This window comes from Massilia sp. Masssp93 (genome assembly GCF_059491295.1).
Window position 1 is genome coordinate 4,126,106 of sequence record NZ_CP168502.1, and the last position, 57,226, is coordinate 4,183,331.

Sequence of the window (57,226 nt, forward strand, 5' to 3'; positions counted from 1 at the left end):
GAGATCCGCACGACCGCGGGCCTCAGGCCCCTGCCGGTCGTGATGCTGACGTCGTCGCGCGAAGAACAGGACCTGGTGCGCAGCTATGAACTGGGCGTGAACGCCTACGTGGTGAAACCCGTCGATTTCACCGAGTTCGTGCGCGCGATCGCGGACCTGGGCATCTTCTGGGCAGTGCTGAACGAACCGCCGCCGGGGTCGCAGCGGTACGTCAAGCCGAACAAGTAAGCCGGCGCCGCGCCAACCGTCGCGTTACACCATGTCCCCGACGGCGGATTCGTGATACCGCCGCCGCAGCAAATGGCGGATGCGCGCACTGAGCGCATCGGGGTGATACGGCTTCTGCAGCAGGTTCACCGACGCCTCCAGCTTGCCTTCGTGCGCGAGCACGCCCTCCGCATAGCCGGACGTGTACAGGATCTGCGCGTGCGGCAGCCGCGCCCGCACCGCTTCGCCCAGTTGCAGGCTGCTCACCGGCCCCGGCATGATCACATCCGTGAACACGAGGTCGACGTGCTGGCCGCCCTCGACGATTTCGACGGCCTTCGCGCCATCCGGCGCCTCCAGCACCTTGTAGCCGAGCGCGGACAGGATGCCGCAGGTCGTGCTGCGCACGTCTTCCTCGTCCTCGACGACGAGGATCGTCTCGATGCCGCCCAGCAGCGGCCCCGCCGCCGTCCGTTCCGCGCGCGCGGGCTCGGCTGCGCTGCGCGGCAGGTAGATGCGCACGCTGGTGCCCGTGCCCGGCTCGCTGCGCAGGACGATCTCGCCGCCGGACTGCTTGACGAAGCCATACGCCATCGACAGCCCCAGCCCCGTCCCCTGCCCCGTGGGCTTGGTCGTGAAGAACGGCTCGAACGCGCGCTCAAGCACGTCGGGCGGCATGCCCTTGCCCGTGTCGGCCACTTCGATGAGCACGTAATGGCCGTAAGGCACCTCCGGCGGCAAGGCGCCGTCCGGGCCGACGTTGGCCGCGCGGATCGTCAGCGTGCCCCCGCCCGCCATCGCGTCGCGCGCATTGATCGCGAGGTTCAGCAGCACATTGTTGAGCTGGCTGGGATCGACGAGCGTGTTGCCCAGGCCGGCCGCGATCTCGGTCACGACGCGCGCGCGCGGGCCGAGCACGCGGCGCATCATGTCGTCCATCTCGCGCAGCAGGTGGCCCGGATTGATGACGACCGCCTGCAGCGGCTGGCGGCGCGCGAACGCGAGCAGATGCGACGACAGCTTGGCGCCGCGCTCGACGCCGGCCAGCGCCATGTCCACGCGCGCCCTGCCGGCATCGTTCAGGTTGCCCACCAGCTTGAGCAGCTGCAGGTTGCCGCCGACGATCTGCAGGACGTTGTTGAAATCGTGCGCGACGCCGCCCGTCAGCTGGCCGATCGCCTCCATCTTCTGCGCCTGGTGCAGCGCCGACTGGCTCGCGGCCAATTGCTCCTGGCTGTGCCGCAGCGACACGAACGCCGCATCGCGCTGGCGCCGCGCGATGCAGGCGTCGCTGTGATAGCGCACGCGCGCGACGAGTTCGCGCGGATCGGGCCACTTGACGAGGTAGTCGTTGGCACCGACGGCGAAGGCCTTCGCCTTGATCTCAGGATCTTCCTCGGACGACAGCAAGATGACGGGAATGTGCTCCGTGTCCTTGTCGGCACGCAGGCGGCGCGTGACCTCGAATCCGTCGATTTCCGGCATGCGCAAGTCGACGAGCACGACCGTCGCCCGCAGTTCCTTGGCCAGCTCGACCGCCATGCCGGGGTGGTGGGCATACCGCAGTACGTACGAGGCGCAGCCTTTCATGCCGTGGGAAATGATGTCCTCGGCAAAGGGTTCGTCGTCGATCAGGAGAACCGAGCAGGCACTGGTGTCGTCTTGGTTCATTGCAAAGCGGTGGCGGGCGGCATTGAAAAATGGAACCAGAATTGCAAAAAAAGTAAGCGTTGATTTTACACGAAGCATCGCGGGGGCGATGTTCGATTCAATCGTGCTGCCGGGTCTTTAAACGCACTGTACAAAGCAGAGTCCGTTTATTGCGTCGTATCAAGGTCGCTCGAATTCTGTTGGTTACCTTAACCGACGGAAATCTGATACGTGATAAACCATCGGAGGTGCTGCATGGATGGGAGCCAAGCGATCGCGGCGGGCGCTGCGCTGTCGGTGTTCAGTCTCGGTGCGCAGCACGACCGCCTCATGCGCCTGGACTTCCCCTGCAACGATGGACCGGAAGCGATCCTCCTGCCGAACCGGATGACCGCGCGCGAAGAAGTCTCCCGCTGCTTCCGCGTCGAGGTTGAGCTCCTGTCGGACGACGCCCGGATTCCCCTGAAGGCGATGATGGCCAGGATGGTGACGATTTCCGTCGTGCGCGAAGACGGTTCTCTGCGCTACTTCAATGGCTACGTCACCGAATTCCGCTTCGCGCGTGCAGACGGCGGCTTCGCGTTCTACCGCATGGTGCTCGAACCGTGGCTGGCATTCGCCAAACTGCGCAAGGACAACGTGTCGTTCCACGGCAAGAGCGTCATCGAGTTGACCGAACTCACGTTCGCGCATTACCGCCAGGCCGACTGGCGCACGCACATGATCGACGCCGATCCGCGGATGACCTGCGCGAACCAGTACGACGAGACCGACTACAACCATCTGCATCGCCGCTGGGAGGCGCTCGGGCTTACGTACCATTATGAGCACCGGGCAGATGGGCACACACTGTGGCTCTACGACAGGAGTACGCTCGTGCGGCCCATCGATCCGACCGGGATCGACGATTCCGGCGAAATCCCGTTTCGCGACAAGGCGGGTTCGCTCGAGGACGATGGCATCCGCGAATGGAGTCCCGTGCGGCGCATCGGTTCCGGCCAGACGACCCTGGCAAGCTTCGATTACAAGAACCCGATTGTGCAGCGTTCGACCGCCGAATCCCTCAACAACCAGGGCGACGTCTTTCCGTACGAGGTCTACGAAAACACGGGATCGTACGGTTTCCGCACCCACGACGATGGCGAAAAACTCGCCTACCGGCGCATGGGCGAGCGCGACGCGAACACGCAATATTTCGAAGCGCGCGGCAACGATCGCACTGCCCAGCCGGGCCGCTGCTTCAAGCTCGGCGGCCACTTCAGCGCCGAGCTGCAAGTCCCCAAATGGGGAGAAGCGCCCCATCCGAGCATTGGCGACCGGGACTATCTGATCCTGTCCGTCGACCACGAGGCCAGCAACAACTACCAGGCCGGAGCGGGCGCGCCGTCAGACTACGAGAACACGTTCCGGTGCGTGCGCAAAGATATTCGGTGGCGCCCGGGACGCCACTACAACAGCCAGCCCTGCACCTATCCCGGCATCCAGACGGCCATCGTGGTCGGGCCTGACGGAGCCGAGATCCACACTGATGGGTACGGACGCGTCAGGGTCCAGTTCCATTGGGACAGGCTGGGCAATTACGACGAGAACAGTTCTCCGTGGCTGCGCGTCATGTCGCCGGGCGCGGGCAACCAGTTCGGGAACCTTCGCCTGCCGCGAGTTGGCGAGGAAGTGGCGGTGGTCTTTCTGGACGCGAACATCGACCATCCCGTCATTCTCGGGGCGCTTTATAACTACACGCATATGCCGCCGTGGAAGTTGCCGGGACAGCAGGCCTTGTCCGGGCTGCGGAGTCGGGAATTGCAGGGAGGCGAAGGCGGCAGGCGCGGCAATCACCTGATCCTTGACGACACGGCCGGGAAGATCCAGGCGCAGTTGAAAAGCGATCATCAGTGTAGCCAGTTGTCGCTGGGCCATATTACTCGCATCGAAGATACGAGCGGACGCAAGGATGCGCGCGGCGAAGGATGGGAGTTGCGGACTGACGGCCACGGCGTCGCGCGTGCTGCCAAAGGTTTATTGATCACGACAGAAGCGAGACAGGGCGCGCGTGGGCCGATCAAGAGCTTGATCGAGACGTCAGGTCGCTTAGCTGCGGCGAGTGAAGCGCATCAATGCCTAGCGGAACTGGCGAAACAAAATGGCGCGCAAGAACCTGGCGATAACCAGGCCGAGATCGCCAACGAACTGCGGAAACAAAGCAAGACAATCGCCGGAACTGAAGGTTCAGGAAATTTTCCAGAACTATCTCAGCCACACTTGGTACTCGCAAGCCCCGCAGGCATCGCTACAACGACAGCAGGCGACACGCACATCGCCAGCGACCGTCACACAAGCATCACAAGCGGGAAGAGTTTCTCTCTGGCAGTTGGAACCAACTTATTCGCCAGTGTCCGACAGGCGATCCGATTATTCGTCCAGAACGCCGGCATGAGGATTGTGGCGGCCGCTGGAGACATCGATGTCCAGGCACTTTCGAACAGCATAAATTTGCTCGCCAAACTAGACATCACGCAGACCGCGAGCCGGATCACGATCAGTGCGAAGGAAGAGCTCGTAATAAATGGTGGTGGTAGCTATGCCAAGTTCGCGGCGGGCTCGATTGAGCTTGGAACAGCTGGCAGTTTTACGGCACACGCAGCGACGCATAGCTTGTTGAGCGCCAAAAGCATGAGCGTGAACGCAACTATGGCTGCAGCCCAGCATGGATCATCGGTTACAGCCGAACAAATTCTGCGCGAACTTGTTGAAAGTTATAGTTGGGTCGAATTTCAGCTGGTCGATCAGAACGGACCACTCAAAGGGGAGCGGTATGTTCTCACCGATCCGAACGGAAAAAGAACAACAGGTAAAGTTGATGAAAATGGAATGGCGCGCGTTGAAAAAATCACAGCCGGCCGTTGCAAAATCGAATTCCCTGATCTAGGTTATTCGATGGATGCCTTGGCTGACTAACTTCAATACTTTGGAGAAAGCAGAATTATGCCTACAATAAACGCGACAGCACAGAATGCAAAGGATGGCGTAGACATAAAAACCAAAGAAAGCACAACAATTCAGATACAATCCCCATCGATTCAACTTTTGATCGGAGGACCATATAAAATTAACAACGAAGAACACACATATGGCCATGCCGCGCTACGTGTGATTACATCAAACAATGAGCACGTTTATGACTTCGGCCGGTACAATGGGGAAACCGGGCCATATGGCCAAGGCAGATTAAGAGTTTGGACAAAGTTTCCAAAATATATTTTTGGAGAGAACGCAACTGGACGAGCCACAACTGGTTTTCTTTATCGTATATTGCAAGCAGCCGCAGACCAGGTAAATTCTCATTTCATCAATCTGATCGGCAATCGCCCTGTCTTGAAGGCGTACGGCGATTATATGAAAGAATACCGACTCGCCGTAGACTACCACGCCCTCACCAACAACTGTGCAACAACGTCAATGGCCGGTGCGCGCGTGGCCGTCAAGGATTTGGACTATAACGTGAGTAAGTACAACGAAGGCAGAGGCATGAGCTTCGCGGAGAGAACCGCCGCAAAGATCGCGGGATGGCCGTCATTTATTTTCATGCCCGCCGACCTTCAAAAAATGCTCGAGGAAAACCCGAATCACAAGCCTGACAAAATCGAACATTTCGGCAACGGAAAATGAAAAGACCAAAACTGTTTGTTATCACCACACTCCTGCTTATTATTTCTGGAAGTTTCATTTTAAATTATTGGAGAAAAACAATGGACAACCAAGCTTTATACAGACTAGACGAACCCATGCTCATCTCCTCAAGCAAAGGAGAGTCCTATTACATGCTACCAACAAATACAGTGCTCCACTTTCAACGCGGGTTTGCCGAAGGACATCAACTTTATACAGTCCAGGTTTTTTCCAAAGGAAAATTACCAGCCACTCAAATTGCCGTCAACGCACCTGTGGAATCCACTTGGATTTACCCGATTGACGCAGAGGATATTCCGAAGATCTTGAGTCAATATCCATTATCCAAAGATGATCTCATCCGAATTCTAAAGGCACGAAAAATGACACGCGATGACCTTGCCCAAATTGTCCGCGAATGGAAGGATGACTAAAAGCCAAGCTCAAATAACCATTTACGGAAGTGACCTGAAATGAAGAAAATCCTATTTATCTCTCTGATTGCGGTTTTCGTTGGCGTTCCCCGGATCGCTGTCGCAAGCGGCGCCGACCTGCTATAAAGGCTGTGATAGCAAGCCGATGAAAGATGCCTCGGCTCAAATTATGTCGTTCGACGCAGTCGTCAGTTTGGATCAAAGCGCTATCAAGAAGATCAACACCGCCTTGATAGCTGCATCTGTTTCGTTCGGCATCGCGAAAATGAATACAGCCGAACTACAACGAACGAAAATGAAAAATTCATTATTCATTCTTCTAGCCGTCATTTTGTCTTGCGCCTCCGGATTTCTTATCTCAGACACAGGCGCATTAAACATGACCAATAAAACAGCGCACGCCATCAAAGAACCTTTATTGATGGCCGGCGAGCAGAAATACTACTCAATTCTTCCAGCAGGCACCGTTCTTTATTTCGATAGAGCATGGCCGGAGGGACACCAGACTTACCATGTTTACGTTCATTTCAAGGGCGATCAAGGCTGACCCAGCCGATGCGAACATGATGTCCGCTCTCTGGCTTCGGACAGTGGACCCAGAAGAGTTGCCGAAATTATTGAAAGATTACCCCATCACAAAAGAAGAGCTAGTAGAAATTCTTAAAGCACGAAAAATCACCAAAGCAGAGCTTATGCAAATTGCGCGCGAATGGCCCGGGGAGTAATACCATGTATCAAAGGAAGAAACTGACGAAGGCGCGAATCTGCGAACGGCAGACAGCATCCTGGCCCCGGTGCCCAAAGCAACGAGAATCCGGACATCACCGACCCTTCTTCTTATTCGAAGTAAACGTCCGCACATAAAACCCCGGCGGCTTCTTCGCCACCCAGTCGATGAACGCGCGGATGTCGTCATCGCCCCGCAACGCTTCCCACGTGTGTTACGCACGCAGCAATTCGCGTTCGGAAAAGGTCGCGTGGATCTTGCGATGGCAGATCTTGTGGATCGGGTATTGCTCCCTGCCCTTCAGCGATTTCGGGATCAGGTGATGCCGGTCAATGTTGACTGTGCCGAGCGGCCGGCCGCACAGCGGACACGGGCTGTCCGCCGCGGGCGGCTCGGGGATGTCGGGAAAAAAGGAACGGCGCGCCATGTTCCTGATATCAAGGCGGCCGCTCCCGTTTCAAAGCGCCTTTAGCCGCGTACGCGCGCCGCGATGGCGTCGCCGACCTCGACCGTCGTCGCCGTGCCGCCCAGGTCGCCCGTGCGCGGGCCGCTCTTCAGGACGTCTTCGATCGCCGCCACGATGGCGTCATGCGCCTCGCCGCAGCGCGGATCGGGGTCGGTGCCGGCGGCGAGGAATGCGAGCATCATCGCGCCCGACCAGATCATGGCGATGGGATTGGCGATGCCTTGGCCGGCGATGTCCGGCGCGGAGCCGTGCACGGGTTCGAACAGCGACGGGAACGCGCGGTCCGGGTTCAGGTTGCCGGACGGCGCCAGGCCGATCGTGCCCGTGCAGGCCGGGCCGAGGTCGGACAGGATGTCGCCGAACAGGTTCGACGCCACGACGACGTCGAAGCGGTCGGGCTGCAGCACGAAGCGGGCGGTCAGGATGTCGATGTGCTGCTTGTCGACCGTCACCTGCGGGTAGTCGGCGTGGACGGCGTCCGCGCGGCCGTCCCACCACGGCATGCTGATGGCGATGCCGTTCGATTTCGTCGCCACGGTGAGATGACGGCGGCGGCGCGCGTTGGCCAGTTCGAAGGCGTAGCGCAGCACGCGGTCGGTGCCGTGGCGCGTGAACACGGACTCCTGGATCACCATCTCGCGCTCGGTGCCCGGGAACATCACGCCGCCGAGGTTCGTGTACTCGCCTTCCGTGTTTTCGCGCACGACGAAGAAGTCGATGTCGCCCGGCTTGCGGCCAGCCAGCGGACACGGCACGCCTTCGAACAGGCGTACCGGACGCAGGTTGATGTACTGGTCGAATTCGCGCCGGAACTTGAGCAGCGAGCCCCACAGCGAGATGTGGTCCGGCACGAGTGCCGGCCAGCCGACGGCGCCGAAATAGATGGCATCCATCCCGGACAATTGTTCCTTCCAGTCGGGCGGCATCATCTCGCCGTGCTGGATGTACCAGTCGCAACTGGCCCACGGAAAATGCGTGAACTCCAGGTGCAGGTTGAAGCGTTCGGCCGCGGCCGCCAAGACCTTCAAACCTTCCGGCAGGACTTCCTTGCCGATGCCGTCGCCGGCAATCGCGGCGATCTTGAAACGTCGTGTCATTGTGTTCTTTCTTGAATGGTGCGGCTCACACGGCCGGCGCCGCGACGACGAGGCGCGAGAAGCTTGCCACGCTGGCCGCGAACGAAAATGCGGCGGCGATCCCGAGCGCGAACCACGGTCCGCGCACGTGGGAGATGGTAAGGCAGAACGCGACGAGCGCGGCGCCCGTTGCCTGCCCCGTCAGGCGCGCGGTCGCGACCATCCCGCTCGCGCTGCCGCTGCGCGACGCCGGCGCGCTGCCCATGATCGCCTTCACGTTCGGCGCCTGGAAGAACCCGAACCCGATGCCGCACACCGCCATGCGCCAGCCGATGTCGAGGGCGGACGGCGCCGCCGGCAAACGCATCATCGTGACCAGGCCGGCCGCGAGGATCATCAGGCCGATGCCGCCCAGTAAGCCCGGCGAGTAGCGGTCGGAGAGCCGTCCGGCCACCGGCGCCATCACCCCGACGAGCACGGGCCACGGCGTCATCAGGAAGCCCGTCTCGACGGGCGAGCGGCCCAGCGTCGTCTCGAAGAAGAACGGCAGCGCGACGAAGGCGAGCGCCTGCGCGGCGAAGGTGCAAATGGCGGTCACGGTCGACAGCGCGAACAGTGGCCGGCGGAACAGGTCGACCGGCAACAGCGGTGCCGGATGTCCGCGCTCGCGCCGCAGCAGCAGGCCGAAGAACACGAGCGCGACCAGCGCCTCGGGCAACAGCGTCTTCATGTCCACGCGGTGCGCGGCATCGCCCAGCGCCAGCACGGCCATCGAGAACGCGACGACGTTGTAGATGCCCGCGACACGGTCGACGCGGTGGGTGGCACGGCGCGTGTCCGGGAGTACCTTGCGCGCCATAAAAAAGGCGACGATGCCCGGCAACACGTTAATGCCAAACAGCCATTGCCACGACGACGCAGCGAGAATGATGGACGCCAGGCTCGGCCCGAGCGCGAAGCCGATCGCGACGACGAGCGCGTTGTTGCCGAATCCGCGTCCGTGCAGCCGGGCCGGATACGTGGCGCGCAGCAGCGCCGTGTTGACGCCCATGATGGCGGCAGCGCCGAGCCCCTGGAACAGGCGCGCGACGATCAGCGCGGGCAGCGACCACGCGAGCGCGCACGCGAGCGAGGCGAGCGTGAACAAGGCCATCCCGGCGACGTAGACGCGGCGGTAGCCGATGGTTTCACCCAGCGCCGCGATCGGCAGCAAGGTCGCGACCATCGCCAGTTGGTAGGCATTCACGATCCACACGGAATCGGCCGGCGTGGCGTGCAATTGCTCCGCCATCGCGGGCAGCGCGGTGTTGGCGATGGCGGTATCGAGCGCGGACATGCCCACGCCGAGCGCAAGGGCGAAGATGGCCCAGATGCGCGGGCCAGGCGGCAATCCGTCCTGTTCGAGAATTGTTGTATTGACTGTTGCTTGCATGCTCGATCCTGACGGCAAAGGATCGATTGTAGGCCTGTTGGACGAAGCCTGCAGGGCCGCCCTCGTTTGCATACGGCCCGTATTCACAGGCGAATTGGCAAACCGGCCGGGTTCGGCCGGTCCGCGCGAGGTCAGCAGCCGCCCGCTTTCACGCGTTCGACGGCTAGCCCGAACAGCGGCCGCAGCCGGGTGCCGAGGACGATGAGCAACAGCGCAACGCCAAGGGGTTTCGGGTTGACGTCGGCGCTGCCGGTCAGGATCGAGAAGCTGCTGTAGGCATGACAAAGATGGCGGATGAAAGCGCAAGTCCTTGTTTCGCTCGCTTTGCATTTCCTGCTGACGAAGAGCCCGTTTCGGCCCGCGCTCAGCAAGCCGCCGCGGCCAGCCGCCCCAGACGTGCACGGGCACGCGAATGGGGAATCGTCCGCAGTGCGTCCATGGCCTCGGCCAGGCGCGCAGGATCGGTCGCCCGGCCCGTGCCCGCATCCGCCTGCGCCGCGCCGACCGCCGCACCGAAACGGTCCAGCTGCGCCTGCACGTCGTCCGGACAGCCCGCCATGCGCGCGGCGACGCGGCAGGCCAGTCCGCAGGAATATGCGGCAAGTTGCCGTTCGTCCGCCTGGTCGCGCACGGCGGCGCCCAGCCGGGTGTCGCACAGCTTCGCGATCGCCAGCACGACGTATTGCAGCAGGTCGTCGCCCTGGACGCGCATCGTGCGGAACGCCCGCGTCAGCAGGTAGTTGCCACACATTACGGCGAATGCGGTCGCCCAGCGGCCGGTCGAACCGTGGCGGCCGCCCGGCACGCGTCCGGTGGCGGCCTGGTCCTGCATGGCGTGGGCCAGCGCGGCCAGTTCCAGACAGGCGGACACGGCCACGGCCTGCTCGTCCGGTTCGCGCCCGCCGATCCGGTACGACCAGTAGGCCAGGCTCTGGCGCAGCGTGCCCAGCGCATGGTTTTCGAACTGGAACGCGATCCGCGTCAGCAAGGGAAAGTCGCGGCCGGCCACCGTGTGCATGCCGCCGCGCACCGCGGCCAGGTACGCGGCATGGGGGCCGCGCGCGGGGGCGTCAGGGGCGGCGTCCGGATCGCCATAGCTGAACAGGCCGTGGCGCATCGTGTCCGCCAGCGCGCTGTGCTGGTCCGTCGTCGTTTGCAGCAGGCGCCACATGAAGGCATACGAACGCACGAAGCGGCGGCCGAGCTGGAAGCGGTCGCCGTAGCGCGCCTCCAGCATGCGGCCGTACTCCGCGAGCAAGGCAGGATCGTCCGCGCACAGGGCGCGGACCAGCACCTGCGCGGCGCAGCGCCCCGAGGCCAGCGCCGTGTGGATGCCTTCGCCCGTGAACGGGTCGACCAGTCCCGCCGCGTCGCCCGTCACCAGCGCGTTGCCGGCCGCGCAGCGCTGCGGGTCCATGCCGGAGTGCAACGGGCCGCCGATCAGGCGCCCGACCTGGCGGACCGCCGCCATGCGCGGTTCGGCCCTGGCGAGCTGGTCGAGGAAGCCGGCCTGCAGGCGGCGCAGGTTGATCTCGCGGTCCGCGCTCTGGACGGGGAAGTAGCCGACGCCGATGTTGGCGCGCCCGCCCGCCAGCGGAAACACCCAGCCGTAGCCGGGCAGCGTGCGCGCGCCGTCGGCGTCCATCAGCGGCAGGTGGAGCTGGAAGGCGTCGGGCAGCGCGGGCACGTTCTCGTAATAGCCGCGCAGCGCCTGCCCCGTCGTCTCGGGCGCATGGGGCGCGAAGCCGGCCAGCAGGCGCAGCTTGTCGGTGCCGCCGTCGGCCAGGACCACGTAGCGCGTGGCCACACCCAGGACCTCGTCCGCCGCGCCGGCAACGTCGGCCACATAGTGCACGCTGTCGATGCGGTCCGCGGCGCGGCCGAAGCCGGTCACGCGGCAGCCTTCGAACAGGTGCGCGCCCACGTCCTGCGCGCGCCGCATGACGAGCGTGTCCAGCTCGGTGCGCGGCACGACCAGCCCGTGCGCCTGGCCGGCGAAACGGGCGGCGGACGATTCTTCCCGCTCGCCATGCAGCCGGATCTCGACGCCGCCCACCGCGCGGCAGCCGGACAACCGGGTCAGCACGCCCATCGCGTCCAGCACGGCGATCGAGCCCATGCCCAGCCCGTCGCCGCAAGCCTTTTCGCGCGGCATGCGGCGCTTCTCGAACAGCGCCACGCGCCAGCCCTGCACGGCCAGATGATAGGCGGCCGACGCGCCGGACGGTCCGGCGCCCACCACGACCACGTCAAACCGCTGTCTCGTATTCATCGTATCGGCTCCAGGTGTGCAGTTCGGGACGCGCGAGGACCGCGCGGGCGGTGGCGGCGAGCGCGTCGACGGCGGCGCCGGGCGGCAGCATGTCCAGCGCCGCCACCGCGCGGGCGATGCGCGCGTGCGCCTGTGCCAGCGCATACGCAACGGCGGGGCCGGCGCGGACGAGCGCCAGCGCCTCGTCGCAGGCCGCGTCGGCCAGCGGCTCGCGGCCCAGCAGCGCGCGCAGGTGTGCCCGCCGCGGGTGGTGCGCCAGCGCATGGATGACCGGCAGCGTGACGACGCCCGCGCGGATGTCGGCACCGCGCGGCTTGCCGATCGCCGCTTCGTCCGCCACGATGTCGAGCACGTCGTCGACGATCTGGAACGCGATGCCGGTTTCCTGCGCATACGTGGCGAGGGCCGCGCACCGGCGCGCATCCGCCTGGGCGGCGTGGGCGCCCAGCTCGCAGGACAGGCGCCACAATGCCCCCGTCTTGCGGGCGATGGACGCGATATAGGTCGCTTCGTCGCGGTCGAGGTGGAACACGCCTTCCAGTTCGGCCATCTGGCCTTCCCATAACTCGTGCAGGGCCACGTCGACGAGGCGCGCGGCTTCGTGCCCCAGCCCGGCCAGTGCGCGCAGGGCGCACGCGGTCAGGAAGGTGCCGGCCAGCGCCGCGACCTGGTTGCCCCACAGCGCATTGCCGGTGGGCTGGCCGCGCCGCAGCACCGACTCGTCGATCACGTCGTCGTGCAGCAGCGACGCGGCGTGCAGCAGCTCGACCCCGGCCGCCGGCACCACGGCGTCGCGCGCGGCGCCGCCCGCCGCCTGCGCGCTCAGCAGCACGAGGACGGGCCGCAGGCGCTTGCCGCCCGCTTCGATCAGGCGCAGGCAGACCTCCCGCGTTTCCGCCCCAGCGCCGTCGCCCGCCAGCCGGCGCAGGCACGCCTCCACCTCGCGCATGGCGGCGGGCACGTCCGGTACGCATTCCCAGGGCGCGGCCGGGAGGGATTGCGGTTCTGGCGCTGATGTGCTGTCTGGCATCGGGACCTCCATTAAACGAACGGTTGACTCGGGCGGATCAGGGGAAGTCGACGTAATCGCCGCGGTAATCGGGCCGGCAGCGGCGGAACCGTCCGCCGATCAGGATCAGGCCGCGCCACAGGCCGTAGCGGCGCACCGCCATCTCCGCGTATTCGGAGCAGGACGGGATGAAACGGCATTTGCTGGCGCTCTCGCGGTGCAGGTGGCTGCGGATCAAGGAATGGCGATAGCAGCCGATCGCGCAGCGGATGATGCGGTCGCCGCGCGCAGGGAGCTCGGGCGGCGGCGCCTGTGCCGCGTCCATGCCGGGCGCGCGCCGCGGCCGGTAGCTGCGCTCGGGGGCGAAGCGCACGAGCAGGACGGTGACGATGTACAGCACGCAGGTCACGGCCGTGCCCAGCCCCGCGAGCATCAGGCGGCGCCAGGCGGGTGGATGTGCGGATGCATGCATGGCCGCACCCGTGTCAGTTGCGCGCCGGCGCCGGGCCCAGCCACAGCGGGCTGGGCACGCCGGCGTCGCACTGGCGCAGCAAGAATTGGCCGATGCCCGCGCTGCCCGTCAACAGGCCGGGCGTGCGCTCATCGGCCGGTGTGCCTGCATGGCGCGCGAGCACGTGCCGCGCCGCTTGCCCGGCCAGGGCGCGGTCGGCAGGGTCGCCGGCCAGCAGCAGCAAGTCGGCATTCCCGGCCAGGCCATGGCACAGGCACAGCGCGCCGTCCGCGTCCAGTGCGGCGCGCATGGCCGCGCGCGTGGTCGCCAGCGCGGCAGCCAGCGCCGCCCGGTCGGCGGGCTCGGCGGCCGGCCCCAGCAGCGCGCGCGCCAGCGCGGCGCCGCCGGCGCCGTGGCACCAGGCGCAGGACGCCGTGGGCGCGAAGCGGCGCTGGCGCACGCTGCGGAAATCCGGCCAGTTGCCTGCGCGCGCGTCGAAGCAGGCGTCTTCGTACGCCAGCGCGGCACGGGCCGCGGTCCGCCACGCAGGGTCGCCCGTCGCGGCGTACAAGGCGGCCAGCGCGCTCGCGATGCCGGAGGCGCCGTGCGCGAAGCCGGTCAGGGGCCGCATGCCGCGGCCGTTGATAGTGGCCCAGGTCCAGTACGCCGCGCCGCGCCGCGCCAGGCGCAGCAGCGCGGCGCCGTATTCCTGCGCGAGCCCGTCGGCATCGCCGACGTCCGCGCCGAGCAGGCCGAGGACGACCCCGGCCACGCCGCCCAGCACGTCGGCATTGACGGCCTGGCGCGCCCGCCCCGCCAGCGCGCCGCGCAGGAGCACGGCGCGTGCCGCGAATTCGGGCCGGTCCAGCAGGGCCGCGCAGCGCGCGCTCACCCAGGCCGCGCCGGCCAGGCCGCTGTACAGTCCGATATCCGCATGGGACTCGGCCGCCGCGCAGGCATGGCGCAGCGCGCCCGCGGCCGTGGTGCGCAGGCGCGCCTCGCCGGTGACGGCGTACAGCTGCGCCAGGAACCAGGCGATGCCCGCCGTGCCATCGTACAGCGCCGGCCCCAGCGCGCCGTACGGGCGGCCGGTGCCGGCCAGGTGGCCGACCCAGCAGCAGCTGTCGGCGTGCCAGACGGCGTCCCCGGCGAGCTCGGCGCCGATGCGCGCGGCGGCCGTGAGCAATCCGGGCTGCGGCGCCGGCGCGGGCGCGCGCGCGCGGCGGCCCGGACCGCGCGCCGCCGGCAGCACATAGGCGCCCTGCGAACCGGGGTTCAGGAACGGCTGCGCCAGCGCGACGCCGTGCGCCGCAAAACGGGCGCGCACCCGCTCCAGCCGGCGTGCCGGCGCGCCGGTCCGCGCATCGTCGGCACACAGCGCCCGTGCCAGCAGCGTGCAGCGGTCGCGGCCGAAGCTCGCGCCGCCGGGCGGCTGCTCGGCCAGGCCCAGTCCCGGCGCCAGCGCGTGCGTGTAGACTGGCACCGCCGTATCGAGCCAGGGCCGCATCCGCGCATGGATGCGCGCGAGCTCGCCCGCCAGCACGGGGAAATGCGCCTGGTCGAGATACAGCACGCAGGCGTCGGCCCGCCCATACGCGGTGCTGCGCGCCAGCACCTTGACCTGGAACGGCAGGCCGCTGTCCGCCAGCACGGCGGTCAGCGCGGCCAGCAGCGGCGCCGCACCGGCCGGGCTCACATGCCAGTACAGGCGCACGAGACGGCTGTCCGCGGCCCACGGCGGCCCCTCGACCAGATAAAAGCCGGGGCTCGCCGCGAACGTCCCGGACGACTGCCGCAGATCGACGGCCGTGTCCGCCGTCCCCGCCGCCGGCCGCCACGCACCGGGCGGTGCATGCACCCGCAATCCGGCCTGGGCCGCATCGACGCCGCCGTCCGTGTGCTGCCGCGCCTGCCATCCACCCTGCCATGCCGGCGGCGCGCGGTTGGCGCGCTCCAGTGCCGCGCGCAGGCGCAGCGCCGCGAGACCGTCGCGCGCCGTGTCGGCGCCGGACGCGAGGGGCAGCGGGCGGCCGTGGCAATAAAACTGGCGGTACAGGACGCCCGCCAGCAGGTCGATCCGCAGCGCGTCCATCCCGGGTCCGTCGGGCAGGGGCGGCGCGATCGGCTCGCCGCGCCAGCGGATGGCGCCTGCGTCCGGTATCGACACGCAGCGCAGCGCGGCCAGCGTGTGGGCCGCATGGGGACAGGCGGGCGTCATGGCGGCACGCCCAGGAAATGCGCGGCGCCCTCTTCCGGACGGCGCAACAGGTTTTCGCACAACTGCACATGGCCGAGCGCGTGCGTGGTGAGCTGCGCCGCGCCCTGCATCTGTTCGTAGGCGAGTTGCAGCAGACGCGCCGCCGCGTAGCGCACGCAGGCATGCAGCTCGGCGGTCCGCGCGCTCCCCGCGAGTCCGCGCGCGGCCGCATACGCCGTGAAGAACGCACGCACCGCGTCCTGCAGGCCGGTGTGCGGGATGCCGGCCAGCGGCATGCAATCGGCCGGTTCGGCGCCGGCCGGCAGCGGCATGCTCTGCAGCCATGCGCTCATGTAGTCGGCCATGACGGCGCCCGCGTCCCAGGCGGGGTCGCCGGCCGTCGCCAGTTCCCAGTCGACGATCCGCAGCCGCCGGGGCCGCAGGTTGACGCAGCAATTGTCCAGGCGCAGGTCGGCATGAATCAGGCACGGGTGTTCCGTGCAGCGCGCGCGCCAGGTCGCGGCCAGCGCCTCCAGCATGCCGCACAGGCCGGCATTGCCTTGCACGACGCGCAGCAGGGACACGCTGGCGGCGCTGCAGTTGGCCACGAAGCCGAGCAGCGGCGTGACGAGGCAGAACGGCAGCGGATAAAAGCCGCCGTCCCCGCTGCCGGGCACGGCGTCCGACGGCAACGCGCTGTGCAGCTGTCCCAGTTCGCGCCCCAGCCGCGCGGCCAGCGCGGGCACGAAGCGTCCGAGGCGCGCATGCAGGTCGCGCAGGTTCTCGCGGTCGGCCTGGCCCAGCACCAGCACCGCCGCGTGCGGGTCGTGGTCGACCAGGTCCGGCAGCAGCCGCGCCGCGTGGGCCGGGGCGAGCGCGCGGCGCAGCAGGCGGTACACGGCGGCCTCGTGCGCCAGGCCGGCGCCGTGTGCACGGTCGGCCCCGATCTTGACGAACAGCCCGTCCCGTCCCGCGCCGTCGACAAGCACGTTCAGGTTACGGCGCGACAGGTCGCGCATGCGGAAGCTGCCGTCGACGATGGCCGCCGGCGCCAGCAGGCCGCGCGCGATCAGGTAACGCGTCACCGCGGCGTACGAATCGAGCGCAGCCGGGGCCGCATCATGGCGCGGCGATGCGGGCGGCGCGGATACGGTCCGGGCCGCGGTCTGGGCCGGCATCGTCAGAACCGGTTGTAGGGGCAGTCCGGGCTCGGGTCGCGCGGATTGCAGGTGAACGACAGCTGGGTGTCCGGGCAGTTCGCCACGGACGAGCCGCAACCGTCGCCCTGCGCCATCGCGAACATCTTGCGCATGCCCGGTGCGCCGGCCGCCCGCGCCGCGTTCTCGCGGTAGGTCGCTCCGCCGAGGAAGCCTTCCGGCACCGTCCGCGTCGCGGTTTCCTGCACGGTGGCGCCCGGCTTCAGCCACGCGATGATCTGCCCGGACGGAAAGCGTTCGACGTCGATGACGGCATCCTTGGAGAACTCGTAATACCAGTTGAGGGTGTCGGTGGTGTACAAGCGGAAGTGGTGTTCACGCTCGCTGTTGCCGAGGAACTTGCCGATCAGCTTGATCACGCCGCCGTATCTGGCGGCGCGGTCGGCAAGCTCGTCCGTTTTGATTTCTCTGGGCTGGTTGTCGCCGGGTTGTTCCACGTCGTTCTCCTTCAGGCTGAGGTTGGGGCTGAGGTTGGGGAAGCGTCCGCCGGCTCTTGCGGATGCACGCACAGTTTTTCGAGCTGGATGCCGCTGCGGCCGACGATGTCCAGCACGGTCATGTCGCGGCCGGACACCTCGACCGTCTGGCGCGGACCGCCCGGCGCGACGGTGCGGCGCGCGACTTCGTTGCGGTCGGCGTCGTAGGCGACCAGGATGACGGCGCCCTGTCCGACCAGGGTCGCCCGCGCCATGTCGGCCGTGACCGGGAACGTGACCTCGAGGCCGCGCGGGCGGATCTCGAGTACGTGCGGACCGGGCGGCACGGTGGACTGGACGATGCGCTGCGGTTCGCCGTCGCGCGCCGTGAAGCGGAATCCCTCGTGTTCGAACTCGGGCGGCAGGACGGCATCCTTCTCGAACGACGCGAAGTCCACGCAGGTCTGCGGCGGCGGCGCGGGCGGGCAGAACGGCTGCACCGCGACGAGGGCCGCGTCGTCGAAACAGACGTCGGCCCCCAGCCGCACGCCGCCCTGCCCTTCGATGAAGACGGTGATGCCGTCGCCGCCGGCCGTGGCACGCACGCACAGCTGCGACCATTCGGGTCGCAGCATGCCGTCCATCCACACGATCCCGGACGAGGAAGGGTCGAGGCCGCCGTCCGGATCGATGCCGAGACGGGCCTTGGCGCCGCGCAGTTCCGGCGGCTGGTCGATCAGTTCGTCCACGTCGTCGAGGAGCACGGAGTCGCCGCCGGCCTGCTCGTTGAGGCTGTACCACACGGTGACCTGGTAATCCCAGCCGGGATTGGCGCCGATGCGCTGCATGATCCCGGCGCGCGTGTTGCCGAGGAAGCGGATGCGCTGGGCCCGGCCGCCATGGCGCACCGTCGCGTGCTCGGCCGTGAAGATGTCGACGTTCGGCGCCACCGGCACCGCCAGCGGCGTCAGGTCGGCGCTGCCGAGCCGGGTCGGGATGCGCGCCAGATAGGGCGACCAGGCATTCCCGACTTCGCCCAGCTGGTGGCGGCAGAAGCCTTCCTCGAATCCGGCGTTGCGCACGTCGACCACGGTGACGACGGTCGCCATCGTGCCGGGCGCGCCATCGTCGTCGATCACGGTGCAGGTGGCGCGATACGTGCCGCAATGGTGGTACACGTGCGAGGCCGTCGCGGTGCCCTGGCCGGCCGGCGCCTTGTGCGTCTCGTCGACGACGGCGCGGCGCGGGCCGCTGCAGTCGCCGAAATCCCAGAACGCCGCGTGCGTGTCCAGCCAGCCGGGGTCGGTGAAGTGCGCGCGCAGGGTCAGCACGCAGCAGGGATAGGCGTACAGCGGCGCCAGCGCGTCCACCACGGGCGGCATGTTCAGCACCGTGACGCGCGCCTTGCCGAACCCCGTCGCCCCGCCCTCGTCCTGCACGCGCAGGGTGATCGTGTACGTGCCGGCATCGCCCCACGCATGGGTGCCGCCGACCGTGCCCTTGCCGAGCGGCTCGTCGTGGGTTTCGACGACCGTGCCGGCCGACGGGCTCTGTTCGTCGTCCCAGTCCCACGTGGCCGTATGCGTTTCCAGCCATTGCACGTCGGTGAAGCTGCCGTCAAAGGTCACGACCTCGCCTTCGTTGACCGTGCGGTCGGGCCCGGCCGACACCACGGGCGGCACGTTCCGCACGCGGATCTGCGCATAGTGCCGGCTCGTGTCGCCGCCCGGCTCGTTCACCGTGACCGCGACGCGGGCCACGTACACGCCGTGGCGGCCATAGACGTGCGTGACGGAGGCCGTGGCGGCCGTCGCGCCGTCGCCGAGGTCCCAGGCATAGGTCGCATGCGGATTCGGCGCGCCCGCGCTCAGCGTGACGGGACTGCCGCCGTCCACCGCGTACGGCCCGTGCGCGTTCGCGAACACGATGTCGGTGCCGGCGTACTTGCTGACGACGTTGAACATGGCCGCTAGCCTCCGATCAGCAAGCCATCGGGACTGATGGCGATGGGGTTCTCGAACACCGATTGCACGTCGCCGACCGTGCCCAGCGGCGACGGCCAGGCCTGCAGGCCGTCCACGGCGCCGCTCACCTCGTCGGTCACGAGCGCGCCGCCGATCGTCGACGCGATGTGCTTGATGATCTCGAGCACCACGATGCCGATCACGAGCCCGACCACGCCGCCGCTCAGGAAGCCCAGCAGCAGGCCGAGTATCCACGCCAGCGTGGACAAATGAATGTCGGGATCGTGCACGTCCGGCTTGAGCTTCTGCGCGCCGGCGGTGTCGGGCGGCAGCCATTCGAGGCCGACGTCGACGTCGTAGCCGGCATCGACGTCGATGCTGCCCAGGATGGCGTCGATGACGGTCACGTCGCCGGAGAAGTGGAGGAAATTCGTCAGCGACGGGTGCAGGCTCTTGAGGCGGACGTCATGCCCGTCCACGTGCAGCACGACCGGCAGCGACGGGAATTTATCGTCGATCGCTTGCTGGATCATGGCCAGCGTGCGCGCCGCGCTGATCGCGATCGCGAACGAGCGCCCGGCCGGCACGAAGTTGTCGAGCAGGGTGATGTCGGCCCCGGGACTGGTGTTGATGGCGATCGCCAGCGCATCGGGCAAGGCCCGCACGGCCACGTCGTTCAGCGCGACGGGCGGCGCCGCGTTGCCCGGCCAGACTTCGAACGGGGGGCGTGCGGCCAGGTTGTCGTGGAGGGCCGTGGCGATGAATGCCTGGATCTCGAGCGTGTTCGGAAAGGCGAAGGAAAACGGCACGAGCTTCGACACGAACAGGGTTTTCACCTGGCTCTGCAGGTTCGTCGCGAGCAGGGTGTCGAGGTTGCCGAACGAGCTCACGAGCGTCCGGTTCGCGATGTAGTTGGGCCCCTCGTCGCCGTAGTCCGGGCCGGCCGGCGCCAGGTTGCGCACCGTGACGTCGGCCTTGCTCAGGTCGACGGACACCGGGCCCGCCAGCTGCAGGTCGGTACTGGTCAGCACGACCTGGGCCTCGATGCCCATGAACGGGTGCAGGTCCGGTGCGATCGAGATCGTCTTGGTCAGGTTGGAGAGGCGCAGGTGGATCGGGATCGCGACTTCCAGCTGCTGGGCGCCGCCCACCATCACGAGCGCCGTCTGGATCCGGTGCGCCGGATTGGCGGGGTCGTCGTACAGGTCGAAGTCGGCATCGAACGTGTACGCGATCATGCTCTGGTGCGGCTGGCTGATGTGGTGCGGGAAGAATGCGCCGTCGAGCTCGTACATCTGGTGCACGAAGTCGGCGATGTAGGCCGCGAGGTTGGCCGTGATCGGATTCCCGCCCGGCAGCGTGACGCTGCCCGGATCGGCCGGCCCCATTGCGCCGAACAGCAGGGCGACGTCCTTCTGGCCGGGAATGGAACCGAGCGGGATCTCGACGGACGCCGTGGCGCTGAACGCGATCAGCGCGGCCGACGGCACCGGCGGGTCCTGCAGCTGGATCTGGATATCGAGCCCGAACCCGAAGCGCAGTGCGCTGGGCGGGGACGGCTGCACGTCCAGGCCGGCCAGCGGCAGCTGGACCTGCCCGCCCTGCACCATGAAGCCGCCGAACGCGCCGGGCGGGATATCGACGTTCTTCGGAAACAGGTCGGTGTTCGCCCATGCGGCCTGCAGCATGTTCAGCAGGGCAGCCGGCGTCAGCTCGGCGACGACCTCGAAACCGCGTGTGTTGGCCATGGCATTGTCCTCGCGCTCATGCCACGGATCAGTTGGCGCCGTGCAGGCGGGCGCGCACGCGTGTGAGCGGCATCGGCCCGGTCTCGCCGCGACGGATGCGCTCGTACACGTCGGCGCGGGCGAACGGCGGCCTGCTGTGCTGGATCGTGCGGTATTCGATCAGGGCGTCGATATGCGGATGGCGCCCGCGGCATTGCTCGAGCAGTGCGTCGACGTCGTCCGCGGCATCGCCCGGTACGCCGGCCAGCGTGGCGAGGTGCGTGCGCAGATCGGCTTCCGCTTCGGCCTTGGCTTCAGCTTCATCTTCCGGCGGCAATGGCAGCCCGGCGGCGCGCACCGTGTCGCGCAGTTCGGCCAGGCGGTGTGCCGCCTGCTCGCCGAAACGGATGCGGTCCTCGAATTCCTGGCGGACCTCGGCGGCCACGTCGAATCCGATATCGCGCAGGGCCGCGAGCGGATTGGCCATGGCCGCCAGCAGCAGCGCGGGATCGCGATTCAGCCGGGCCAGGATGGTCGTGATCTGTTCCTGCGCTTCGCGCCAGGAGTGCAGGACGTGCGGATGATCGACCATGAACACTCCTTGTGGAAATGGCTGACTTGAAATAGCCAGCCAATCGACAAATAAGCGGAAACATCGGTTCAAGCTCGATTCACTATATCCTCCCGATCCGGAATTGCGAGCATATTTTTATTGATTGATTTCAGACCAAAACAAGCTTTTATTAAAACACTTGCCTAATGAATCTTTGCGTTTCTGTGAATGAACAGAATTTGAACAATTGAAAAAACAAAAAAGCCGCGTACTCATTACAAGTACGCGGCTTTCGTATTCTGGCTCCCCGACCTGGACTCGAACCAGGGACCTGCGGATTAACAGTCCGTCGCTCTACCGACTGAGCTATCAGGGAATTGAGGCCGCATTATAACGGCTCAGCCTTGCGGCATCAAGAGCGCATGTTGCGACGCCGTGTGGAAATCGCGCCAGACGCGGTTGATGTCGCTGTCCGCGCGCGCCGCGAAGAGGCCGCAGTACGGATACAGCGTGTCGACGGCATGGCGCGACGCCGCCACCCATTCCTGCGCCAGCGCCTGCATCTGCGCGGCCTGTTCGCCCGCGACCTTGCCGCCCGCCGCGACGTCGGCCCAGCACGCATCGAGCAGCGCATAGAAACGGCCGCGCACGTCAGCCAGGCGGCCGCGCGCGCCATCCAGCGCGGCGCGCACGGCCGGCACCTCGATCAGCGGCTCGTCCTGTCCGCCGAAGCGGTTGCGCCGGCGCGCGATGCAGTCGGCGGCGAGGTCGACGAAGTGCGCCGCCATGCCGGCCACGTTCGCCGCCAGCGTGACGAAGGCGAACGGCAGGAACGGGAAGCGGTACAACGGGCCCTGCGCGCACGCGGCGGCCGGGTCGATGACGAAGCCGTGGTCGGCGTGGACCCACGCGGCGCGGATGCGGTAGGCGTGCGACGCGGTCGCGCGCAGTCCGATGCTGCGCCAGCGCGGCACGATCTCGACGATGTCCCTGGGCACGACGAAGGCCAGCATGCGCGGCTCGCCGTCCGCGTCCAGCAACGGCGCGCCGTTCGCGCGCAGGTAGGCGTTGAACGTGAAGTGGGTCGCCATCGGCGCGCCGCTCGCGTAGTCCCATTCGCCGTCGATGCGCCAGCCGTCGCCCTCGCGGTCCGCGTGGCCGGTCGGGGCGCCGCTGCCGGCGAGGCAGGCGCGCGGCGTGGCCAGGATGGCGCGCGCCAGGTGCGGCGGCAGGAAACCGGCGAACCAGCCGGCGCCGGCGCACAGGGTGACGGTCCAGCCGACGCTGCCGTCGATGCGCGCGATCGCTTCTTCCAGGCGCACGACGTCCGGCAGCGGCCGCTCTTCCCCGCCGACGGCGCGCGGCGCCAGCATGCGCAGCCAGCCGCGGCGGTGGATGAGGGCCTGGTGGACCGGATGCAGCCAGCCGTCCGTATCGGCGGTGGCGGCATGGCGGGCGATGCGGGCGGCGTCGCGCGCAGGAAGTGGAGACAAGATGGACATCGTGACGGGCGCGGAAGTGGAAAAAGACCGCGCATCGATCACATGCGTACGCGGCTTTGCGGATTCTAGCGCCCCGGCACGGGGTCGGACCACATGAGATTGCCCGTGCTCAGGGCGCCACCTGCCAGTTGGCGTATTCGGCCAGGTAAGGTTCGCCGTTCCGGCCGTCGCGATAGGCCGTCGGCGCGCCGCCGATGGTCGTCGGATTCCACGGCCCCGAACCGAACGCGATGTGCTCGCCCAGCACCGAGTTCCGGACGATCATCTTGCCGATGGCACCCGGGCCGTCGTCCCACTGGCGCGCCAGGAACACGCTGGCGGGCTGCGTCGCGGCATCGGCCAGGAAGACGCAGCCGTCGAACAGGAAGCCGTAGGGTTGCGACGCCAGCGTGGACGGCGCGGCGACGTAGCCGCCGGCCGGCTTGCGCACGCCGGTATAGCGCACCGCCACACCCTCGAACACGCCGACGCCGGGACCGAAGATGAAGTCGACGTCGCCGCCGATCTCGCCGCCCGTGAAATAGCTGCGCTTGCCGCTGTTGGACAGGTACAGCGTGTCCTGTTTGCTCAGCAGCCGGGTGTTGTCGAACTGGACGCGGTCGGCCTTGTCGATCATGACGGCCAGCGCCTGCCCGTTGCCCGCGTCCGTGTTCTGGAACGTCAGGTTCGCGGCCTGGAACCCGTTGTTGCGCACGCGGATCGCCGTCGAGCATTCCTTGCCGATCGCCGTCGTCTTGCGCGAACACGCCTTGTACAGCGCGGCGGCATCGCCGTTGCCCGCATACATCGCGGCGCTCACCAGCGCGTTGTAGCTCGCGCCCGGGCTGTTCTGGTTCAGGGGGCTGGTCACCACGACCCTGGACGCGTCGGCCTCCGTGCTGTACAGGGTGACCGGCGTGGCGGCGTTGGCCACGACCAGCAGCTCCGGGTAGGTGCCCGGCATGACGCGGATGGCGACGCGCTCCTTCGTCACGGTGCTCGCGGCGTTCAGGGCCGCCTGGATGGTGGTGAAGTTGCCGCTGCCGTCCGGCGCGACCGTGAAGTCCGGCACGATCCTGCTCGTGTCGATGTGGCCGCCATTCACCGCCTGCGGCGCCCACGCGTCGGCGCCGGCAAGCGCCCTGGCGACCGTGTAGCCGGCGGCCTGCGCGTCGCTCAGGAACGGGCGCCTGGCGTTGGCGACCGCGTCCGGGTCGATGGCAAGCCTGCCGGCGCCGGAATAGGTCAGGTTGTGCAGCTTCAGGGCCGCGGCCGACGTGGCGCGCTTGTACGGATAGGTCGGCGTCCAGCCCAGCTCGTTGGTATAGGGGGCGACCGTGAAGTGGCTCGCCGCGGCCGCGGCGGTGGCCTTGGTCCAGTTGGCTTCCAGGGCGGCCCTGGCGGCCGCTTCGAGGTCGGCGGACGCGTGTGCGCCGTTGATCCAGGAACCGACGTCCTTGAACTGGTAGCCGTTCGCATTCGCGATGACCCGGGACGCGGTGGCGTTCGGCCCGCTGATCTCGAAGACGTTACCTTCGGACAGGATCTTCGATTCGGCGCCCATGCCGATGAAATAGCTGAGCCGGTAATCCGCGGCGGCGGTGTCGCCCTTGTAGTAGTTGTTGTAGACGTGGATGCGGCCGAAGCGGGCGCGCGGCGCGCGCTGCACGGAGTTTTCCCAGACATCATTGCTGAACGTGAGGTGGTTGTAGTCACGCTCCTTGTAGCCGTTCTGGTCGCCCGAACCGCCCACCATGTTGGTCTTGTCGTGGTTCCGGAAGACCGTGTACGAGATGGTGACGTAGTCCGAGCTGTCCTCGATGTCGATCAGGCCGTCGTGCCGCTGCACTTCGCTGGTGACGCCGTTGATCGTCACGACCTCGGCCGAATCGAAGTGCGCGCCGTCGCTCAGCGTGCAATGGTCGATCCACAGCTGCTTGCCGGTCACGACCGAGATCGCCTTGTAGCTGGAATTCCACTCCTTGCCGTTCCAGTTGGCGGTGAGGTCCTGCGGCGCCTGGAATTCCAGGTTGCGGATGACGATGTTCCTGGTCGCATTGACGGAGAAGTAGCCGTCGATCAGCTTCGCGTCCGTGCCCACGCCGAGGATCGTCGTGTTGGACGGGATGATGGCCTGGATCTGCGCCTTCTGGTAGCGGCGCAGCGTGCTGCCCGCCGAGCTCAGCGCCGAGATCCGGGCACGCTGTGCGATGGCCGCGGCGTCGCCCTGCGCCACCCTGGCGTTCAGCGCCGCCATGTAGGCCGTGTCCAGGCTTTGCAGGTAGAGGTTCCAGTCCCACTTGGCCGCGGTGGCATTGAGCGTCTTGTAGTAGGCCTCGTCGGCCCGCCTGCCGTTGCCGAGATCGGTACCGTAGATGGTGCCGGCGACGTAGACGATCTTCGGTTCCGCCTTGGCCGCCGCCGGATTCAGTGCATAGGTGGGACTGTTGACGTTGGCCAGCGCGGCGTTCAGCTCCGCCCAGTCATGGACGACATACACGTTGCTGGCCGGCGCGCCCGCGCCGCCCGTCGTGCCCGCGCCCTGCGAGGCCCAGCCGCTGACAGTCGTGGACTGCACCGGCATGTGCGGGATCGCCGGGGTGGCGGGCGTTGCCGGCGTACCCGGTCCGCCCGGCGTGGCCGGGGTGGCGGGGGTGGCGGGCGTCGCCGCCTGGACGGTGGACATGCGGGCCGCCGTCACCGCCTGCGCGCCGCGGCTCTCCGGTTCGCCGCCGCCGCCGCACCCCTGCATCAGCATCGCGACGGCGAGCGCGCCGACGCCCGCCCCGCGCAGCTGCCAACCTCGCTCGAACCCGATCGACTGCATCTCCATCTCGTCTCCTCATCGTTGGTATTGGTCGAGCCAGTTTAGCTGCGGTCGGACCAAAGATGAGAAAAGTGACTAAAAAACGTAATGCCGTCAGTTGGATTTCACAATGTCGGCATGCGCATCGCGCAGCACGGCGCCGGAAATAGAAAAGGCCGCTTCTGCAAAGAAGCGGCCTTTCGGAATTCTGGCTCCCCGACCTGGACTCGAACCAGGGACCTGCGGATTAACAGTCCGTCGCTCTACCGACTGAGCTATCAGGGAATTGAGGCAATATTATAGCAGGAAATCGGGGATTGCCAAATGCCCCCTGGCGTGCGCACGGCGGCGCGGTTTGCTATAGTCGCCACTCTTTGCGACCAGACCTTATTTCCAATGACCACCGCACGCACCTTCGGCACGCCCCTCTCCCCTTCCGCAACCAAAGTCATGCTGCTCGGCTCAGGCGAACTCGGCAAGGAAGTCATCATCTCGCTGCAACGCCTCGGCGTCGAAGTGATCGCCGTCGACCGCTACCCGAACGCGCCCGGCCACCAGGTCGCCCACCGCGCGCACGTGGTCGACATGACGGACGGCGACGCGCTGGCCGCGCTGATCGAGCGCGAGCAACCGGACCTCGTCGTGCCCGAGATCGAGGCGATCGCCACCGGCAAGCTCGCCGAACTGGAAGCCGCGGGCCGCATCACCTGCATCCCGACGGCGCGCGCCGCGCAGCTGACGATGAACCGCGAAGGCATCCGCCGGCTCGCCGCCGAGGAACTGGGCCTGGCCACGTCGCCGTACCGCTTCGCGTCCAGTCTCGACGAGCTGAAGGCGGCATGCGCCGCAATCGGCTTTCCGAACATCGTCAAACCCGTGATGTCGTCGTCGGGCAAGGGCCAGTCGAAGCTCGATGGCGCGGGCGACGTCGAGCACGCCTGGAACCATGCCGCGTCCGGCGGGCGCGTGGACGCGGGCCGCGTGATCGTCGAGGGCTTCATCGACTTCGATTACGAAATCACCTTGCTGACCGTGCGCGCGATCGGCGCGAACGGTGACGTCGAGACGCGGTTCTGCGAACCGATCGGCCACAAGCAGGTGCATGGCGACTACGTCGAATCCTGGCAGCCGCAGCCGATGGCGCCGCTGGCCTTGCAGCGCGCCCAGGAGATCGCCGACAAGGTCACCGCCAACCTGGGCGGCCAGGGCGTGTTCGGCGTGGAGCTGTTCGTCAAGGGCGACATGGTGTGGTTCTCGGAAGTGAGCCCGCGCCCGCACGACACGGGCATGGTGACGATGGCCACGCAGGTGCAGAGCGAATTCGAGCTGCACGCCAAGGCCATCCTCGGCCTGCCCGTGAACCCGGCGCTGCGCGCACCGGGCGCGTCCGCCGTGATCTACGGCCAGCTGGAGGAAGCGGGCATCGCGTTCGAAGGCGTGGCCGACGCGCTGCGCGTGCCGGGCTGCGATATCCGCCTGTTCGGCAAGCCGGAATCGTTCGCGCGCCGCCGCATGGGCGTGGCGCTGGCGACGGCGGACGACGTCGAGACGGCGCGCGCGCGGGCGCTGGAGGCGGCGGGCAAGGTGAAGCCGATACCCGGAAACAAATAACGCCCGCGTTTCGAGAACGCAAATAATAATAAGGGGCATCGGGCGATCGATGCCCCTTTCGCTTTTTCCCATCCGCATTTCAATCGAGCGGCGCCGGCCATTCGATACATCACAAATTCCCGCCAATCGAAAAGCAGAGAATGCATGGAGCCACGGTATTTACTGTCGTGTCTGAGCGTCCATAAGGAAATAATCTTTAAGGAATTATCATGCGATCGCTACTTGCAACGTTATTACTGATCGGCACCATGACATGTCGAATGGCGGAAGCGCAGACACAGTCTTGCAGTCCGGTAGGCACGTGGACGGACGATTACGGTTATACCTATCAAATCAACCAGCAATTAACCGGATCGGTGGCCGTGGTCGGATGCGGCGGATTATGGTCGCTCAGCGTCTCGGGCACGAATCCATTTACCGCAACGGCGACCAATCCTGCGCCCAGCGGGACCTGCGCCGCGTCGTTCACCATGGTCATGACGTTTTCTGCGACGTCATGCGACAGCGCGAGCGGCACCTGGACCAATTCCGCGGGATACTCGGGCACGGACACCTGGACCAGGACGACGGGATTGAAGATTCTCGCGCCGGTCAGCGCCGCGACCTACCCGATCGCCACGCCCGTACCATTCGACGCGACCGGCGCCGACAACGTACCGATCGACTGGAATCTTGCGCTGACGTACACGACGTCGGGCGGCCGCGGCCCCTTCGCGAATTCCAGCACCTTGACGACAAGTTCCGGCGTCACCCAGACCAGGACATTCGATGCGATGGGCGGCCAGCTGACAGCGACGGCAACCCAGAATGCCAGCACCGATCGCACGGTGGTCACGATTACCGGCATCACCATTTCCGCCGACGACATCACGAACCGGCTCGTCGGCCTTTACGCCGGCGGCAGTACACCGCATTTATTGACCGGTATCGCGCAACGGGAAAGCTCGTATGCGCAGTTTTCCCAGCTCACGTTATATGGACAATCCGCATTATGGCCCCGCGAAAGCTTCGACGGGGGCAGTCATATCGGCCTCATGCAAATGCCGGTCAGCATGCAAATGGCCTGGGACTGGATGGCGAACACGCAGGGAGGCGCCGCGCTGTTCAAGCAAAAACTGACGTTCGCAACACGATTCGAAACCCGCATCCGGAATGCCCACCCCGGCCTGCCCCCACTCACCGGCACGCAATCGGAAAACATGGCCCTGGTGTTCTATGGCCCATATGCGACGAGCTCGATAACCGGCCAATACTACGACGCGGCATGCGTCGGCGGCACCGGCGCCCAGTGCACCGGCGGACAATGGCAATGGATCGTCAATACCGCGGGCAACGGCAACGGCGTGGGGTACGCCGATTCGATACGCTCGCTGATGCATTAACCCCGAACCCGCATGTGACCGAAAGTGAGAACTGAAATGAATACATGGAGAAGCATGACGGTGGCGGCCGCGCTGTCCGCACTGTGTGCGCTGCCCGGCCAGGCCGGCGCCAGCGCCAGCGACGCGTCGCTGGCCGCGCGGGACTGGAGCGTCGACGGGTCGTCCGGATCGCTGCAGGCGAAGCCGCCGAGCAATGCGGACGTCGTGGCCTTTCTCGGCGGCCTCGGGCAGGACAACATCCACCTCTGCGATTTCCGGATCGCGGATCTCGACGCCGACGGCCGGTACGAACTCGTCGCCTCGGTCGACTATTCGGGCAGGCAATTCTGCAATACCGTCCTCGTCGCCGGTCCGGGCGCCGCGAAAACCGCGAACTTTTTCGTTCGGACCGTCCAGGCATGGAACGTGAACGATGTCGGCAGCCTGTTCAAGTCCGACGGCCCCGGCCGCCGGATCACGCTGGCGATTCCGCAGCCGCTCACTGATTACGACGGCGCCGAATGCGTCGCCACCTGGCCGGTCCTGTACCGGCTTGATCGCGGTCGCCTGAACGACGTGTCGGCGGCGCCCGAGTTCAACGCGTTCTACCGCAACCAGTATGACGCACTCGGCAGGGAAACGGGCGCCGGCGGCTTCGGCGTTAAACCGGCGGGCCCCGCCAGCCCGGCCCAGGCGAAGCACACGGTTGCAGATCCCAATGCCGCCTGCAAGCTGATCACGCTGGACAAGCTTGCCAGGTTTCTCGGATTTCATGTCACGGCGGGCCTCGAACGCGCACAACAGTGGATGCACAGCGACGACACGGCGCTCAGACGCAAGGCAGTGCGCGTGTTCGCCGACATCGGCACGGACGCCGCGAAGAGCAGCCTGGCCACCTTGTCGCACGACCGCGATCCCGTCGTGGCGCAATCGGCACGATCCGAGCTGGCGCGCGCCGCAGGCTCGACCGCAAAACTCAACTGGGGGCAGCGATGAAAACATTGTTCAAATCAAGCGGCGCGGCATTGTTCCTGTGCGTGGCGTCCGCAGCCGCCGCCCAGAGCTTGCCGCAAGGGTGGACGTTATCGGATGGCGGCACGGGCGGCATTGCCACTGCCGTCGCGGATCTGCCGCCGTCCGAAGGGCAGCAATTCGCCTTCATCGACAGTACGGGCGCCACGGATCTTTCCGTCACCGGCGTTGCCGGCGCCACGACCGGGAGCGCCCTGCTCTCATCGGTCTTCAGCGTCGACACGGCGCGCACCCTGTCGCTGGACTTGAACTTCCTCACCAACGATGGCGAGGATTTCCCCGATTTCGCCGTCGTCCAGCTCATCGATGCGACGACCATGGCCAACGTGGCGACGCTGTACACGGCGAATACGACCTGCGATGTCTGCCGGGCGGTGCCGGCGGTCGGCGGGCCGGGCGACGTCAGTGCCGGCGTGTCGCTGAATCCCGGTGCCGCCTATTTCGATGGCCAGTTCGCCGGATTGCTGGGCGGGATCCCGTATGGGCCCGGCAAATGGCTGAGCGGGACCGGCGGCGCAACGGGTTGGGTGACGAGTTCCTACGATCTGGCGCCCGGCAGTTACCAGCTGGCGTTTTTCGTCGGGAACGTATCCGATCCCGGCCTGGAATCCGCGCTGGCGATCGACAACATCCGGACTGATGCCGGCCTCATCGAAGGCTTCGAGATGGCGCCGCCCGTTCCCGAGCCCAGTGCCTGGTCCTTGCTGCTGGGCGGCCTTGCACTGCTGCTGGGAAAGCGGTTCGTCGGCCGGGGGCCACGCGCGCATCGGGGCGTATCGGCCTGATCGCGGCGCCGCGGCACCAACGAAAACGGCCGCTTCATCGAAGCGGCCGTTGTGCGTCTTGCTGATATTCTGGCTCCCCGACCTGGACTCGAACCAGGGACCTGCGGATTAACAGTCCGTCGCTCTACCGACTGAGCTATCAGGGAATAGGTGTTGCTATTATAGCCGCTCACCAACGGCTTGCACAGGCTGGACACCAACCGTGCGAATTCTGGCTCCCCGACCTGGACTCGAACCAGGGACCTGCGGATTAACAGTCCGTCGCTCTACCGACTGAGCTATCAGGGAATAGATTCCGCCAACAATGATTGCTTAGCGGAAGGCCGCGATTTTAGAGAACTTTTGCGATGGCGTCAACGACGGTGTCGATGTTCTTCGAGTTCAGCGCGGCCACGCAGATGCGGCCGGTGTCCACGGCGTAGATCGATTCGGCGCGCAGCTTCTCGACTTGCTCCTTCGTCAGGCCCGAGTACGAGAACATGCCGACCTGCTCGCGCACGAACGCGAAGTCCTTGCCCGGTGCTTTTTCGGCCAGCTTCTTGACCAGCTCGTCGCGCATCTGCTTGATGCGCACGCGCATCCCAGCCAGCTCGTCTTCCCACAGCTGGCGCAGTTCCGGCGTCGACAGGACGGTCGCGACGACCTTGCCGCCGTGCGTCGGCGGGTTCGAGTAGTTGGTGCGGACGATGCGCTTCAGCTGCGACAGCAGGCGTGCGGCCTCTTCCGTGGTCGAGGCGACGACGGACAGTGCGCCCACGCGCTCGCCGTACAGCGAGAACGACTTCGAGAACGAGTTCGAGATCAGCAGCGGGCCGGCCGTTTCGGTGAAGCGGCGCACGACGGCGCCGTCTTCGGCGATGCCGTCGCCGAAGCCCTGGTAGGCCATGTCGAGGAACGGGATCAGGTTGTTGGCGCGCACGACCTGGATCACCTGGCCCCACTGGTCGGCGTTCAGTTCGGCGCCGGTCGGGTTGTGGCAGCAGGCGTGCAGCAGGACGATGGCGCCTTCCGGCATCGCCTTCAGGTCGGCCAGCATGCCGTCGAAGTTGACGCCCTTGGTGGCCGGATCGTAGTAGGCGTAGGTGTTGACGGTGAAACCGGCGCTTTCGAACAGCGCGCGGTGGTTTTCCCAGCTCGGGTCGCTGATGTAGACTTGCGAATCCGGCGAGAAGCGCTTGAGGAAGTCGGCGCCGATCTTCAGCGCGCCGGTGCCGCCCAGGGCTTGCACGGTGACCGCGCGCTTCTCTTGAATTACGGCGCTGTCGGCACCAAATACGAGTTCTTGCACAGCCTTGTCGTACGCACCCAGGCCTTCGATCGGCAGATAGGTGCGCGGCGTCGGCTGTTCCATCAGCTTCGCTTCCGCTTTGCGTACGCAATCCAGCAGCGGCACTTTCCCGTTGTCATCGTAGTAGACGCCGACGCCCAGGTTGATCTTGGCGGGGTTGGTGTCTGCATTGAAGGCTTCGGTGATGCCGAGGATGGGATCGCGCGGGGCCATGGCGATGGCGCTGAAGATGCTGGCAGGAGCTGGGGAATTCATCGTGATAAACTTGGTTTGTCGGCTGGGTTTCGCAGCGGTTGTATAGACAGCGACCTCGAACAATGCTGGGTCGCAGGCGGATTCTCATTCTAGCAAAGGTCTGATCCAATGGCAGATTTATCGGTTGCAAATTCTCCAGCACCAACCGTCATCACGTTCCCGAATTCCCCGTTCAAGCTGCACCAACCGTTCCCGCCGGCGGGCGACCAGCCGACCGCGATCGAGGGCCTGATCGAGGGCATCGACGACGGCCTGATGTACCAGACGCTGCTCGGCGTGACCGGTTCCGGCAAGACCTATACGATGGCCAATGTGATCGCGCGCGCGGGCCGTCCGGCCATCGTGTTCGCCCCGAACAAGACGCTCGCGGCCCAGCTGTATGCGGAGTTCCGCGAATTCTTCCCGCAGAATGCCGTCGAGTACTTCGTCTCCTACTACGACTACTACCAGCCGGAAGCGTACGTGCCGCAGCGCGACCTGTTCATCGAAAAGGACTCGTCGATCAACGAGCACATCGAGCAGATGCGCCTGTCGTGCACGAAGTCGCTGATGGAACGGCGCGACGTCGTCATCGTCGCCACCGTGTCGGCCATCTACGGTATCGGTAATCCGAATGAATACCACAAGATGATCCTGACGTTGCGCACGGGCGACAAAGTCGCGCAGCGCGACGTCATCGCGCGCCTGATCCAGATGCAGTACACGCGCAACGAAATGGACTTCGCGCGCGGCACGTTCCGCGTGCGCGGCGACACGATCGACATCTTCCCGGCCGAACACGCCGAGCTGGCGATCCGCGTCGAGATGTTCGACGACGAGATCGAATCGCTGCAGCTGTTCGACCCGCTGACGGGCAAGGTGCGCCAGAAGATCCCGCGCTTCACCGTCTACCCCGGCTCGCACTACGTCACCGGCCGCGCCACCGTGCTGAAGGCGGTCGACTCGATCAAGGCCGAGCTGCGCGACCGCCTGGAGGAATTCCGCCAGCAGGGCAAGCTGCTGGAAGAACAGCGCCTCGAACAGCGCACCCGCTTCGACCTCGAGATGCTGGCCGAAGTCGGTTTCACGAAGGGCATCGAAAACTATTCGCGCCACCTGTCCGGCTCGATGCCGGGCGAGCCGCCGCCGACCCTGATCGACTACCTGCCCAAGGACGCGCTGATGTTCATGGACGAGTCGCACGTGATGATCGGCCAGCTGAACGCCATGTACAACGGCGACCGTTCGCGCAAGGTGAACCTCGTCGACTACGGCTTCCGCCTGCCGTCCGCGCTCGACAACCGGCCGCTGAAATTCTCGGAATTCGAGAGCAAGATGCGCCAGTGCATCTTCGTGTCCGCGACACCCGCCGATTACGAAAAGGGACGCGCCGACAACGTCGTCGAGCAGGTGGTGCGTCCGACGGGCCTCGTCGACCCGCAGGTGATCGTGAAACCCGCGCGCTCGCAGGTGGACGACCTGATGAGCGAGATCACCGACCGCATCAAGAAGGACGAGCGCGTGCTGGTCACGACGCTGACCAAGCGCATGGCCGAGCAGCTGACGGAATACCTGTCCGACCACGGCATCAAGGTGCGCTACCTGCACAGCGACATCGACACGGTGGAGCGCGTGGAAATCCTGCGCGACCTGCGCCTGGGCACGTTCGACGTCGTGGTCGGCATCAACCTGCTGCGCGAGGGCCTGGACTTGCCGGAGGTGTCGCTCGTCGCCGTGCTGGACGCCGACAAGGAAGGTTTCCTGCGCTCGGAACGCTCGCTGATCCAGACCATCGGCCGCGCGGCGCGCAACCTGAACGGCGTGGCGATCCTGTACGCGGACCAGATCACGGATTCGATGAAGCGCGCGATCGACGAAACCGAACGCCGCCGCGCCAAGCAGATCGCGTTCAACGAAGCGAACGGCATCATCCCGAAAGGCGTGCAGAAGAAGATCAAGGAAATGATCGACGGCGTCTACAGCGCGGCCGCGCAGAAGGCCATGCTGAACGACGTCGGCCTGTCGGAGGACGCGGCGAAGGTCGAGGGCATGAGCGAGAAGCAGATTTCGAAAGAGATCAAGCGCCTCGAAAAACTCATGGTCGACCACGCCAAGAACCTGGAGTTCGAAAAGGCGGCCCAGGTGCGCGACCAGTTGCACGTCCTCAAGCAGCAGGCGTTCGGGGCGCCGGGGGCGGACAATGTGGTGTCCATCCTCGGCAAATAAGACACCGCCGCCGCAAGCGCCGCAGCGGCACTGTCTTGACTGATCCAGGCTGTGCTTCGGCGCCAGGCGCAAGGCTTCGCTTTTTTGTCGCGGCCCGGTCGGCTTGATCTTTTACGCTTTACCCCAGGAATTGCACGATCAATATCTAATCGTAAGGGGTTAAGCCATGGGAAATACAATTCAGGCCGATAGCTGGCTCCACTCGGCGCTCCACGACATCAATCAGTTGAAAGCGGAGCTGCATAAAAAAGGCAGCACGCTCACCAGGAACGAGTATGAGAAACTTCTCCAGCGCATACTTGCGAGTCTTCATAAAAAGCTCAACCACGCAGCGCAAAACGACGACACCCCGTCCGAGAAGAAACGCGATCCCGTCACACAGGTGCCGCCTGCGCCATCAACGCCGCACAATGTGGCCGGAACGTATCGCTTGGCCGAATCGAAGGTTCGCGTGGATCGGGTCGGTACAAATTATATTTCCGACAGCATGCTGCGTGATGCTCAATCCAGTCGCGGCCAATTGAAAACCAAGGCGGAGTACGACGCCTTTATCGACGCAAACGCGGCCAGGTTCGGCCTGGATCCGGAAGTCGTAAAACGGGAATATCGCGTGGAATCCAACGGAGACCCGACGACGATGGGGGATTCCGGTCGGAACTGGTCTCAGGGTGGACCGTCGATCGGTTTGCTTCAAGTGACCAGCGGAATTCTTGCCGGCGGGGTGTGGGCAACACCTGGAATGACCACGAGCTCGGGCGTGAAATTGTCGAGCGGCGATTTGAAGAATAGCACTGCCGTCCAATTGCTTGCCGGCATGCAGCACTTGGCGGATTACAAAAATCAGGCGGGCGCGCATTTGGGAGCACGCGCCTCGCCACAATCCGTTTACACGCAAGCGCTTGGCAATTATGTCGGTCACGATCAAGCCGCTTACATCCGCAATATTGAAAATACGAAGCTGCCTTAAGCGAGAGGGTTTTCTCCCAACTGTTCGCCACAGTAATCGATGAATGCCCGCAGCTTGGCGGGCAAATGCCGCCGCGTCGGATAGTAGAGATGAAAGCCCGGCTGTGTCGACCAGCATTGTGGCAGCACGGGCACCAGCCTGCCCGCGGCAAGGTCGGCGTCGACCTGCCGCAGGAAGACGTGGGCGATGCCGATGCCGTCGCGCGCCGCGTCCGCCATTGACGCGCTGTTCGTGACGATCAGCGGCCCGTCCACCTCCACATCGACGAGGCGGCCGTCACGCATGAGTTCCCAGCGGTAGATCGCATTGTTCTTGCGAAACCGGTAGCGGATGCAATCGTGCTGCTGCAATTCCTCGATGGTGCGCGGCAGGCCGCGCCGCGCCGCATAGTCCGGCGCCGCCACCATGCACAGCCGTTCCTGCCGCGTCAGCGGCACGGCCACCATGTCGAGCTGGACGGATTCGCCCAGGCGCACGCCGGCGTCGAAGCCGCTCGCGACGATGTCCACGAATCCCTCGTCGAAGCCGAGTTCGACCTTGATGCCGGGATGCCTGGCAAGAAAGCCCGGCAACAAGGGACGCAGCCACACGGCGTAGACGATGTTCGCCATGTTCAACCGCAGCACGCCGGTCGCGCCGCTGCGGAACCCGTCCAGCTCGGCCGCCGCCTGCGTGAGCTCGGCCACGGCCGGCGCCACGCGCGCGAGAAATTGCTCACCCGCTTCCGTCAGGCGCACGCTGCGCGTCGTCCGGTGCAGCAGGCGCACGCCCAGCCGTTCTTCGAGTTGCCGGACCGTCTGGCTGACGGCCGACGGCGTCACTTCCAGCAGCGCGGCCGCGGCCGTGAAGTTGCCGCGCTCGGCGACGGTAGCGAATGCCAGCAATCCATCCAGTTGCGTCAGTTTCATTATGAAGCAGCTCTTAATAAGGATTGAAGATTATGCCCGTTTTTCTTTCTTATTGAGCCGACTATGCTGACGTTCATTCAACCAGACAAGGAGAAACGTCATGCAACAACCCATCTACTACACCCTCGGCCGCACCGGGCTGCGCGTCAGCCGCCTGTCGCTGGGCGCGATGACTTTCGGCACGGAATGGGGCTGGGGTTCCGACAAGGCGGCGGCCGAACGCGTGTTCAACCTGTATCGCGACCATGGCGGCAACTTCGTCGATACGGCCGATGTGTACACGAACGGCACGAGCGAGACGTGGCTGGGCGAATTCATCAAGGCCGGCGGCGCGCGCGACGAGCTCGTCCTGGCCAGCAAATACACGTTCAACCTGGCCGCCGCCAATCCGAACGGCGGCGGCAATGGCCGCAAGAATTTGATGCGCGCCGTCGAAGGGTCGCTCAAGCGCCTGCAGACGGATTACCTGGACGTGTTTTACGTGCACGCCTGGGATCAATTGACGCCTGTGGAGGAAGTAATGCGCACGCTCGACGACCTCGTGCGTGCGGGCAAAATCCGCCACATCGGCCTGTCGGACGTGCCGGCCTGGTATGCGGCACGTGCGCAGACGCTGGCCGAGTGGCGCGGCTATGAACCGGTGTCGGCATTGCAGCTGCAGTATTCCCTCGTCGAACGCAACATCGAGCACGAATACCAGCGCCTGGCGACGGAGCTCGGCATGGGCATCACCGTCTGGAGCCCGCTGGCCAGCGGTGTATTGGCCGGCCGCTATCGACGCGACGCGGGCACGCAAGGCCGTCTCGCGGCCATGCAGGGGAACGGCAACCCGGCGTTCCAGCACCTCACGGAGCGCAACTTCCAGATCGTCGACGAGCTGGAAAAAGTGGCGGATGCGGTCGGCCGGCCGATGGCGCAGGTCGCACTCAACTGGGTCGCGAACCGGCCGGGTGTCGCCAGCGTGATCGTCGGCGCGTCGCGGCCGGAACAGCTCGCGACGAACCTTGGGGCGCTCGATTTCGAACTCCCGGCCGAACTCGCCAACCGGCTCGACGAGGCGAGCCGACCCGCGACGCCGTTCCCCTACTATTTCTTCACGAATGCGATGCAGGGCATGATGTACGGCGGCGCGCGGGTCGGCGACAAGCCGGCGGGCTATCGCGCGCCGGTGCTCGTCGAAGGGTCGGGCAGCGGCGTCGACTAGGGTGTGTCCGACCGTCTGCGGGTAGCATGCAAACTCGGGCCCCTGCCTGCGCAGGGGCGACGGTCTGACTGCTGGCGGAACAAGTCAGTCCGACAGACCCTGGGCGTGTTCCGGCTCGGCGGCGGCGGCGGCGGCCTTGCGGCGGCGCGCGCCGATCATCCCAGCCAGCCCGACGCCCATCAGCGCCAGGCTCACCGGCTCCGGAATATCGGACAGCGCCTGCCCCGTGAAGCCGGCGCCGTCGACGAGGAAGGTCCCGGCCAGCCGCAGATCATACGTGCCGCTCGTGATCGTGCCGTGGCCGCTGGCCAGCTCGCTCGTCAGCGACAGGGCCAGCGCGTCGATGGGCGTCACGAAGTCGCCGGCGAACAAGCCGAGGTCCGTGAAGGCCAGCGAACCCACCAGGTCGGGGAACGCGGAAAACTCGAACCACGCTGGCTCGGGCGGCGTGTTGAACAGGAAGTCGTAGACGAACGTGTCGCCCGACATGGCGCCCGGTTCGGCGACGCCGAAGTTCCAGGTCTGCGTCGTGGCCGGCCCGAAATCGGGCACGACGAAGAACGTGTCGCTGAACGTCGGCGTGGCGGAGGCGAAGGCGGCGCAGGTGGCGAGTACGAGGCCGAGCAGGGTTTGTTTGATCGATTTCATCGCAATCTTTCGTAATTGGTTATCGGATTCACAGGCTCACGCCGAAGGCACGCGCGAGGTTCGCCACGTCGAGCGAGCCGAGGCCCGTCGCCGGATTGAACGTGTTCGTGCTCTTGTAGTAGAGGTTGGTGCCGGCCGTGATCGCGCGGAACGGCGACGTGGCGCCGTAGCCGTAGGTCTTGAACGCGCCGTACAGTTGTGGATGCAGCATGCCGAGGCGGCTGTTCTTGCCGGCGGCGATCAGCGTGAAGATGCCGTTCAGCTGCGGCGCCACGAAGCTCGTGCCGCCGCTGCCCGCGCCCCACTGCCCGTCGAAGTACACGAGGTAGCCGCTGTACGGGTCGGCATTCAGCGACACGTCCGGCAGGTTGCGTCCGGCGACGCCCGGCGGCAGGTCGATCAGGCCTTCATAGCCCGCGCCCGGATCGCCCAGCAGCGACGCCTTGCAATACAGGCTTTGCGCCGCGGCGCTCGTCATCGCGCCGGCCAGGCCGGTCTGGTACGACGGCCGGTCGAAGTCCACGCTGACGCCGCCCCCGCCGCCCACCGGGAAGTAATCCGAGTAGTACAGCGTCTGGCCGTAGTGCGACGTGATGTAGCCGCGCAGGTAGTCCCAGGCCCAGGCGCGCTCGGTCGGGATCGTGATGCTGCCGTATTTGTGGACCTGCGTATGCGGCAGGGTCGTGCCGCCGGCCGCCAGCACGGCCGTGTCGGACGCCGGGTGGTCCGCCGTCAGCAACGTGGTGCAGGTGGGATACGGGAAGTTGCTGTTGATGTCGAAGGCGCCCGCATCGCCCGACGCGGCGATCACCGGAATGCCCTGCAGCGCGGCCTGGACGAACACGGCGTGGAAGGCGGCGAGGTCGGCGGGGCCGTTGAAGACCTCGGCGGCGCCCCAGCTCACGGACAGCGTGTCGACGATGTTCTCGTCGACGGCCGTGGCGAACATGTCCAGGAAACCGTTGCCCTCGTTCGGTGCCAGGTAGACGCGGATATTCGCGCCCGGCGCCACGCCGCCCGACTGCTGGACGTCGAGCGTGGTCTCGCCGGCGCCGCCGCTGCCCGGACCGTCGTCCGGCAGCGGACCGCCGTCGACCAGCACGTCGGTGATGCGGTTCGGCGCCACCGATAGCCCGAGCGCATTCCAGTAGCCGTACGCGTCGGACTGGCGGTAGCCGGCCAGCGTGGCGATGCCGATGGTCTTGCCGGCGCCGGTCACGCCGGCCGCATACAGCGGGTTGACGTTGTATTTGGCGGCCAGGTCCAGCACCGTGTACTCGCCCGGCAGCGATGCGGCCGTGGCGTTCGGGGTCGGGATGCGGCTCGGCACCAGCTTCGATTCGCCGGTGGCGACGCCGGACGCCGGCTGGCGCGTGATATTGCTGCGGAACAGCGGGCGGCCGTTCAGGCCGTACACGGACTTGACGATGCCGGCCAGGTTGGCGGGCATCGCGGTCGTGCCGGCCGGTGCCTCGTAGGTGCGGCCTTGCGTCTGGTAGGCGTGGATCGGGCTGCCGAACACGGCCGCGAGCTGGGCATTCGTGCCCTGCGCGGAAATCAGCAGGTTGTTCGCATAGACTTTCGTCACCGTCAGGCCCTGCGCCTTCAGGAAATTGACCACCTGGGCGATCGACGTGGCGTCCTGGCCATACAGGCTGCCCACTTGCGCCGGCGTCAGGAATTTACGGTAGTTCGGGCTGGCCGGGTCGACGACCGCGGCGGCATGCGCTTCCATGGCGGCGAGATTCCTGACGGCCAGCGACAGCGTGATCTGCCTGACCTCCGACTGGGGCGCGAGCCCGAGATCGACGATGCGCGCGTCCTTGTCGACGTGGAACTGGGTGGAGGTCGTGGCGCCGTAAGCCAGCGACGTGGTCAACACACCGATGGCAACGGTAATTGCGGTGAGGGTTTTCAATGCGGACTCCCTGATGATTGTTGAGGGTCCTGCCGGGGTCGGCAGGCGCATCGATAGCCCAAGCAAGGGGTATGCCATTTTCAGTAACCAAGAGTTATTTCCTTGATTAATCAAAAACTTGTCATCCGCCCGTCACTTTTTTGTGTCTGGAAAATTGTTTTGGTGTAAATTTCTTCGACACACATGTAATTGATTGTCATCAAATTGCCGGGGCTGGCCAGCAGCGCGGCGACGTGCTAGGACGCGAATCCGTGTACGGGAGCAGGAAAATGTGAACGACGATGACGGGCGGCCGCGCGGCGCGGCGCATGGCGCCGGCGCCCCGTCAAAGCGGCGGCATCGCGTTTGCGGTCCGGTAGCGCGCCACGAAGGCGGCCAGGCCCTTCGAGTGGTAGCCCTGCGCCAATGCGTGCAGGCGATTCGCGAACGGCGCATAGGCCGGATCGAGCGACCGCAGGTAGTCCGCGTGCTCCCTGATCTTGCGCATGTTGCCGATCCGTGCCAATTGCCAGAGTTCCTCGATCTCCTGGGCCGGCGGGGCGACCAGGGCAGCGTCATCCTCGGCGTCCGGGGTGAGCGGTTCCTGCGGCGGTTCTCCGACAATCCAGTTCAGCGACAGTTGCAGGCCGATGGTGCGGAGCAGGATATCGTGTTCGACCGGCTTGGCGAGAAAGGCGTCGGCGCCGGCGTCGCGGCATCGCGCTTCGTCTTCCTGGCTGGCGCTGGCCGTCACGGCGATGATCGGGACCTTGTCCCATGCCGGCATCCGGCGTATCCGGCGCGTCGTTTCATTGCCGTCGATGACAGGCATCATGACGTCCATCACGATCAGGTCGGGCCTGAAGCTGTCGAGCAATACCAGGCACTCCAGGCCGTTCTCGGCCCCCGCCACGATGAATCCCACCGCTTGCAGCAGGTCCAGCAGCATCGCGCGATTCTGCGGGACGTCGTCGACGATGAGCAATCGCTTGAGCTCGCCTTCATAGCCGACGATGGCATGCTGCGACGGCTGGATGGTCGGGCTGCCGGCGGCGGCCGGCGCCGGGATGTCGAACCAGAACGTGCTACCCTTGCCCGGTTCGCTGGCGACGGCGATGTCGCCGCCCATGAGGTGCACCAGTTGCTGGCTGATGGCCAGGCCCAGGCCAGTACCGCCCTCGCGCCGCTGCTTGTCGGCCACCTGTTCGAAAGGATGGAACAGGCGTCCGAGTTGTTGCGCGCTCATGCCGATACCGCTGTCGGCCACTTCGAAGCGCAGGCGCAGGGTGTCCGGTTCGTCGGCGGGCGGTGCCGCCATCACGCGCAAGGAAACCGTGCCGCGATCGGTGAACTTCACCGCGTTGCCCAGCAGGTTGAGCAACACCTGGCGCAAGCGCGTCTCGTCGATCGTCACCACGGGCGGCAGGTCGGCCGCGAGCTCGTAGCTGAACGACAGGCTTTTTTCCGCGGCCTTGACGCCCATGATGTCGACCACCACCTGCAGGAAAGCGCCGAGATGGACGGCGGCCGGATGCAAGACCATCTTGCCGGCCTCGACCCGCGCCAGGTCCAGGATGTCGTTGATGAGGGTGAGCAGATGCTGGCCGCTCTCATGAATCGTGGCCAGGCCGGCGGCCTGCCGATCGGTCAACTGGTGGCGGTCGCGCCGCAGCAGCTGGGCATAGCCGATGATGGCGTTGAGCGGTGTGCGCAATTCGTGGCTCATTTGCGCCAAAAAATTGCTGCGCTGGCGCGCGAGCCCGACCGCCTCGGCCAGCGCCGCCTCGCGCGCCGCCTCGGCCGCCTTGCGTTCCCGTGCGATGGCGTCCAGATGTTCCAGGCGCGCATTACTGACCGACAGGCTGGCGCGAAAATGCAGCAGGCCCAGCGACAGGCCGAGAATGCCGCAGCCGATCCACGCGGACACCAGCCACATGAGAAGCGCCGTCTGCGAGATCCATTTGCCGCGAAACTGGAGCGACCGCAGCTCGATCGTGATCAGTTGTCCCGGTGGGACGGCATCCGTCGAGATTTCCACGGCCGTCACGTGGTCCAGCCGCGGATAGCTCTTGGACAGCGGAACGTTGTACAAGGTTCGCCACCAGTCCGCCGTGCGCAGGACATTGACTGGAATCGTGAAGGTGGGCTGGGCGGGAAGTTCGATGCGGGCTTCGTTGAACCGCTGCGAGTTCCAGTTGCCCAACCGGGAAAACTCCGGCTCGAAATTCAGGACATGAAGCTTGATCAGTTGCGGGGGCCGCGCTGCCGAATAGCGCAGATCGAACGCAATCGTGTCGAATCCGGACAGGTCCACGCCCTTGCCCGGCGCGCCCAACAGGAATTGCACCTTGCAGAACGGGTACGTGGCGCTCGCCCCCAGCGCGCAGTGCAGGATGATGGCATCCCTGGTGCGCACCAGCGAGGCGACCGAATTGCCGTGCATGTCCTCGCGGTCGTCGGTGAGCCGGACACCGTGCGGTTGGCGTGGGGAAATCTCGACGGTCCGGATCATCCCGACATGCTGCCAGACCAGCAAGGCGGGCGTCGCCACCACCAATAAGATCACCAGGTAATAACTTATCGTCGTGCGGCGGGAGAGCGACTGATTCATCTGAAGACCGACAGGTTCTTGCACTGGCAATCAGGCAGCGGAGTTTCAGTATATACCCAAGATATACCCAGGAGGTCGTCAGCCGTCCAGCCGGCGCGCGGCGCCGCCCAGCAGCCGGTCGACGGCCGTGCGCACGCCGTCTTCGTGCAACATCGCCTGCGCCGTGCGCCGCGCCGCCGCGCACATGCCGGGTGCCGACGCGGCGGCGACCGCCTGCACCAGCCGCGCGCCATCGAGCCTGGCCGCCGGACACGTCGCGGCGATCCCCCGTTCGGCCATGCGCCGCGCCCAGAAGAACTGGTCGCCGGCGAACGGCACGACGACGGACGGCACGCCCGCGCGCGCGACCGCGTGGCTGGTGCCGGCGCCGCCGTGGTGGACGACGAGCGCCGTGCGCGGAAACAGCCAGTCGTGCGGCGTATCGCCCAGCACGAACACGCCGGGCGGCAGGCGCGCCGGATCGATGCCGCTCCAGCCCGGGTGGAACAGCACGCGCCGCCCTGCGGCAACGGCGCCGACGGCATCGATCAGCGTCGCCTGGTCGATGCCGGCCATGCTGCCGAAGCCGATGTAGACGGGCGCGGGACCGGCGCCGAGAAAATCCAGCAGTGCCTGAGGCGGTTGCCAGCCCTGCCCTGCCGGCAACGCCCAGGCGCCCGTGATGTCGACGCCGGCCGGCCAGTCGGCCGGGCGCGCCAGCAACGTCGGGGAGCAGCCGTACAGCATCGGCACGTCCCGCCACGGACGCCGCCGCGGCGCGGCGCCGAACACCTGCCTGCGCGCGCGGTTCAGTTCGGGGCCGAACATGGACCACGCGAGGCGCTCGAACGCGCGATGGGCCAGCAGGTTGGCCCAGCCGGGCAGGCGATACATGGGCAGGAACGGCGGCGCGAATGCGCGCGTGGGTGTCATCGGCCACATCGCGGCGCCGATGCACGGGATGCCGAGACCTTCCGCCACCGCCAGGCCGACGAAGCCGGCGAGGCCCGAATACACGAGCGCGTCGCTGCCCTGCGCGACGGCGCACGCCGCTTCCATCCACGGCCGCGTGTGGTCGCGCGCGAGGGCGGCGCAGGCACGCATGAGGCGCGTCATGTCGGCGCCGTCCTTCATCAGTGCGCCGAACGGGCCGCCGGGCAGGAACGCGGCGCGCATGTCGCCGGGCAGCACGGTGAAGGGAATGCCGAGCGCCTGCGCGTGCGGCGCCCCGGCCACGTCGGCCAGTACGTGCGCCGCGTGGCCGCGCGCGATGACGTCGCGCGCCAGTGCCAGCAACGGCCGGGTGTCGCCGTCGGTGCCGTAGGTGAGAAAGGTGATGTGCATGTCGTGCCTCGTCGTGGAAGGCACGATTGTGGCCGGCGGCATTCGTGCCGGCTTGAATAAACCCGACATCAGAGCCGATAGGGCCAGTACTCGCGGTCGGTGTCGATGTGCTCTTCCAGCCGCGACGGCGGCAGGCCGGCGAGCTGGCGCAGTTCGCGTGCCATGTGGGCCTGGTCGGCATAGCCCAGTTCCGCGGCGAGGTCGGCCAGCGTCCGGGCGGGCGCATCCGGATCGCGCAGCGCGACCACGGCCGCGTTCATGCGCTGCAGGCGGCGCGCCTGCGCCGGGCTCAGGCCGACGCGGGACCGGTACTGGCGCTGGGCCTGGCGTGCGCCGATGCCCAGTTCAGCGCCCAGCGCGGGGACGGTCGCGGCGCCGTCCGGCGCGGCCATGCGGCGCAGGCTGGCGCCCAGGTCCGCGTCCCAGCGGGCGCGCACGGCCCGCCAGCGTTCGCCCAGCCGCGCTTCGATCCAGGCCAGTTGCGCGGCCTCGTCGGCGCAGGCGCGCAGCGCGCGCGGCCAGTCGGCCCAGCCGGCGTCGAGAAGCTGGTCGGCCGGGTCGTTGCGGTCCTGCAGCGCGGCCGGCGCGAGGCCGGTCAACAGCGCGAACGCGTCCGGATACAGCACGACGCCCAGCGTGCGCAGCGGCGCCAGCGTCAGCGACGCGACGGGCCGCGTGCGCGGTCCCGAGACGACCCAGTCGGGCAAGGCGCGCAGTGTGCCGTCGGCGCCGGGCAGCGCGACGGCGCCCTGCGTGAAAAAGTTCAGGCTGCAGTACACCATCGCCGGAAACCGGTTCAGCTGGGGCTGCGCCGGCGGCCACGGATCGTCGAGGGTCGACACGAAACCGATGCCGTGCACGGCCTCGGCCAGCTCGCCCTGCGGCGTGTGCATCCAGGCCCGCATGACCGGTTGCGCCGTTATTGCACGTCGAGCAGCTCGACGTCGAAGATCAGGTTGGCGTTCGGCGGGATCGGGCCGGCGCCGTCCGCGCCGTAACCCAGCGACGCGGGAATGACGAGCGTGCGCTTGCCGCCCACCTTCATGCCGTCGACGCCCTGGTCCCAGCCGGAAATGACGCCGCCGCTGCCGAGGCGGAACGTGAACGGTTTGCGGCCGATCGAGCTGTCGAACTGTTCGCCGTGGTGCTGCGGCGCGTCCGGCAGGTACATCCAGCCCGTGTAGTTGACGGTGACGATCTTGCCGGCCGTGGCGACGGCGCCCGTGCCGGCCGTCGTATCGATCTTCTGGAAGGCGACCGGCGCCGTGTCGACCTTGACCTCCGCCGGTGCCGACGCGGGCCCGGACGCGGACGTTTCGTTCGAACGCTTGCAGGCGGCCAGGGTGAGCGTGAGGGTCAGCGCGAGGCCGAGGGAGCAGACGCGGAACATCGTGTTCATGTTGGATTCCTTGTTGAAGTCAGAGGGTCTTGACGAAGGCGCGCACGCCGCCCAGCAGCATTTCGATCGACATCGCCGTCAGGATCAGGCCCATCAGGCGCTCGAACGCCGTCATGACCTGCGTGCCCAGCACGTTCTGCAGGCGTTCGGCGCCGAGGAAGACGGCCAGCCAGATCACGGCCACAAACGCCAGCGCGGCCACGTGCACCATCACTTCCTCGATCGAGCCCGAGGTGAACAGCAGCACGGTCGCCAGCGCGGACGGCCCGGCCAGCGCGGGAATCGCCAGCGGCACGATGAACGGCTCGCCGCCCTCGCTGCGGCCCAGCACGCCGTCCGGATGCGGGAAGATCATGCGGATGGCGATGATCAGGAGGATCACGCTGCCGCCGATGCGCAGCGAGATGTCGGTCAGCTGCAGCGCGGCCAGGAAGTGGCGGCCGAAGAACATGAAGAGCAGCAGCAGGACGAAGGCGATGGCGCATTCGCGGATCACGATGCGCGGGCGGCGGGCCGGGTTGACGTCCTTCAGCGCGGTCACGAACAGGGGGACGTTGCCGAAGGGGTCCGTGACGAGCAGCAGGAGGATGAAGGTCTGGAAGAAGCTCTTGGTCATGTGGGCGTTGTTATTGTTTTTGCGACCACCGATATTAACCGATCTATACATGTCGTGGTCCGCCCGCGTTCGGTGGGCGGACCGTACGGTGGCCCCGTACCCACGCGCCGCGGATCGTAGGGTGGGCACCCTGTGCCCACGCGTTCAAGCGGCGTTGGCGACGTCGAATCGTATCTCGTCCACGCGAGCGCCCGTTCAACGCGCGGGCGGATGACCGCCCATCCCACGGAGGCGCCAGAAATGAAAAAGGCGGCACCGCGGCGCCGCCCTTCTCTTTTCGCAGCCGCCGTGGATCAGCTCTGCTCGAACTTCTTCAGCCACGACGTCAGCTGATGCGGACGCAGGCCGTCGTAATCCTCGAACGGCTGGTGGATCCACGGATTGTGCGGCAGGTCGACCAGGTGGTAATCCGGCTTGATCGACGACGTGCCCTTGACCCAGATGACGGCCGAACGCACTTCCGACACGTCGGAATAATTGTCCTTCAGGTGCTCGCGCACCTTGCGCAAGGTGACGCCGGAATCGGCCAGGTCGTCGACCAGGAGGATGCGGCCGGCCAGCGGGCCCTTGGTCATCGTCATGTACTTGGCGATGTCCAGGTCGCCCTGCTTGGTGCCCGCTTCTTCGCGGTACGAGCTGGTCGACAGGATCGCCAGCGGCACGTCGAAGATGCGCGAGATCGCGTCGCCCGGGCGCACGCCGCCGCGCGCGAGGCACAGCACCATGTCGAACTTCCAGTTCGATTCGTAGACCTTGAGCGCCAGGCGCTCGATCAGGCGGTTGTATTCATCCCAGGAGACCCACAGGTCCTTGTCGCTCGATGAAGGCGTCGTCATTTTGGATTATCCCTAGTTTCTGCTTGTGGCGGACATCACGCTGCGAACGGGTGGCGCAGCACGATGGTTTCTTCGCGGTCCGGACCGGTCGACACCATGTCCACCGGAATGCCGACCAGTTCTTCGATGCGCTTGATGTAGGCGCGGGCGTTGGCCGGCAGGTCGTCCATCGACTTGGCGCCGACGGTCGTGCCGGTCCAGCCCGGCATCTCTTCGTACACCGGCACACAGGCGGCAGCTTCTTCGGCGCCGACCGGGAAGATGTCGACATCGCGGCCGTCGATCTTGTAGCCGGTGCACAGCTTCAGCGATTCCAGGCCGTCCAGCACGTCCAGCTTGGTCAGGCACATGCCGGTCACGCCGTTGATCTGCACGGAGCGGCGCAGCAGCGCGGCGTCGAACCAGCCGCAGCGGCGGGCGCGGCCCGTCACGGTGCCGAACTCGTGGCCGATGCGCGACAGGTGCTCGCCCACGCCGGCGTCCGTCGGCAGCTCCGACGGGAACGGGCCCGAACCCACGCGGGTCGTGTAGGCCTTGGTGATGCCCATGATGTAGTGCAGCATGCTAGGCCCGACACCCGCACCGGCGGCGGCATTGCCGGCCACGCAGTTCGACGAGGTGACGAACGGATAGGTGCCGTGGTCGACGTCCAGCAGCGAACCCTGCGCGCCTTCGAACAGCAGGCTGCCGCCCGCCTTGTGCGCGGCGTACAGCGCGGACGACACGTCGCCGACCATCGGACGCAGGCGCGGCACGAGGGCCATCGCGTCGTCGAACACCTTCTGGAAGTCCAGCGCCTCGCCGCCGAGGAAGCCGGTCAGCACGAAGTTGTGGTACTCCAGGTTTTCGCGCAGCTTCTCCGCGAAGCGGGTTTCGTTCAGCAGGTCGGCGATGCGGATCGCGCGGCGCGCGACCTTGTCTTCGTAGGCCGGGCCGATGCCCTTGCCCGTCGTGCCGATCTTGTTCACGCCGCGCTTCGCTTCGCGCGCGACGTCGATGGCGACGTGGTAAGGCAGGATGACCGGGCAGGCTTCCGAGATCTTGAGGCGCGACGCGACTTCGATGCCGGCGGCTTCCAGCTTGTCGATCTCGCGCATCACGTCCGGCACGGACACGACGACGCCGTTGCCGATGTAGCAGGCCACGCCTTCGCGCATGATGCCCGACGGGATCAGTTGCAGCGCGGTCTTCTGGCCCTTGATCACCAGCGTGTGGCCGGCGTTGTGGCCGCCCTGGAAACGCACCACGCCGGCGGCATGGTCGGTCAGCCAGTCGACGATCTTACCCTTGCCTTCATCGCCCCACTGGGTGCCGATGACAACGACGTTCTTAGCAGTATTTGACATCACTTAACCTAAGTTTTTGAGAATCCAATTTCCTTGTTCGAGGACGAGCACACGGTCGCACTCGAACTCGTCCTGTACATTGTCGTGACCCGGCATGGACTGGATCACCACTTCGCCGCTCTTGCGCAGTGCGGCGATTTTTTCGCGCAGCTCGGGCGCGTTGCCCCACGGGGCACGAATGGAATGCTTGCGCTCGGCCGTCGGCAGCAGCCGCGCCAGTTCGCGCAGGTCGAGCGAGAAACCCGTCGCCGGACGCGCGCGGCCGAAGGCTTCGCCGACGTGGTCGTAACGGCCGCCGCGCGCGACCGCGTTCGGCAGGCCCGGCACGTACAGCGCGAACATGGCGCCGCTTTCGTACTGGTAGCCGCGCAGGTCGGCGAGGTCGATGGCGATCTGCGCGCGTCCCAGCGCCGAGCCGGCCAGCGCGGCGAGTTCCGCCAGCGCGCGGGCGATGCCCGGCAGCGCCGGCAGCACGTCCTTGGCGCGCGCGAGCACGTCGATGTCGCCGTACAGGTTCGGCAGTGCCAGCAGCGCGGCGCGCGTCGGTGCGTTGTAGTTCGCCGTCGCTTCTTCGAGGCCCGGGACGTCCTTCGAGCGCAGCAGCGAATACAGCAGCTGCTCGTCGCGCTTGGCGGCGGCATCGTCAAGCAGGATGGCGCGCAGCACGCCGACGTGCGACAGGTCCAGGCGCGGCTGCTCGAAGCCCGCCAGCGCGAGCGATGCGAGGGCCAGTTCCTGGATCTCGGCGTCCGCTTCGAGGCCGGCGTGGCCGTAGATCTCGGCGCCGATCTGCAGCGGCTCGCGCGTGGCGTGCAGGCCGGAGGGCTGCGTGTGCAGCACGCTGCCGGCATAGCACAGGCGGGTGACGGTGTCGCGGTTCAGGAGGTGCGCGTCGATGCGGGCGACTTGCGTCGTCATGTCGGCGCGCAGGCCGAGCAGGCGGCCGCTCATCGAATCGACGAGCTTGAAGGTCCGGAGATCGGTATCCTGTCCGGCGCCGGCCAGCAGCGAATCGACGTATTCGAGCAGCGGCGGCATCACGAGTTCGTAGCCGTAGGTACGGAAGGTGTCGAGCATCAGGCGGCGCAGCTCTTCGATCTTGCGCGCTTCGGACGGCAGGACGTCGGCGATATTCTCGGGCAGGAGCCAGGTGGGCATGGGCAAAGCGGGTCGGATTATTAAAGGTCGGACAACATTCGGGCGGCGTGAACGCGGCTTTGCACGCGTCCACTGCGCCGAATCGACGATTTTAACCGAAAACGCCGGTCCGTTGGCGATGAAACGGAAGCCAACGTTGTCGTTATTCCACGTAGGATACGTCGGCGGTGTGCCCACCTTTTTGCGCCGCGATTATTTTCCGGCGCCGGGGCCCTTGAAATACTTGAAGAACTCGGAACTCGAATCCAGCACGATCACGTCGTTGCGTCCCTTGAAGGTGGCCTTGTAGGCTTCCATCGAGCGATAGAACCGGTAGAACTCCGGATTCTTGCCGAACGACTTGGCATAGATCTGCGATGCCTGCGCATCGCCATCGCCCTTGATCGTCTCGGCGTCGCGCTGGGCGTCGGCCAGGATCACGCTGCGCTGGCGCTCGGCGTCGGCGCGGATCGTTTCCGCCTCGGCCACGCCGGTCGCGCGCAATTCGTTCGCCACGCGCACGCGGTCGGCCTTCATGCGTTCGTACACGGCGTTGTTGACCTGGTCGACGAAATCGATGCGCTTCAGGTGCACGTCGACGACCTCCACGCCCAGGTCGCGCACGCCGGGCACCAGGTCGGCACGCACGGCGTCGGCGACGTCCGCGCGCTTGCCGCCGGTCAGCACGTCGGCCAGGTTGCGTTTGCCGATCTCGGCCGTGAGCGCATTGCGCACGAGCTGGGTCAGGCGCTCGCCGCCGCGGTCGGCGTTGCTGCCGATGGCGATCACGTACTGGCGCGGATCGACGATGCGCCATTTGATGAACGCGTCGACGAGGAGGTCCTTCTTTTCCGCCGTCATGAAGCGGTCGCCGTCCGGCGTGTCGAGCGTCTGCAGGCGCTTGTCGAGGTAGACGACGCTCTGGAACGGCCGCGGCGCCTTGAAGTTCAGGCCCGGTTCCTTGATCACTTCGCGCAGTTCGCCGAGCGCGTACACGATGGCGTAACGGTGCTGGTCGACGACGAACACGGACGACGACGCCAGCGCGACGACGATGGCGGCCCCGATCAGGGCGGCTAGCAGGCGGCTCATCAGCGGCTCTCCCGTTCGCGGCCCGTGTCGCGGCTGCGCAGGTCGCGCGTGCGATTCGATTCGCCGTTCGATGCTTCCGGCTGGGCTGGCGTGGCCGACGGTTGCGCTTGTTGCGGCTGTTGCGCCGGGTTCTGCGGCGGCGCCATCATCGGGCCGGAGCCCGATCCGCGCGCGGCCTCGTTGGCCGTCGACTGGGCCAGGAGGCGGTCGAGCGGCAGGTAGATCTGGTTGGTGCCGGCCTTGGTGTCGATCATGACCTTGCTGGTGCTGGAAAGGACTTGCTGCATCGTCTCGATATACATGCGGTCGCGCGTGACGGCCGGCGCCTTGGCGTACTCGGCCACGATCTTGTCGAAGCGCGCGGCATTGCCGGTCGCGACGCTGACGACGCTGGCGCGGTAGGCTTCCGCATCCTGCAGCAGGCGCGCGGCGCGGCCCTTCGCCTGCGGCAGGATGTCGTCGGCAAAGGCCTGCGCTTCGCTGCGCGAGCGGGCGCGCTCTTCCTGCGCCTTGCCGGCATCCTCGAACGCGGCGGCGACCTGGTCCGGCGGCTGCACGGACTGCATCGTCACGCCGACGATGTCGGCACCGAGCTTGTAGCGGTCGGCCATGCGCTGGATCGCTTCGCGGGCCTGGGCGGCCAGCTTGTCGCGGCCGTCGTACAGGACAGTGTCCATCTTGTTCTGGCCCACGAGCTCGCGCACGACGGTCTCGGCGGCATCACGGACGGTCTCGACCTGGTCGCGGTTGTTGAACACCCACGCGACCGGGTCCTTGATCTTGTACTGCACGGAGAACTGGACGTCGACGATGTTCTCGTCGCCCGTCAGCATCAGCGCCTCGCTCGGCTGCTTGTTGCGCACGTTGGCGCGGTAGCCGATCTCGGCGGTCTGCACCTGTGCCGTGTTGACGGTCTCGTGCGCCTGGAACGGCGCCGGCCAGCGCCAGTTGAAGCCGGCCCCGGTGACGTGCGACAGGCGGCCGAACGTCGTGACGATACCGACCTGCCCTTCCTGCACGATGAACGCGCCGCTGGCGAGCCAGATCAGCACGACGATCGCGCCGACGACGGTGGCCGTCAGGCCGATGCCGCGCGCGTCCGGGCGGAACGAGCCGCCGTCGCCGCCGCGCTTGCCGCCGAACAGGCGGTTGAGGCGCTGGTTGAAGTCGCGCCACAGCTGGTCGAGGTCGGGCGGACCGTCGCTGTCGTTCTTGTTGTTCGGACGGCGGCCTTCGTTCGATTTCGGTTTGTGGCCCCAACGGGGCGGTGCGGCGGGCCGATCATTGAGGGACAACATGGGGGCGCCGGCCTTGCGCGCGCCGGCGTGACGACCGATCGGCGCCAGCCGCGCGCCGATCCGTTTGATCAGAGAAACAAGCATAGACTAGTGTGGTCCGGGATGGGGAGTCGCGGGCAGCAGGTCGGCATGCGCGAAGCCGGCTTCCTCGCCTTCCTGCTCGTCGGCGTTCGGTGCGGCGGCGCCGCTTCCGGCCGCTTCGGCGATCGCGTCGCGCAGCAGGTCGAGGCCGGCGCCGCTCCTGGCGCTGATGAAAACGCGGCTGATCTTACCATATTCATCACGCTCGATCCCGGGCTCGAGGCCCGCCGCATCGATCTTGTTCCAGACGAGGATCTGGGGAATATGGTCGGCGCCGATCTCGCGCAGGACCTCGTTGACCTGCTCGATCTGCTCCATCCGCACGGGCGATGCACCGTCGACGACGTGCAGCAGCAGGTCGGCGTGGATGGTCTCTTCCAGCGTGGCGCGGAACGCGGCGACCAGCTGGTGCGGCAGTTCGCGCACGAAACCGACGGTATCGGACACGACGACGTTGCCGACGTCCGCACCGAGGTACAGCCGGCGCGACGTCGTGTCCAGCGTGGCGAACAGCTGGTTCGCGACGTACACCCCGGCCTTCGTCAGGGTGTTGAACAGCGTCGACTTGCCGGCGTTGGTATAGCCGACGAGCGACACGGAAAACGTCTGGTTGCGCCCGCGCGAACGGCGCTGGGTCTCGTGCTGCTTGCGCAGCTTGGTGAGGCGGGTGCGCAGCATCTTGACGCGCTCGCCGATCAGCCGGCGGTCGGTCTCGAGCTGGGTTTCGCCTGGGCCGCGCAGGCCGATACCGCCCTTCTGCCGCTCAAGGTGGGTCCAGCCGCGGATCAGGCGCGTGGCCAGGTGCTGCAGCTGGGCCAGCTCGACCTGCAGCTTGCCCTCGTGGCTCTGGGCCCGCTGGGCGAAGATGTCGAGGATCAGGCTGGTGCGGTCGACCACGCGCACGTTGAGGCGCCGCTCCAGGTTGCGCTGCTGGGCGGGCGACAGGGCGTGGTTGAAAATGACGATCTCGACCTTGTCGGCCAGGCAGGCCTGCGCGATCTCGTCGGCCTTGCCGCTGCCGACGAAATACGCGGGATCGGGACTGTTGCGCTTCGCAGTGATCGTGGTGACCGGTTCGGCCCCTGCCGAGCGTGCCAGCAGGGCCAGTTCTTCCAGGCTGGCCTTGAAGTCGCCAGCGTTGAAATCGATACCGACCAATGCGGCGCGCATGGTGTTGCCGGAAACGTCAGCCATCGACCTCACTCGGCGTCTTGCTCGAGGTTGAGGTTGACGGCGCGGGCCGGGACGACGGTGGAGATAGCGTGCTTGTAAACCATCTGGGTGACCGTGTTACGCAGCAGGACCACGTACTGGTCGAAGGACTCGATATGGCCCTGGAGCTTGATCCCGTTGACCAGGTAGATCGAGACAGGGACGTGCTCTTTGCGCAAGGCGTTGAGGAATGGGTCTTGTAACAGTTGCCCTTTGTTGCTCATGACAGCTCCGTGATGTTGTTGTCGTATAAAAATTGTGGCGGGATGCCGGATTTCAAGTGGCTGCGCCAACATTCTCAAGCTGTGAATGTTCGCCCAGGCTAACTGTAACCTGTTTTGCTCTTTTTTGTCGTACCGCTATGGTTAAACCTGGCTTAAAAACACCCTGCCGTGCCGGAAAATTTCACGATGTACGGATTTATTCGCGTAGGGTGGGCACCCCGTGCCCACGCGGACGTCGGCGTTACGCGGACGCCGGCGTTACGCGAGCGTCGCGCCGGCGCGAGCGACGTGGTGCGTGCGTCACGCGTCACGCGTGGGCACGGCCAATGTGACGCACGCGTCACGCGTGGGCACGGGGTGCCCACCCTACGGCTTGGCGAATGGGTTCTTGCCGCTGCGCAGTTCGATCCTGAGCGGCGTGCCGATCAGGTCGAACGTGTCGCGGAAATGCTTTTCCAGGTAACGCTTGTACGGTTCCGTGATGCCATCCAGCGCATTGCCGTGGATGACGATGATGGGCGGATTCTGGCCGCCCTGGTGGGCGTAGCGCATCTTCGGACGGGTGCTGCCCTTGCGCTTCGGTTCCTGCTTCTCGATGGCTTCCTGCAGCGCGCGGGTCAGGCGCGGCGTCGACAGATTCGCGGTCGCCGCGGCGTACGCCGTGTCGATGGCCTTCATCAGGTGGTTGATGCCGGTGCCCTTCAACGCCGAGATGAACTTCATCTCCGCGAAGCCGAGGAAATCCAGCTTGCGGTCGATGTCGTTCTTGACCTGGTCGCGCTGGTCGGACGTGAGGCCGTCCCACTTGTTGACGGCGACGACGAGCGCGCGGCCCGTCTCCAGGATGAAGCCGGCGATGTGCGCGTCCTGCTCGGAGATGTCCTGCTGGGCGTCGAGCATCAGCACGACGACGTTCGCCTCCGAGATCGACTGCAGCGTCTTCACGACCGAGAATTTCTCGATCGCCTCGAACACCTTGCCGCGGCGGCGGATGCCGGCCGTGTCGATCAGCGTGTAGTTCTTGCCGCCCTTCTCGAACGGCACCTCGATCGAGTCGCGCGTGGTGCCCGGCATGTCGAACGCGATCACGCGCTGCTCGCCGACCAGGGTGTTGATCAGCGTGGACTTGCCGACGTTCGGCCGGCCCACGAGGGCGATCTTGACGCCGTGGTCGGCCGGCTCCAGTTCCTCGGCTTCGGCGGGGCGCTGCTGCACGGCTTCGTCGATGGCCTCGTTGACCAGATCCAGCACGCCGTCGCCGTGGGCGGCGGAGATCACGTACGGATCGCCCAGGCCCAGCTCATAGAAATCGGCCGTGACCGAGGTGTACTTCATGCCCTCGCTCTTGTTCACGACCAGCATGACCTTGCGGCCCGACTTGCGCAGGAAGTCCGTGATGGTCTTGTCGTGCGGGGTCAGGCCCTGGCGGCCGTCGACGATGAACATCACGACGTCCGCCTCGGCGACGGCCTGGCGCGTCTGCAGCGCCATTTCGTGCATGATGCCTTCCTTGGCGACCGGCTCGAAACCGCCGGTATCGATGACCAGGAACGGCCGTTCGCCCATGCGCCCTTCGCCGTAGTGGCGGTCACGCGTGAGGCCAGGCAGATCCGCCACCAGCGCGTCGCGCGAGCGGGTCATGCGATTGAATAAGGTCGACTTTCCGACGTTGGGACGACCTACGAGTGCGATTACCGGCTTCATTGAATCTTATTCGACCGCGATTGCGGTCACGGTTCCATTTTGTGTTTGAAAAATCAGGTTCGAACCGACGACCAATGGCGTCGTTTCGATGGCGCTGCCGTCGGTCGCGGCACGGGCCAGGAAGGCACCGTCCTCGCGCGACAGGAAGTGTACATAACCCTGGTAGTCGCCGACGGCGACGGCGCGGCCGTACGACACCGGCGTGGACAGGCGGCGGTAGGCCAGCTTGTCGTTCTTCCATGCGCTCGTGCCGCTGTCGCGGTTATACGCGAACATGGCGCCCTTGTCGTCCGGGACGAAGACGAAACGCTGGTCGGCGGCCACGCCCACTTCGGACGAGATGTCGCGGGTCCAGCGCGGGCTGCCGGTGGCCAGGTCGAAGCAGCCGACGCGGCCCTGGTACGAGACGGCGCACACGTCGTTGTCGATCACGACCGGCGTGCCGCCCATGTCGGTGACGCGCTCCAGTTCCGTCGCGCCGTGCGCCACGCCCACTTCGATTTCCCAGCGCGGCGCGCCGGTGGCGAGGATCAGCGACATCAGCTTGCCGCCCGGCTGGGCGATCAGCACGTCCTTGTCGTGGATGACCATGCCCGGCGCCAGGCGCAGCGTGAGCGCGGGCGCGGTGCGCTGCACGGTCCACTTCTTCTGGCCGGTCTTGGCGTCATACCCGTTGATGCGGTTGTCGATGCTGCGCGCGACGACGATGCCCTCGCCCACGACCGGCGACGACAGGATCTCGGAGGACAGCTGGGCATCCCACAGCTTCTTGCCGTCCATGTCGAACGCGAGCAGCTTGCCCTTGGCGCCGCCCAGCACGATGACGTTGCCGTCCGTGCCGACGCCGGCCGTCAGGTCCATGCCGGCCTTCGTGCGCCAGATCTGGCGGCCCGTGGCGGCTTCCGCGCGCACGATGGTGCCGTCGCCGCCGGCGGCGACGATGGTGTTGTCGGCGATGGCCGGCGAGAACATATAGCTCTGGGACTTGCCGACTTCCAGCTTCCACGCCGTGCGCACGGCCATCGAACCCTTGAGGTCGACCAGCGGCGCGGGCTGGTTGCCCTTCGGTTTGGACGCGAACGGATTCAGCGAATGCATGGTGGAGCAGCCCGTCATCAGGGCGAGGACACCGACACCAACGAGCTTGCGGCTAATACGCATATTCTTCTTACCTTGTTCTGTGAGTACTGCAAACGTACACGCAACGAGTATCAACGTCGTCCCCGCGAAGGCGGGAACGACGGTCATTCTTACGCAACCACGAGCTTAACTTACGCAGCGGCTTTCTGCGCCGGCGCGCCACCGATCGCATCCAGCTTGACCTGCACGACCTGGCGGCCCGGATGGTTCTTCTCCATCTTGTCGAGCGCGGCCTGGTAGGCGGTGCGGGCGTCGGCCAGCTTGTTCTGCGCGACGAAGACATCGCCCTTGCGGTCCTGCACCTCGGCCGCGAACTGCGCCGGGAAATCGCCGTTCAGCAGCGCGAGCGCCTGGTCGTAGGCCTTCTCGTCCAGCAGCACGCCGGACAGGCGCAGCCTGGCGATCGCCTTGTATTCGTCGTCGCCATGATCGGCCGCCCATTGCAGCTGGGCCTTCGCGGCCTTGAGGTCGTTCGCGTCGAACGCGGCCTTGGCGGCCGCCAGCGCGGCCATCGGGGCGTAGGCGGTCGAGCCGAACTTGTCCTCGATGTCGCTCGTGAAGCGCTGGACCTTGGCCTTGTCGCCCGCCTGGATCGCCGCCGTCAGGCCGTCGTACAGGCCGGACGCTTCCGCGGCCTGCGTGCGCTGGTGCGAGTTCCAGAAGTTGTAGGCGGCATAGCCGCCCAGCGCGAGGATCAGCACCCAGCTGATGAGGTTACCAAAGCGGTCCCAGAAGGCCTTGAAATTGGCTATCTGTTCCTGTTCTTCGAGATCGTATGCCATGGACGTCGGTCTTTGTCTTATCGTTGGTTGAGAAGGCCCCCGCGCGCCTGCGCGGGTTCGGGGTTATGGATGGTAGTGCACGTGATCGTGGTCGTGATCATGGTCGTGTCCGCCCACGATCTGGTCGACGATGAAGTCGACGGCTTCGTCGAACGGCACGCTGGACTGCTGCTGGCCGCCATCGGCGTCGCGCAGCGCCTTCACGGCCACGACGTTGTTGGCCACTTCGTCCGCGCCGATGATCACGGCGAACGCGGCGCCGGAACCGTCGGCCTTCTTCATCTGGCTCTTGAAGCTGCCGGCGCCGGTCGGCGTCGCGCAGTGCAGGACGACGTCGAGGCCGGCGTCGCGGATGCGCTCGCCGAGGATGAACGCCTTCATCTGCGCGTCCGCGCCCTGGTGCACGAGGTAGACGTCGCACTGGGCCGGTTCGGCCGGCTCGCCCTGCGCCTTCATCAGCTCGATCAGGCGCTCGATGCCCATCGCGAAGCCGATGCCCGGCGTCGCCTTGCC

At 66.3% G+C, this 57,226-nt stretch carries 49 protein-coding genes and 4 tRNA genes (2 of these 53 cut by a window edge); 13 read left to right on the forward strand and 40 right to left on the reverse strand.

Going from position 1 to position 57,226, the window contains the following annotated elements:
• Positions 1-228, forward strand: the 3' end of a protein-coding gene (locus ACEN9Q_RS16890; RefSeq protein ID WP_056441887.1) for a response regulator. 231 nt of this gene lie to the left of the window's left edge; 228 of the gene's 459 nt are visible here — the last part of the coding sequence; its start codon lies off the left edge, out of view; it ends in the stop codon at positions 226-228.
• 24 nt (positions 229-252) lie between these two features.
• Here ACEN9Q_RS16890 and ACEN9Q_RS16895 read toward each other — a convergent pair whose 3' ends face one another.
• Positions 253-1,878 (reverse strand): response regulator, encoded by a 1,626-nt coding sequence (locus tag ACEN9Q_RS16895; RefSeq protein ID WP_495625371.1) that lies wholly within the window; start codon positions 1,876-1,878, stop codon positions 253-255.
• Between the two features lie 234 nt (positions 1,879-2,112).
• Here ACEN9Q_RS16895 and ACEN9Q_RS16900 point away from each other — a divergent pair, with 234 nt between their 5' ends.
• From ACEN9Q_RS16900 to ACEN9Q_RS16920, 5 genes are all read left to right on the forward strand, one after another.
• On the forward strand, positions 2,113-4,812 hold the full coding sequence (locus ACEN9Q_RS16900) for a type VI secretion system Vgr family protein (protein WP_495625372.1): 2,700 nt from the start codon (positions 2,113-2,115) through the stop codon (positions 4,810-4,812).
• 27 nt (positions 4,813-4,839) lie between these two features.
• Entirely contained in the window at positions 4,840-5,523 is a 684-nt protein-coding gene (locus tag ACEN9Q_RS16905) for a hypothetical protein (protein WP_495625373.1), read from the forward strand.
• Positions 5,520-5,957: a hypothetical protein gene (locus tag ACEN9Q_RS16910; RefSeq protein ID WP_495625374.1), complete on the forward strand. Its 438-nt coding sequence runs from the start codon at positions 5,520-5,522 to the stop codon at positions 5,955-5,957. Before ACEN9Q_RS16905 ends, ACEN9Q_RS16910 begins: the two co-directional genes overlap by 4 nt.
• Positions 5,958-6,102: 145 nt before the next feature.
• A complete protein-coding gene (locus tag ACEN9Q_RS16915; RefSeq protein WP_495625375.1) occupies positions 6,103-6,504 on the forward strand; it encodes a hypothetical protein in 402 nt (133 codons plus the stop codon).
• Between the two features lie 16 nt (positions 6,505-6,520).
• Positions 6,521-6,682, forward strand: a complete 162-nt coding sequence (locus ACEN9Q_RS16920; RefSeq protein WP_495625376.1) for a hypothetical protein — start codon at positions 6,521-6,523, stop codon at positions 6,680-6,682.
• Between the two features lie 216 nt (positions 6,683-6,898).
• Here the strand turns inward: ACEN9Q_RS16920 and ACEN9Q_RS16925 are convergent, their stop codons facing one another.
• The 17 genes from ACEN9Q_RS16925 to ACEN9Q_RS17005 form a co-directional block, all read right to left on the reverse strand.
• Positions 6,899-7,111 carry a hypothetical protein gene (locus ACEN9Q_RS16925; protein ID WP_495625377.1) on the reverse strand — a complete coding sequence of 71 codons (213 nt, stop codon included), beginning with the start codon at positions 7,109-7,111 and terminating at the stop codon, positions 6,899-6,901.
• Between the two features lie 41 nt (positions 7,112-7,152).
• On the reverse strand, positions 7,153-8,247 hold the full coding sequence (locus ACEN9Q_RS16930; RefSeq protein ID WP_495625378.1) for a tartrate dehydrogenase: 1,095 nt from the start codon (positions 8,245-8,247) through the stop codon (positions 7,153-7,155).
• A 25-nt stretch (positions 8,248-8,272) separates the two neighbouring features.
• Positions 8,273-9,658: an MFS transporter gene (locus ACEN9Q_RS16935; RefSeq protein ID WP_495625379.1), complete on the reverse strand. Its 1,386-nt coding sequence runs from the start codon at positions 9,656-9,658 to the stop codon at positions 8,273-8,275.
• A gap of 131 nt (positions 9,659-9,789) precedes the next feature.
• A complete protein-coding gene (locus tag ACEN9Q_RS16940; protein ID WP_495625380.1) occupies positions 9,790-10,029 on the reverse strand; it encodes a hypothetical protein in 240 nt (79 codons plus the stop codon).
• Positions 10,023-11,930, reverse strand: a complete 1,908-nt coding sequence (locus ACEN9Q_RS16945) for a geranylgeranyl reductase family protein (protein WP_495625381.1) — start codon at positions 11,928-11,930, stop codon at positions 10,023-10,025. Before ACEN9Q_RS16945 ends, ACEN9Q_RS16940 begins: the two co-directional genes overlap by 7 nt.
• Positions 11,908-12,960: a polyprenyl synthetase family protein gene (locus ACEN9Q_RS16950; RefSeq protein WP_495625382.1), complete on the reverse strand. Its 1,053-nt coding sequence runs from the start codon at positions 12,958-12,960 to the stop codon at positions 11,908-11,910. Before ACEN9Q_RS16950 ends, ACEN9Q_RS16945 begins: the two co-directional genes overlap by 23 nt.
• A 37-nt stretch (positions 12,961-12,997) precedes the next feature.
• Positions 12,998-13,411, reverse strand: a complete 414-nt coding sequence (gene yidD, locus ACEN9Q_RS16955; protein ID WP_495625383.1) for a membrane protein insertion efficiency factor YidD — start codon at positions 13,409-13,411, stop codon at positions 12,998-13,000.
• Positions 13,412-13,424: 13 nt separating this feature from the next.
• Positions 13,425-15,608, reverse strand: a complete 2,184-nt coding sequence (locus tag ACEN9Q_RS16960; protein WP_495625384.1) for a lanthionine synthetase LanC family protein — start codon at positions 15,606-15,608, stop codon at positions 13,425-13,427.
• Positions 15,605-16,765, reverse strand: coding sequence for a phosphotransferase (locus tag ACEN9Q_RS16965; protein WP_495625385.1), 1,161 nt, complete (start codon positions 16,763-16,765; stop codon positions 15,605-15,607). The genes ACEN9Q_RS16960 and ACEN9Q_RS16965 overlap by 4 nt, the downstream gene beginning before the upstream one ends.
• Before the next feature lie 2 nt (positions 16,766-16,767).
• The gene (locus ACEN9Q_RS16970; RefSeq protein WP_056441859.1) at positions 16,768-17,241 is read right to left on the reverse strand and encodes a hypothetical protein; all 474 of its coding nucleotides are present in this window, start codon (positions 17,239-17,241) and stop codon (positions 16,768-16,770) included.
• Positions 17,242-17,252: 11 nt separating this feature from the next.
• A complete protein-coding gene (locus tag ACEN9Q_RS16975; protein ID WP_495625386.1) occupies positions 17,253-19,184 on the reverse strand; it encodes a PKD domain-containing protein in 1,932 nt (643 codons plus the stop codon).
• Between the two features lie 5 nt (positions 19,185-19,189).
• Entirely contained in the window at positions 19,190-20,932 is a 1,743-nt protein-coding gene (locus ACEN9Q_RS16980; RefSeq protein WP_495625387.1) for a hypothetical protein, read from the reverse strand.
• Between the two features lie 28 nt (positions 20,933-20,960).
• Entirely contained in the window at positions 20,961-21,503 is a 543-nt protein-coding gene (locus tag ACEN9Q_RS16985; RefSeq protein WP_495625388.1) for a hypothetical protein, read from the reverse strand.
• Positions 21,504-21,764: 261 nt separating this feature from the next.
• Positions 21,765-21,840 (reverse strand) — tRNA-Asn (locus tag ACEN9Q_RS16990).
• Positions 21,841-21,862: 22 nt separating this feature from the next.
• Positions 21,863-22,966, reverse strand: a complete 1,104-nt coding sequence (locus ACEN9Q_RS16995) for an acyl-CoA dehydrogenase family protein (RefSeq protein WP_495625389.1) — start codon at positions 22,964-22,966, stop codon at positions 21,863-21,865.
• A gap of 109 nt (positions 22,967-23,075) precedes the next feature.
• On the reverse strand, positions 23,076-25,778 hold the full coding sequence (locus ACEN9Q_RS17000) for a pectinesterase family protein (protein WP_495625390.1): 2,703 nt from the start codon (positions 25,776-25,778) through the stop codon (positions 23,076-23,078).
• Positions 25,779-25,960: 182 nt separating this feature from the next.
• Positions 25,961-26,036, reverse strand: a tRNA-Asn gene (locus ACEN9Q_RS17005).
• Between the two features lie 111 nt (positions 26,037-26,147).
• Here ACEN9Q_RS17005 and purT point away from each other — a divergent pair.
• From purT to ACEN9Q_RS17025, 4 genes are all read left to right on the forward strand, one after another.
• A complete protein-coding gene (purT, locus tag ACEN9Q_RS17010) occupies positions 26,148-27,362 on the forward strand; it encodes a formate-dependent phosphoribosylglycinamide formyltransferase (protein ID WP_495625391.1) in 1,215 nt (404 codons plus the stop codon).
• Positions 27,363-27,571: 209 nt separating this feature from the next.
• Positions 27,572-28,744, forward strand: a complete 1,173-nt coding sequence (locus ACEN9Q_RS17015; protein WP_495625392.1) for a hypothetical protein — start codon at positions 27,572-27,574, stop codon at positions 28,742-28,744.
• 36 nt (positions 28,745-28,780) lie between these two features.
• Entirely contained in the window at positions 28,781-29,719 is a 939-nt protein-coding gene (locus ACEN9Q_RS17020; RefSeq protein ID WP_495625393.1) for a hypothetical protein, read from the forward strand.
• On the forward strand, positions 29,716-30,540 hold the full coding sequence (locus tag ACEN9Q_RS17025) for an NF038132 family protein (RefSeq protein WP_495625394.1): 825 nt from the start codon (positions 29,716-29,718) through the stop codon (positions 30,538-30,540). The genes ACEN9Q_RS17020 and ACEN9Q_RS17025 overlap by 4 nt, the downstream gene beginning before the upstream one ends.
• Positions 30,541-30,610: 70 nt before the next feature.
• On the opposite strand, the gene ACEN9Q_RS17030 is transcribed toward ACEN9Q_RS17025, so the two are convergent.
• The 3 genes from ACEN9Q_RS17030 to ACEN9Q_RS17040 all read right to left on the reverse strand — a co-directional run bounded on the left by ACEN9Q_RS17030 (position 30,611) and on the right by ACEN9Q_RS17040 (position 32,083).
• Positions 30,611-30,686, reverse strand: a tRNA-Asn gene (locus ACEN9Q_RS17030).
• 66 nt (positions 30,687-30,752) lie between these two features.
• Positions 30,753-30,828 (reverse strand) — tRNA-Asn (locus ACEN9Q_RS17035).
• A gap of 43 nt (positions 30,829-30,871) precedes the next feature.
• Complete coding sequence (locus tag ACEN9Q_RS17040) at positions 30,872-32,083, reverse strand: amino acid aminotransferase (RefSeq protein ID WP_082547963.1); 1,212 nt, start codon at positions 32,081-32,083, stop codon at positions 30,872-30,874.
• A gap of 108 nt (positions 32,084-32,191) precedes the next feature.
• On the opposite strand from ACEN9Q_RS17040, the gene uvrB reads away from it, so the two are divergent.
• Positions 32,192-34,288, forward strand: a complete 2,097-nt coding sequence (uvrB, locus tag ACEN9Q_RS17045; protein ID WP_056441828.1) for an excinuclease ABC subunit UvrB — start codon at positions 32,192-32,194, stop codon at positions 34,286-34,288.
• Positions 34,289-34,454: 166 nt separating this feature from the next.
• The gene (locus tag ACEN9Q_RS17050; RefSeq protein ID WP_495625395.1) at positions 34,455-35,255 is read left to right on the forward strand and encodes a lysozyme family protein; all 801 of its coding nucleotides are present in this window, start codon (positions 34,455-34,457) and stop codon (positions 35,253-35,255) included.
• On the opposite strand, the gene ACEN9Q_RS17055 is transcribed toward ACEN9Q_RS17050, so the two are convergent.
• Entirely contained in the window at positions 35,252-36,163 is a 912-nt protein-coding gene (locus ACEN9Q_RS17055) for a LysR family transcriptional regulator (protein WP_495625396.1), read from the reverse strand. The genes ACEN9Q_RS17050 and ACEN9Q_RS17055 overlap by 4 nt on opposite strands.
• 100 nt (positions 36,164-36,263) lie before the next feature.
• Between ACEN9Q_RS17055 and ACEN9Q_RS17060 the strand changes: the two genes are divergently transcribed.
• Positions 36,264-37,367 carry an aldo/keto reductase gene (locus ACEN9Q_RS17060; protein ID WP_495625397.1) on the forward strand — a complete coding sequence of 368 codons (1,104 nt, stop codon included), beginning with the start codon at positions 36,264-36,266 and terminating at the stop codon, positions 37,365-37,367.
• A gap of 84 nt (positions 37,368-37,451) precedes the next feature.
• Here the strand turns inward: ACEN9Q_RS17060 and ACEN9Q_RS17065 are convergent, their stop codons facing one another.
• From ACEN9Q_RS17065 to hisS, 18 genes are all read right to left on the reverse strand, one after another.
• Positions 37,452-38,015 (reverse strand): PEP-CTERM sorting domain-containing protein, encoded by a 564-nt coding sequence (locus ACEN9Q_RS17065; protein ID WP_495625398.1) that lies wholly within the window; start codon positions 38,013-38,015, stop codon positions 37,452-37,454.
• Between the two features lie 28 nt (positions 38,016-38,043).
• Positions 38,044-39,933 carry a S53 family peptidase gene (locus ACEN9Q_RS17070; RefSeq protein WP_495625399.1) on the reverse strand — a complete coding sequence of 630 codons (1,890 nt, stop codon included), beginning with the start codon at positions 39,931-39,933 and terminating at the stop codon, positions 38,044-38,046.
• A gap of 325 nt (positions 39,934-40,258) precedes the next feature.
• Positions 40,259-42,523: an ATP-binding protein gene (locus ACEN9Q_RS17075; RefSeq protein ID WP_495625400.1), complete on the reverse strand. Its 2,265-nt coding sequence runs from the start codon at positions 42,521-42,523 to the stop codon at positions 40,259-40,261.
• Positions 42,524-42,601: 78 nt separating this feature from the next.
• Entirely contained in the window at positions 42,602-43,846 is a 1,245-nt protein-coding gene (locus tag ACEN9Q_RS17080) for a glycosyltransferase (protein WP_495625401.1), read from the reverse strand.
• Between the two features lie 68 nt (positions 43,847-43,914).
• Positions 43,915-44,751 (reverse strand): helix-turn-helix domain-containing protein, encoded by an 837-nt coding sequence (locus tag ACEN9Q_RS17085; RefSeq protein WP_495625402.1) that lies wholly within the window; start codon positions 44,749-44,751, stop codon positions 43,915-43,917.
• 14 nt (positions 44,752-44,765) lie between these two features.
• The gene (locus tag ACEN9Q_RS17090; protein WP_495625403.1) at positions 44,766-45,245 is read right to left on the reverse strand and encodes an FKBP-type peptidyl-prolyl cis-trans isomerase; all 480 of its coding nucleotides are present in this window, start codon (positions 45,243-45,245) and stop codon (positions 44,766-44,768) included.
• Between the two features lie 19 nt (positions 45,246-45,264).
• Positions 45,265-45,861, reverse strand: a complete 597-nt coding sequence (locus ACEN9Q_RS17095; protein ID WP_056441798.1) for a MarC family protein — start codon at positions 45,859-45,861, stop codon at positions 45,265-45,267.
• A 293-nt stretch (positions 45,862-46,154) separates the two neighbouring features.
• On the reverse strand, positions 46,155-46,697 hold the full coding sequence (locus tag ACEN9Q_RS17100; RefSeq protein WP_056441795.1) for a phosphoribosyltransferase: 543 nt from the start codon (positions 46,695-46,697) through the stop codon (positions 46,155-46,157).
• Positions 46,698-46,732: 35 nt separating this feature from the next.
• Complete coding sequence (locus tag ACEN9Q_RS17105; RefSeq protein ID WP_056441791.1) at positions 46,733-48,043, reverse strand: adenylosuccinate synthase; 1,311 nt, start codon at positions 48,041-48,043, stop codon at positions 46,733-46,735.
• 3 nt (positions 48,044-48,046) lie between these two features.
• Positions 48,047-49,201 (reverse strand): ATP phosphoribosyltransferase regulatory subunit, encoded by a 1,155-nt coding sequence (locus ACEN9Q_RS17110; protein WP_056441788.1) that lies wholly within the window; start codon positions 49,199-49,201, stop codon positions 48,047-48,049.
• 192 nt (positions 49,202-49,393) lie between these two features.
• Complete coding sequence (gene hflC, locus ACEN9Q_RS17115) at positions 49,394-50,272, reverse strand: protease modulator HflC (RefSeq protein ID WP_495625404.1); 879 nt, start codon at positions 50,270-50,272, stop codon at positions 49,394-49,396.
• The gene (hflK, locus tag ACEN9Q_RS17120; RefSeq protein WP_495625405.1) at positions 50,272-51,654 is read right to left on the reverse strand and encodes an FtsH protease activity modulator HflK; all 1,383 of its coding nucleotides are present in this window, start codon (positions 51,652-51,654) and stop codon (positions 50,272-50,274) included. The genes hflC and hflK overlap by 1 nt, the downstream gene beginning before the upstream one ends.
• A gap of 3 nt (positions 51,655-51,657) precedes the next feature.
• Entirely contained in the window at positions 51,658-52,821 is a 1,164-nt protein-coding gene (gene hflX / locus ACEN9Q_RS17125; protein ID WP_056442280.1) for a GTPase HflX, read from the reverse strand.
• Between the two features lie 29 nt (positions 52,822-52,850).
• The gene (gene hfq / locus ACEN9Q_RS17130) at positions 52,851-53,087 is read right to left on the reverse strand and encodes an RNA chaperone Hfq (RefSeq protein WP_036168820.1); all 237 of its coding nucleotides are present in this window, start codon (positions 53,085-53,087) and stop codon (positions 52,851-52,853) included.
• 366 nt (positions 53,088-53,453) lie between these two features.
• A complete protein-coding gene (gene der / locus ACEN9Q_RS17135) occupies positions 53,454-54,791 on the reverse strand; it encodes a ribosome biogenesis GTPase Der (protein ID WP_495625406.1) in 1,338 nt (445 codons plus the stop codon).
• A gap of 6 nt (positions 54,792-54,797) precedes the next feature.
• Positions 54,798-55,952 (reverse strand): outer membrane protein assembly factor BamB, encoded by a 1,155-nt coding sequence (gene bamB / locus ACEN9Q_RS17140; protein WP_056441778.1) that lies wholly within the window; start codon positions 55,950-55,952, stop codon positions 54,798-54,800.
• A gap of 110 nt (positions 55,953-56,062) precedes the next feature.
• Positions 56,063-56,713, reverse strand: coding sequence for a YfgM family protein (locus ACEN9Q_RS17145; RefSeq protein ID WP_495625407.1), 651 nt, complete (start codon positions 56,711-56,713; stop codon positions 56,063-56,065).
• Between the two features lie 63 nt (positions 56,714-56,776).
• On the reverse strand, positions 56,777-57,226 hold the end of the coding sequence (gene hisS, locus ACEN9Q_RS17150; protein WP_495625408.1) for a histidine--tRNA ligase. The gene runs 897 nt beyond the window's last position; the window shows 450 of its 1,347 coding nt (coding positions 898-1,347); its start codon lies off the right edge, out of view; it ends in the stop codon at positions 56,777-56,779.

What these genes read in the sequence shown, in the direction of transcription:
- ACEN9Q_RS16895 (WP_495625371.1), bottom strand. Translation starts at nt 1,878, where the DNA reads ATGAACCAAGACGACACCAGTGCCTGCTCGGTTCTCCTGATCGACGAC.
- ACEN9Q_RS16900 (WP_495625372.1), top strand. Translation starts at nt 2,113, where the DNA reads ATGGATGGGAGCCAAGCGATCGCGGCGGGCGCTGCGCTGTCGGTGTTC.
- ACEN9Q_RS16905 (WP_495625373.1), top strand. Translation starts at nt 4,840, where the DNA reads ATGCCTACAATAAACGCGACAGCACAGAATGCAAAGGATGGCGTAGAC.
- ACEN9Q_RS16910 (WP_495625374.1), top strand. Translation starts at nt 5,520, where the DNA reads ATGAAAAGACCAAAACTGTTTGTTATCACCACACTCCTGCTTATTATT.
- ACEN9Q_RS16915 (WP_495625375.1), top strand. Translation starts at nt 6,103, where the DNA reads ATGAAAGATGCCTCGGCTCAAATTATGTCGTTCGACGCAGTCGTCAGT.
- ACEN9Q_RS16920 (WP_495625376.1), top strand. Translation starts at nt 6,521, where the DNA reads ATGATGTCCGCTCTCTGGCTTCGGACAGTGGACCCAGAAGAGTTGCCG.
- ACEN9Q_RS16925 (WP_495625377.1), bottom strand. Translation starts at nt 7,111, where the DNA reads ATGGCGCGCCGTTCCTTTTTTCCCGACATCCCCGAGCCGCCCGCGGCG.
- ACEN9Q_RS16930 (WP_495625378.1), bottom strand. Translation starts at nt 8,247, where the DNA reads ATGACACGACGTTTCAAGATCGCCGCGATTGCCGGCGACGGCATCGGC.
- ACEN9Q_RS16935 (WP_495625379.1), bottom strand. Translation starts at nt 9,658, where the DNA reads ATGCAAGCAACAGTCAATACAACAATTCTCGAACAGGACGGATTGCCG.
- ACEN9Q_RS16945 (WP_495625381.1), bottom strand. Translation starts at nt 11,930, where the DNA reads ATGAATACGAGACAGCGGTTTGACGTGGTCGTGGTGGGCGCCGGACCG.
- ACEN9Q_RS16950 (WP_495625382.1), bottom strand. Translation starts at nt 12,960, where the DNA reads ATGCCAGACAGCACATCAGCGCCAGAACCGCAATCCCTCCCGGCCGCG.
- yidD (WP_495625383.1), bottom strand. Translation starts at nt 13,411, where the DNA reads ATGCATGCATCCGCACATCCACCCGCCTGGCGCCGCCTGATGCTCGCG.
- ACEN9Q_RS16960 (WP_495625384.1), bottom strand. Translation starts at nt 15,608, where the DNA reads ATGACGCCCGCCTGTCCCCATGCGGCCCACACGCTGGCCGCGCTGCGC.
- ACEN9Q_RS16965 (WP_495625385.1), bottom strand. Translation starts at nt 16,765, where the DNA reads ATGCCGGCCCAGACCGCGGCCCGGACCGTATCCGCGCCGCCCGCATCG.
- ACEN9Q_RS16975 (WP_495625386.1), bottom strand. Translation starts at nt 19,184, where the DNA reads ATGTTCAACGTCGTCAGCAAGTACGCCGGCACCGACATCGTGTTCGCG.
- ACEN9Q_RS16980 (WP_495625387.1), bottom strand. Translation starts at nt 20,932, where the DNA reads ATGGCCAACACACGCGGTTTCGAGGTCGTCGCCGAGCTGACGCCGGCT.
- ACEN9Q_RS16985 (WP_495625388.1), bottom strand. Translation starts at nt 21,503, where the DNA reads ATGGTCGATCATCCGCACGTCCTGCACTCCTGGCGCGAAGCGCAGGAA.
- ACEN9Q_RS16995 (WP_495625389.1), bottom strand. Translation starts at nt 22,966, where the DNA reads ATGTCCATCTTGTCTCCACTTCCTGCGCGCGACGCCGCCCGCATCGCC.
- ACEN9Q_RS17000 (WP_495625390.1), bottom strand. Translation starts at nt 25,778, where the DNA reads ATGGAGATGCAGTCGATCGGGTTCGAGCGAGGTTGGCAGCTGCGCGGG.
- purT (WP_495625391.1), top strand. Translation starts at nt 26,148, where the DNA reads ATGACCACCGCACGCACCTTCGGCACGCCCCTCTCCCCTTCCGCAACC.
- ACEN9Q_RS17015 (WP_495625392.1), top strand. Translation starts at nt 27,572, where the DNA reads ATGCGATCGCTACTTGCAACGTTATTACTGATCGGCACCATGACATGT.
- ACEN9Q_RS17020 (WP_495625393.1), top strand. Translation starts at nt 28,781, where the DNA reads ATGAATACATGGAGAAGCATGACGGTGGCGGCCGCGCTGTCCGCACTG.
- ACEN9Q_RS17025 (WP_495625394.1), top strand. Translation starts at nt 29,716, where the DNA reads ATGAAAACATTGTTCAAATCAAGCGGCGCGGCATTGTTCCTGTGCGTG.
- ACEN9Q_RS17040 (WP_082547963.1), bottom strand. Translation starts at nt 32,083, where the DNA reads ATGAATTCCCCAGCTCCTGCCAGCATCTTCAGCGCCATCGCCATGGCC.
- uvrB (WP_056441828.1), top strand. Translation starts at nt 32,192, where the DNA reads ATGGCAGATTTATCGGTTGCAAATTCTCCAGCACCAACCGTCATCACG.
- ACEN9Q_RS17050 (WP_495625395.1), top strand. Translation starts at nt 34,455, where the DNA reads ATGGGAAATACAATTCAGGCCGATAGCTGGCTCCACTCGGCGCTCCAC.
- ACEN9Q_RS17055 (WP_495625396.1), bottom strand. Translation starts at nt 36,163, where the DNA reads ATGAAACTGACGCAACTGGATGGATTGCTGGCATTCGCTACCGTCGCC.
- ACEN9Q_RS17060 (WP_495625397.1), top strand. Translation starts at nt 36,264, where the DNA reads ATGCAACAACCCATCTACTACACCCTCGGCCGCACCGGGCTGCGCGTC.
- ACEN9Q_RS17065 (WP_495625398.1), bottom strand. Translation starts at nt 38,015, where the DNA reads ATGAAATCGATCAAACAAACCCTGCTCGGCCTCGTACTCGCCACCTGC.
- ACEN9Q_RS17075 (WP_495625400.1), bottom strand. Translation starts at nt 42,523, where the DNA reads ATGAATCAGTCGCTCTCCCGCCGCACGACGATAAGTTATTACCTGGTG.
- ACEN9Q_RS17080 (WP_495625401.1), bottom strand. Translation starts at nt 43,846, where the DNA reads ATGCACATCACCTTTCTCACCTACGGCACCGACGGCGACACCCGGCCG.
- ACEN9Q_RS17085 (WP_495625402.1), bottom strand. Translation starts at nt 44,751, where the DNA reads ATGCGGGCCTGGATGCACACGCCGCAGGGCGAGCTGGCCGAGGCCGTG.
- ACEN9Q_RS17090 (WP_495625403.1), bottom strand. Translation starts at nt 45,245, where the DNA reads ATGAACACGATGTTCCGCGTCTGCTCCCTCGGCCTCGCGCTGACCCTC.
- ACEN9Q_RS17095 (WP_056441798.1), bottom strand. Translation starts at nt 45,861, where the DNA reads ATGACCAAGAGCTTCTTCCAGACCTTCATCCTCCTGCTGCTCGTCACG.
- ACEN9Q_RS17100 (WP_056441795.1), bottom strand. Translation starts at nt 46,697, where the DNA reads ATGACGACGCCTTCATCGAGCGACAAGGACCTGTGGGTCTCCTGGGAT.
- ACEN9Q_RS17105 (WP_056441791.1), bottom strand. Translation starts at nt 48,043, where the DNA reads ATGTCAAATACTGCTAAGAACGTCGTTGTCATCGGCACCCAGTGGGGC.
- ACEN9Q_RS17110 (WP_056441788.1), bottom strand. Translation starts at nt 49,201, where the DNA reads ATGCCCACCTGGCTCCTGCCCGAGAATATCGCCGACGTCCTGCCGTCC.
- hflC (WP_495625404.1), bottom strand. Translation starts at nt 50,272, where the DNA reads ATGAGCCGCCTGCTAGCCGCCCTGATCGGGGCCGCCATCGTCGTCGCG.
- hflK (WP_495625405.1), bottom strand. Translation starts at nt 51,654, where the DNA reads ATGCTTGTTTCTCTGATCAAACGGATCGGCGCGCGGCTGGCGCCGATC.
- hflX (WP_056442280.1), bottom strand. Translation starts at nt 52,821, where the DNA reads ATGCGCGCCGCATTGGTCGGTATCGATTTCAACGCTGGCGACTTCAAG.
- hfq (WP_036168820.1), bottom strand. Translation starts at nt 53,087, where the DNA reads ATGAGCAACAAAGGGCAACTGTTACAAGACCCATTCCTCAACGCCTTG.
- der (WP_495625406.1), bottom strand. Translation starts at nt 54,791, where the DNA reads ATGAAGCCGGTAATCGCACTCGTAGGTCGTCCCAACGTCGGAAAGTCG.
- bamB (WP_056441778.1), bottom strand. Translation starts at nt 55,952, where the DNA reads ATGCGTATTAGCCGCAAGCTCGTTGGTGTCGGTGTCCTCGCCCTGATG.
- ACEN9Q_RS17145 (WP_495625407.1), bottom strand. Translation starts at nt 56,713, where the DNA reads ATGGCATACGATCTCGAAGAACAGGAACAGATAGCCAATTTCAAGGCC.